38 protein-coding genes (1 of these 38 running past the window's edge) are annotated in these 48,631 nt (G+C 30.9%); 13 read left to right on the top strand and 25 right to left on the bottom strand.

The annotated features are described in order from the left end of the window. Positions 1–122: 122 nt before the first annotated feature. The 4 genes from ABNT14_RS08030 to argS form a co-directional block, all read right to left on the bottom strand. Positions 123–305: a hypothetical protein gene (locus ABNT14_RS08030; protein WP_101902755.1), complete on the bottom strand. Its 183-nt coding sequence runs from the start codon at positions 303–305 to the stop codon at positions 123–125. A 21-nt stretch (positions 306–326) separates the two neighbouring features. Continuing rightward, on the bottom strand, positions 327–6,017 hold the full coding sequence (locus ABNT14_RS08025) for a M43 family zinc metalloprotease (protein ID WP_101902756.1): 5,691 nt from the start codon (positions 6,015–6,017) through the stop codon (positions 327–329). 409 nt (positions 6,018–6,426) lie between these two features. Then, entirely contained in the window at positions 6,427–7,815 is a 1,389-nt protein-coding gene (lpdA, locus tag ABNT14_RS08020; RefSeq protein WP_101902757.1) for a dihydrolipoyl dehydrogenase, read from the bottom strand. A 258-nt stretch (positions 7,816–8,073) separates the two neighbouring features. Continuing rightward, complete coding sequence (argS, locus tag ABNT14_RS08015) at positions 8,074–9,849, bottom strand: arginine--tRNA ligase (RefSeq protein WP_101902758.1); 1,776 nt, start codon at positions 9,847–9,849, stop codon at positions 8,074–8,076. Between the two features lie 90 nt (positions 9,850–9,939). On the opposite strand from argS, the gene ABNT14_RS08010 reads away from it, so the two are divergent. Both ABNT14_RS08010 and ABNT14_RS08005 read left to right on the top strand, forming a co-directional pair. Then, positions 9,940–10,467: a YkgJ family cysteine cluster protein gene (locus tag ABNT14_RS08010; RefSeq protein WP_101902759.1), complete on the top strand. Its 528-nt coding sequence runs from the start codon at positions 9,940–9,942 to the stop codon at positions 10,465–10,467. A gap of 178 nt (positions 10,468–10,645) precedes the next feature. Then, positions 10,646–11,485, top strand: a complete 840-nt coding sequence (locus ABNT14_RS08005) for a thioredoxin family protein (protein WP_101902760.1) — start codon at positions 10,646–10,648, stop codon at positions 11,483–11,485. A 23-nt stretch (positions 11,486–11,508) separates the two neighbouring features. On the opposite strand, the gene ABNT14_RS08000 is transcribed toward ABNT14_RS08005, so the two are convergent. After that, on the bottom strand, positions 11,509–12,084 hold the full coding sequence (locus ABNT14_RS08000) for an adenylosuccinate lyase (protein WP_101902761.1): 576 nt from the start codon (positions 12,082–12,084) through the stop codon (positions 11,509–11,511). A gap of 118 nt (positions 12,085–12,202) precedes the next feature. Here ABNT14_RS08000 and ABNT14_RS07995 point away from each other — a divergent pair, with 118 nt between their 5' ends. The 3 genes from ABNT14_RS07995 (at position 12,203) to ABNT14_RS07985 (ending at position 15,088) form a co-directional block, all read left to right on the top strand. Next, positions 12,203–12,841: a toxin-antitoxin system YwqK family antitoxin gene (locus tag ABNT14_RS07995; RefSeq protein ID WP_159459536.1), complete on the top strand. Its 639-nt coding sequence runs from the start codon at positions 12,203–12,205 to the stop codon at positions 12,839–12,841. A gap of 101 nt (positions 12,842–12,942) precedes the next feature. Beyond that, positions 12,943–14,130, top strand: coding sequence for a tRNA 2-thiouridine(34) synthase MnmA (gene mnmA / locus ABNT14_RS07990; protein ID WP_101902763.1), 1,188 nt, complete (start codon positions 12,943–12,945; stop codon positions 14,128–14,130). 16 nt (positions 14,131–14,146) lie between these two features. After that, positions 14,147–15,088: an NAD(P)H-dependent flavin oxidoreductase gene (locus ABNT14_RS07985; protein ID WP_101902764.1), complete on the top strand. Its 942-nt coding sequence runs from the start codon at positions 14,147–14,149 to the stop codon at positions 15,086–15,088. 225 nt (positions 15,089–15,313) lie between these two features. On the opposite strand, the gene ribB is transcribed toward ABNT14_RS07985, so the two are convergent. From ribB to tpx, 6 genes are read right to left on the bottom strand one after another with little or no spacing between them, the layout of a single operon-like run. Next, positions 15,314–16,459: a 3,4-dihydroxy-2-butanone-4-phosphate synthase gene (gene ribB, locus ABNT14_RS07980; RefSeq protein ID WP_101902765.1), complete on the bottom strand. Its 1,146-nt coding sequence runs from the start codon at positions 16,457–16,459 to the stop codon at positions 15,314–15,316. Between the two features lie 2 nt (positions 16,460–16,461). Further along, positions 16,462–17,973 carry an LptF/LptG family permease gene (locus ABNT14_RS07975; protein WP_241428334.1) on the bottom strand — a complete coding sequence of 504 codons (1,512 nt, stop codon included), beginning with the start codon at positions 17,971–17,973 and terminating at the stop codon, positions 16,462–16,464. A 23-nt stretch (positions 17,974–17,996) separates the two neighbouring features. Beyond that, positions 17,997–18,701, bottom strand: coding sequence for a LolA family protein (locus ABNT14_RS07970; protein WP_234984992.1), 705 nt, complete (start codon positions 18,699–18,701; stop codon positions 17,997–17,999). After that, positions 18,688–21,561: a DNA translocase FtsK gene (locus ABNT14_RS07965; protein WP_101902766.1), complete on the bottom strand. Its 2,874-nt coding sequence runs from the start codon at positions 21,559–21,561 to the stop codon at positions 18,688–18,690. Before ABNT14_RS07965 ends, ABNT14_RS07970 begins: the two co-directional genes overlap by 14 nt. Before the next feature lie 27 nt (positions 21,562–21,588). After that, positions 21,589–21,969, bottom strand: a complete 381-nt coding sequence (locus ABNT14_RS07960) for a diacylglycerol kinase family protein (RefSeq protein ID WP_101902767.1) — start codon at positions 21,967–21,969, stop codon at positions 21,589–21,591. A gap of 5 nt (positions 21,970–21,974) precedes the next feature. After that, complete coding sequence (gene tpx / locus ABNT14_RS07955) at positions 21,975–22,472, bottom strand: thiol peroxidase (protein ID WP_101902768.1); 498 nt, start codon at positions 22,470–22,472, stop codon at positions 21,975–21,977. 112 nt (positions 22,473–22,584) lie between these two features. On the opposite strand from tpx, the gene ABNT14_RS07950 reads away from it, so the two are divergent. Both ABNT14_RS07950 and ABNT14_RS07945 read left to right on the top strand, forming a co-directional pair. Then, positions 22,585–23,979 (top strand): MATE family efflux transporter, encoded by a 1,395-nt coding sequence (locus ABNT14_RS07950; RefSeq protein ID WP_180947629.1) that lies wholly within the window; start codon positions 22,585–22,587, stop codon positions 23,977–23,979. A gap of 21 nt (positions 23,980–24,000) precedes the next feature. Next, positions 24,001–24,225: a hypothetical protein gene (locus ABNT14_RS07945; RefSeq protein ID WP_101902769.1), complete on the top strand. Its 225-nt coding sequence runs from the start codon at positions 24,001–24,003 to the stop codon at positions 24,223–24,225. An 80-nt stretch (positions 24,226–24,305) separates the two neighbouring features. On the opposite strand, the gene ABNT14_RS07940 is transcribed toward ABNT14_RS07945, so the two are convergent. Genes ABNT14_RS07940 through ABNT14_RS07925 form a run of 4 tightly spaced genes read right to left on the bottom strand, consistent with a single transcriptional unit; the run spans position 24,306 to position 30,700 of the window. Beyond that, positions 24,306–26,513: an endonuclease MutS2 gene (locus ABNT14_RS07940; RefSeq protein ID WP_101902770.1), complete on the bottom strand. Its 2,208-nt coding sequence runs from the start codon at positions 26,511–26,513 to the stop codon at positions 24,306–24,308. A gap of 15 nt (positions 26,514–26,528) precedes the next feature. Further along, positions 26,529–27,680, bottom strand: coding sequence for an alpha-hydroxy acid oxidase (locus ABNT14_RS07935; RefSeq protein WP_101902771.1), 1,152 nt, complete (start codon positions 27,678–27,680; stop codon positions 26,529–26,531). 24 nt (positions 27,681–27,704) lie between these two features. Continuing rightward, complete coding sequence (locus ABNT14_RS07930; protein WP_101902772.1) at positions 27,705–29,444, bottom strand: L-lactate permease; 1,740 nt, start codon at positions 29,442–29,444, stop codon at positions 27,705–27,707. A 26-nt stretch (positions 29,445–29,470) separates the two neighbouring features. Continuing rightward, complete coding sequence (locus tag ABNT14_RS07925; protein WP_101902773.1) at positions 29,471–30,700, bottom strand: hypothetical protein; 1,230 nt, start codon at positions 30,698–30,700, stop codon at positions 29,471–29,473. Between the two features lie 51 nt (positions 30,701–30,751). Between ABNT14_RS07925 and ung the strand changes: the two genes are divergently transcribed. Then, complete coding sequence (gene ung / locus ABNT14_RS07920; protein WP_101902798.1) at positions 30,752–31,417, top strand: uracil-DNA glycosylase; 666 nt, start codon at positions 30,752–30,754, stop codon at positions 31,415–31,417. On the opposite strand, the gene ABNT14_RS07915 is transcribed toward ung, so the two are convergent. The 6 genes from ABNT14_RS07915 to ABNT14_RS07890 form a co-directional block, all read right to left on the bottom strand. Continuing rightward, positions 31,407–32,423 carry a glycosyltransferase family protein gene (locus ABNT14_RS07915; RefSeq protein ID WP_101902774.1) on the bottom strand — a complete coding sequence of 339 codons (1,017 nt, stop codon included), beginning with the start codon at positions 32,421–32,423 and terminating at the stop codon, positions 31,407–31,409. The genes ung and ABNT14_RS07915 overlap by 11 nt on opposite strands. Positions 32,424–32,429: 6 nt before the next feature. Next, the gene (locus ABNT14_RS07910) at positions 32,430–33,299 is read right to left on the bottom strand and encodes a UDP-2,3-diacylglucosamine diphosphatase (RefSeq protein WP_101902775.1); all 870 of its coding nucleotides are present in this window, start codon (positions 33,297–33,299) and stop codon (positions 32,430–32,432) included. 206 nt (positions 33,300–33,505) lie between these two features. After that, positions 33,506–36,859, bottom strand: coding sequence for a preprotein translocase subunit SecA (gene secA / locus ABNT14_RS07905; protein WP_101902776.1), 3,354 nt, complete (start codon positions 36,857–36,859; stop codon positions 33,506–33,508). A gap of 128 nt (positions 36,860–36,987) precedes the next feature. Then, positions 36,988–37,209 carry a DUF2795 domain-containing protein gene (locus ABNT14_RS07900; protein ID WP_058885346.1) on the bottom strand — a complete coding sequence of 74 codons (222 nt, stop codon included), beginning with the start codon at positions 37,207–37,209 and terminating at the stop codon, positions 36,988–36,990. 66 nt (positions 37,210–37,275) lie between these two features. Continuing rightward, on the bottom strand, positions 37,276–37,848 hold the full coding sequence (locus ABNT14_RS07895; RefSeq protein WP_101902777.1) for a cob(I)yrinic acid a,c-diamide adenosyltransferase: 573 nt from the start codon (positions 37,846–37,848) through the stop codon (positions 37,276–37,278). A gap of 15 nt (positions 37,849–37,863) precedes the next feature. Further along, on the bottom strand, positions 37,864–38,271 hold the full coding sequence (locus tag ABNT14_RS07890; protein WP_058885344.1) for an acyl-CoA thioesterase: 408 nt from the start codon (positions 38,269–38,271) through the stop codon (positions 37,864–37,866). A 181-nt stretch (positions 38,272–38,452) separates the two neighbouring features. Between ABNT14_RS07890 and dnaA the strand changes: the two genes are divergently transcribed. Both dnaA and ABNT14_RS07880 read left to right on the top strand, forming a co-directional pair. Next, entirely contained in the window at positions 38,453–39,877 is a 1,425-nt protein-coding gene (dnaA, locus tag ABNT14_RS07885) for a chromosomal replication initiator protein DnaA (protein WP_101902778.1), read from the top strand. 55 nt (positions 39,878–39,932) lie between these two features. Further along, on the top strand, positions 39,933–40,637 hold the full coding sequence (locus ABNT14_RS07880; RefSeq protein ID WP_058885342.1) for an SAM-dependent methyltransferase: 705 nt from the start codon (positions 39,933–39,935) through the stop codon (positions 40,635–40,637). Positions 40,638–40,715: 78 nt separating this feature from the next. On the opposite strand, the gene ABNT14_RS07875 is transcribed toward ABNT14_RS07880, so the two are convergent. From ABNT14_RS07875 to ABNT14_RS07865, 3 genes are all read right to left on the bottom strand, one after another. Then, positions 40,716–41,201, bottom strand: coding sequence for a peptidoglycan-binding protein LysM (locus ABNT14_RS07875; RefSeq protein WP_317042225.1), 486 nt, complete (start codon positions 41,199–41,201; stop codon positions 40,716–40,718). Between the two features lie 295 nt (positions 41,202–41,496). After that, positions 41,497–45,855, bottom strand: a complete 4,359-nt coding sequence (locus tag ABNT14_RS07870; protein ID WP_101902780.1) for a collagenase — start codon at positions 45,853–45,855, stop codon at positions 41,497–41,499. Between the two features lie 307 nt (positions 45,856–46,162). Beyond that, a complete protein-coding gene (locus tag ABNT14_RS07865) occupies positions 46,163–46,378 on the bottom strand; it encodes a helix-turn-helix transcriptional regulator (protein ID WP_101902781.1) in 216 nt (71 codons plus the stop codon). A 211-nt stretch (positions 46,379–46,589) separates the two neighbouring features. On the opposite strand from ABNT14_RS07865, the gene ABNT14_RS07860 reads away from it, so the two are divergent. The 3 genes from ABNT14_RS07860 to ABNT14_RS07850 all read left to right on the top strand — a co-directional run bounded on the left by ABNT14_RS07860 (position 46,590) and on the right by ABNT14_RS07850 (position 48,214). After that, a complete protein-coding gene (locus ABNT14_RS07860; RefSeq protein ID WP_101902782.1) occupies positions 46,590–46,883 on the top strand; it encodes a hypothetical protein in 294 nt (97 codons plus the stop codon). Between the two features lie 60 nt (positions 46,884–46,943). Next, on the top strand, positions 46,944–47,678 hold the full coding sequence (locus tag ABNT14_RS07855; RefSeq protein WP_101902783.1) for a GLPGLI family protein: 735 nt from the start codon (positions 46,944–46,946) through the stop codon (positions 47,676–47,678). A gap of 263 nt (positions 47,679–47,941) precedes the next feature. Next, the gene (locus tag ABNT14_RS07850) at positions 47,942–48,214 is read left to right on the top strand and encodes a TonB-dependent receptor (RefSeq protein WP_214984029.1); all 273 of its coding nucleotides are present in this window, start codon (positions 47,942–47,944) and stop codon (positions 48,212–48,214) included. 4 nt (positions 48,215–48,218) lie between these two features. On the opposite strand, the gene mltG is transcribed toward ABNT14_RS07850, so the two are convergent. Then, a protein-coding gene (gene mltG / locus ABNT14_RS07845; RefSeq protein WP_101902784.1) for an endolytic transglycosylase MltG crosses the window boundary here: on the bottom strand, positions 48,219–48,631 show its end. It continues 616 nt past the right edge of the window; 413 of the gene's 1,029 nt are visible here — the last part of the coding sequence; its start codon lies beyond the right edge, outside the window; it ends in the stop codon at positions 48,219–48,221.

The following is a 48,631-nucleotide window of genomic DNA, read 5'->3' as shown; positions in this document are numbered from 1 at the left end:
GTTACATAATTTTAGGTATGCTCGCAAGGTTTACACTAAAAAATCTTGATAATATTTATTACAAATAAAAAAATCTCTAAGAATATTTCTTAGAGATTTTTAATTTAAAGTGTTTTAATTAATTAAAATCCACCACTACCTGGAGATTCAGGAGTTATAGGGCTTTGTGCTTGAGCTTTTTGAGGGCTTAAAATCATATAAGTTCCAAGCGCTGTTAAAGCAGCGTATTTTCCATGTTTTCCAATTTTTTGTAAAGCCTCTTTACGGGTAATATTCGTATTTTTTGATATATCTTGTTTTTTCATGGTGTTTTGTTTTTTAAATTTTTAGTTTAAAATAATTTTTTTGTTTACTTTCTTTAAATCACTTGTTAGATTAACAATATAAACGCCCGCAGATACTTTAGGTAAGTTTATTATAGTTGTTCCATTTGATTTAAAGGTTTTGCTTAAAAGTTGTTTTCCTATTGCTGAATATATAACAATCGTATTTTTTTCTGATTGTAATCCTTTAATAGTTAACTGGTTTGTAGCTGATTGAGAAATTGAAATATCGCTTAATATTTGCGCTTCATTACTTACTTTTTTTGAAGTTGTATGTATAAAGAACTGCCCTGAATTAGTCGTTTTCTTTAATGTTACACTATAATCTTCTTTTGATAAGTTAATGAATTTATTATTTTCTTTATCTTCTAAAAATACACTAGTATTTGCTGGTAAATTAAAAGATTCGGCAGAAAAAATAATGGTTTGGTTTGTATTAGCTTTAATTCCAACAGGAACAATTGTTGTAGCTAAATCAGCAATTGGTAACGATTGAACAGCGTAATCAGTGGTATTTTGTTTGTTTACTAATTTTGTAAACACACTAAAATTACTTTTTGATCCTTTAAAGACACTTCCATCAAAACCATTATCAAAACCAGTGGTTGCACCATTTAAATAATAGATTTTTGCTGTTTTAGCAGTTCCTTTACTTGAAGTTGCTGTAATGTTTATTTGTGTTTTTGTATTTGCTTGTCTTTGGAATGTTCCGGCAGTATGTGATTGATTATTTTTATCAAAAGTTACATTAGTATTTGCATTGGCACTTACAAAAAAACCTTGTGCTGGTGCAATTTGAAAGTTATTATCAATACCTGCTAATTTTAAATCATAACTATTTGTTGCCTGATTCCATAACCAAACTGTAGCTTCTTTTACAACAGTATTTAAAGGATTTGCATTGAAAAATTCTTCTAAATTAATATAAGAAGTATAAGGATTTCCAACTAAATTATAATTGTTAGTTCCTGTTGTTACAGGGCTTTTTACAGTTTGGTAATTAACATCACCTGTAAATTTAAAATTGGCTGAAGCCTTTAATTTAACGGAATATCCTTTTCCTGAAACAATATTCCCTGTAGCAGCTGTTGTTTGATAATCCCAAGCTGTTCCATCATTTTTATAAGGAGCCAAACCAATATTTTTAGATGTTCCTGAAGCAAAATTATTATTCAAAATAATGTTTGCTAAAGTTTCATTACTTAAAGGTGAACTTACTAAATACCAGTTATCAGTTTCTAAGTTTCTATTATAAGTAACGTTTGCATTTAATTTACTATTGGTTATTAATGTAGCACCAGATTCAATTGTAATTTTATTTACAGTAACTTCTTGTGTTAATGTAGGGAAATTACTTGCATTTGGAGGGATAATAACATCATCAACACTTGTAGGAATGATATTTCCTACCCAGTTATTTGTGTTGCTCCAATCAGTACTTGTTGTTCCTGACCATGTAATTTTTGTAGGTAAGGTAGTTGCACCTGCTAAAATTGCTCCTTTTGGTTTGGTATAAAAAGCATACTCTGTAATAGAATATTGACTACCATCTGCTAGAACAGTAACTTTAAACCAACCATATACGGTAGCGCCTTGGTATAATGATTCAAAACCAACATATCCTGTTTTTCCTGCCCATTCAGTATAAGAAGGGGTATATATATTAGGTTTAGATATTCCAAGACTAAAATTATCATTTTCTGAAATTAATTGATTTTCATTGATAAGTGTAATATTATCAGTACTACCATTTAGGATTATTTTTTTACCGTTATTTTCAATTTTTAAATCATCTCCAGATTTCCAAGCACCAAATGATTGATTACTATTATCAGCATCTAAATCATAAAGATTAAAAGGCCCCCAAGGAGTACTAGCATTTAAAGTTCCTGTAATAATTTGATAAGGATCAGAAAATTTAAATTTAAGAGTATTTACTTTATTATTGATTTCAGTATAACCATTACTAAAAGCAGTACTATTGAAAGTAATATCATAATTGGCAGTAGCGTCGTTTCCATGATTACTTAAAGTTCCTGTAATTGTTAAACGTACTTCTTTTTCATTTAAATAGATAATTTCAACATTGTAATCATTAGGAATTGTAGATGTATAGTCTGCTCCATTTACAAATGTTTTATCTGTAAATTTAGCCACACCTCCAATACGAATTGTTGAAGTGAAATTAATAATTCCTGTGTTTTCTTCATTTTCAGCAACAGTTTTAGAACTAAATTCTAAATCAGAATTGTTTCCTCTAAATACTAATTGTCCTGCTTCAATATCTCCGTTTGGTTGTGTAGAAAAAGCGTATTCATACACGGTAAATGTTTTTCCATCGGCAGAAATATTAGCTTTTATCCATCCGTGAACGGTTTCGCCATTATGAACTGCTTCAAAACCAATATAACCAGTTTTACCATCCCAATCAGTATAAGTTTCATGTCTCATATCTAATTGACCAGGATATGCCTCAGGAGCTGTAAAATTACTTGCAGTAGAAATTAATGTATTTTGTGGTAAAAATGTAATATTTCTTGTTCCATTATTGGTAACTAATCTCTTTCCGTAGGTTTCAAATTTTAAATATTCTTTTTGAGTATCTTTATCAGTATGTGCCCAAATACCATAAAAATGAGGACCATCTATTTTTGTTAAATTAAAGTTAAACCAATTATTCGCTTTGTTTGCTGATAAATCAGCATTATCTACAAAAATAATTTCGTAAGGATCTCTGTATTTAAGAGTAATGTTGTTTTCTTTGTTTTGAACTTTGTCAAACCCAGAAGTAAAAGCACTACTGTTAAAAGCAATATTATAGTTATTACTATCACTTTTAGCGTGACTAATAGTAGTTCCTATAATTGTTACTTGAGCTTCTTTTGCACTTATATAATTGATTTCTACATTAAATTCACTTGGGAAATTAGTCGTAAAGTCAGTTCCTTTTACAAACGTTTTATTGGTTAAATTAGCAACTCCATCAATAGTAATAGTAGTTGAAAAATTAAAAGAACCTTCATTATCGGTTGTTTCTCTAGCTTCATTAGAAGTAAGAATTAATTCAGAAGCATCTAAATCAAATAATTTTTGTCCAGCTTTAATATCTCCTTTAGGTTCAGTAGAAAAAGCATATTCATAAACAGTTAAAGTTTCCCCATCGGTAGAAACACTAGCTTTCATCCATCCGTGAATAATTTCACCGTTATGTTCAGCTTCAAATCCAAGATATCCAGTTTTACCATCCCAATCGGTATAAGTATCATAACTCATATCTAATTGACCAGGATATGCGGCAGGAGCAGTAAAGTTATCTGTTTTAGAAATTACTGTATTTTTAGGTAAAAATGAAATATCTCTTGTTCCTGTATTGGTAACTAATCTTTTTCCGTAGGTTTCTAATTTTAATTTACCTGCTTCAAAAAGCCAAGTACCATACTCATGATTACCATTTATTTTGGTTAAATTTAAGTTATCCCAACCACTTCCTGTGGTAGCTGTAATATCAGCAATGTCATCATAAATAATTTCATAAGGATCTCTAAATACAACATTAAAAATATTTGTTTTATTTACAATGCTGTTAAATCCATTTGTAAATGCACTACTATTTAAACTAATATTGTAATTAGAATTATCAGCTATAGCATGGTTTGTAGTTGTTCCTGTAACGGTTACTTCAAGTTCATCTTTACTGATGTAATTGAAGGCAACTGTAAAATCACTTGGAAAATTAGTTGTAAAATCAGTTCCTTTTACAAATGTTTTATTCGAAAATTCTGCAGTTCCAGAAAGTGTAATTTTAGTTGAATAATTAAATGCTCCTGTATTATCCGTTGCTTCTTTAATTTCTTTAGATACAAAAAGTAATTCAGATGCCGAGGTGTCAAATAAAGTTTGTCCTGCTAAAATATCACCACTAGGCTGGGTAGAAAAAGCGTATTCGTAAACGGTTAAGGTTTCACCATCAGCAGAAACACTAGCTTTCATCCATCCGTGGATAGTTTCACCATTATGATCTGCTTCAAATCCGATATATCCAGTTTTTCCATCCCAATCAGTATAAGTATCATAACTCATATCTAATTGACCAGGATAAGCTTCAGGAGCGGTAAAATTACTTACTGTAGAAATTAATGTATTTTTGGTTAAAAGTGTAATATCTCTTGTTCCTGTATTGGTAACTAACCTTTTTCCGTAAGTTTCTAATTTTAACTGTCCTGTTTTATATGCCCAAGTACCATAGGCATTAGAACCATTTATTTTGGTTAAATTTAAATTATCCCAAATAGCACCTGTAGTTGCAGAAATATCTGTAATATCATGATAAATAATTTCATAAGGACTATAAAATTTAAAGTCTAAACCGATAGAAGTACAACTTAAGGTTTGCCCTGGGCTAAACGCACTAGTGTCAAAAGATAAGTTTACTGTTTCATTATTGGTTTCTAGGTGGTTTGTTGCAATACCTGATATTGTTAGAGTCGCTGTTGTTGTAGAGGTAATTGCTACTGTAGAAGATAACCCTTGAGGTAAAGCAATACTATATTGATTACCTTGAGTTAAGTTACCACTTGAAGTATTAAAGGTGGTGTTGTCAAGAGTTACAGTTATTTCTTGGTTGAAGCTACCATCGTTTGTAACTAACTCTTTAACTGTATTATTGTTTAAAGCAATAGTACCACCAGTATTATTGACACCAGTATCAATTAAGTTTTGATCTTGCCATAATGTTTTACGAGCAGGATGTTGTAAAGCAGCTAACATACGGTCTGTTTGTCCTTTGGTAAACATTCTGTAACAACCATCAGCAGCACCATTATATCCCATGTAGTTTTCATAATTGATAAATTCTCCATTACAGTTTTTAGTAGGAGAACAATTAGCACCAACAACATCTTTATCTTCGGCAGGGGTGTCATCTACTTCATCATTAGTAGCAGTACAACCTCCTTGAAATGTATGTATAAGGTTAAAGAAGTGACCAAATTCATGAGTAAATACAGAAGCAAATTCTTTTCCTGTATTTCCGTGTAAATAAGCACCATTATATACAACTCTTGCAGTATTTGCATCCGACATTGAGCTGTTAGGATACCAAGCAACACCAGATTGACCACTATCACCATCAGCATATAATTCTGCCTGAATATACACATTCATATATTTATAATTATCCCAAGCATCGGCAGCAATTTGATTATCATATCCACCACCATTACCGTAACCATTTTTTTCATCGTAAAAAACAACACCACTAGTACAGTTTCCGTTTGGGTCTAATTTTGCTAATTTGAATTCGATATCTAAGCTACTTTTTATAGGGTCAAATAACGGGTCAACACCTGCAAAATCATCATTTAAACCTTGGAAATCAAGATTAAGTTTTTCTAAAGCTGTTTGAATTTTATCAACAGTAATGGTTTTTCCATTTTGATTTTCTCCATACACATGAAAAACTACAGGAATAGTGTAGGTTCTAGCACGTTGAGATTTTTTATTTCTCGCTAATTGTTTGGTGGTTTTGTTAAATTCAAGGTATTCCTTTCTTGCTTTAGGATGCTTTTTGAATATTAATTCATTTTGACTACTTGCTTTACAAGCATGTTTATTGTGTTCCGATTTTTGTGCAAAAATTTTGGACTGTAAAGAAGTAACCAAAATTAGCAACAACAGTGTAATTTTATTTCTCATTTTGATGTTTTAGAACTACTTTGAGGTAGTTTAAAGTTAATTAAATGTTAATTTGCGGGTAATATAGTGTTTATTGTTTGATTAGTACTGTTTTAGCTTTATTATTGATAATATTGTATATGTTTATGAGTATTTACACCTTTTATTGAGAATATTTAGGTGTGTTTTGCTTTTGAATATAGAATCTATAATTAAAAATTTTAAACAGATTTATTTTTTTATTTTAGTGGATTATGATAATAACATGCATTTATTGTTTGATATGATTTTTTTTAGACTATTTTAATTTTAAATATTTACTAAATAGGTATATATGTTATATAATACATAAAAAAAAACCTCGCCAAATTTGACGAGGTTTTATAAAATATCAAGATAATTTAATTAATATTATTAAGACTTGGTTTTTCTATAAATGAATTACTTCATCATAAGCATCAGCAACAGCTTCCATAACCGCTTCACTCATTGTTGGGTGAGGGTGAATTGTTTTTAAAACTTCATGACCAGTAGTTTCTAGTTTTCTACCTAAAACTGCTTCGGCAATCATATCGGTAACACCTGCACCAATCATATGACATCCTAACCATTCACCGTATTTTGCATCAAAAATTACTTTTACAAAACCATCTGTAGTTCCGGCAGCCGTAGCTTTTCCAGAGGCAGAGAATGGAAATTTACCAACTTTTAAATCGTAACCAGCTTCTTTTGCTTGTTTTTCTGTCATTCCAACAGAAGCAATTTCAGGAGTAGCATACGTACAACCAGGAATATTTCCATAGTCGATAGCTTCGGTATGTAAACCTGCTAATTTTTCAACTAAAGTAATTCCTTCAGCAGAAGCAACGTGTGCTAAAGCTGGTCCAGGAGTTACATCACCAATAGCAAAATAACCAGGGATATTTGTTTGATAAAAATCATTTACTAAAATTTTATCTCTATCGGTAATAATTCCAACATCTTCTAAACCGATGTTTTCGATATTTGTTTTAATTCCAACAGCCGATAATAAAATATCTGCTTCTAAAACAACTTCACCTTTTTTCGTTTTAACGGTCGCTTTTACGCCATCGCCAGAAGTATCAACAGTTTCAACAGATGAACTTGTCATCACTTTAATACCCGATTTTTTGAAAGAACGCTCCATTTGTTTTGAAACATCAATATCTTCAACAGGTACAATATTTGGCATAAATTCAACAACAGTAACATCTGTTCCCATTGAATTGTAAAAGTGCGCAAATTCAACACCAATAGCACCCGAACCTACAACAATCATAGATTTTGGCTGACTAGGTAAGCTCATCGCCTGACGATAACCAATTACTTTTTTACCATCTTGCGGTAAATTTGGTAAAACTCTAGAACGTGCTCCAGTTGCGATAATAATATTATCAGCAGAATATTCAGTTACAGAACCATCTTTATCTGTAACATCAACTTTTTTACCCGTTTTAATTTTACCAAAACCGTCAATAATGTCAATTTTATTCTTTTTCATTAAAAACTGAACACCTTTGCTCATTCCTTCAGCAACACCACGACTACGTTTAATAACAGCATCAAAGTCTTTGTCAATGGCTTCAGCTTTTAAACCATATTGGTCAACATGTTTTAAATAATCATAAACCTGAGCAGATTTTAACAATGCTTTTGTAGGAATACATCCCCAGTTTAAGCAAATTCCACCTAAATTTTCCTTTTCAATTACTGCCGTTTTAAATCCTAATTGCGATGCTCTAATAGCAGTTACATAACCTCCAGGACCACTTCCGATTATTAATACGTCGTATTTCATGTTGTTAATTTTTTACTTATTGTTTCTTTATATTATATGTTTTTGTCACTTCGAGTGATTTTATTTTCAAAATCGTATCGAGAAGTTGGGCGTTCGGGCGGGCTTTCACTACTCGCTTTTTTTAAATATGAAAAATATTTAAAAAAGAGCTCAAACACGCCGTTCAATCCCTAACGCGAATTTTCGTTTTTTCAACCCTATTTATTTTTTGAATTTTAGTTCTTTTATCAAAAAAAATAGGGCAGAAGCAACATTTTTTTACATTCTTTCAGGAACTTCAATTCCTAATAAAGCAAATGCCGATTTAATAGTATCAGCAACTTTTTTAGATAACTGAACTCTGAATACTTTCTTGTCTTCGTTTTCTTCTCCTAAAATATGTACATTCTGATAAAAAGAATTGAATTCTTTTACCAATTCGTACGTATAGTTAGCAATTACGGCAGGCGAATAATTATTAGCAGCTTGCTGAATTACTTCAGGATATAATTCTAATTGTTTAATTAATTCTTTTTCTTTTGCGTGTAATTCAATTGAAACAGCGTTTGAATAATCAAAATCAGCTTTTCTTAAAATAGATTGAATTCTAGCATACGTATATTGAATAAAAGGTCCTGTATTTCCTTGAAAATCTACAGAGGCTTTCGGGTCGAATAAAATACGTTTTTTCGGGTCAACTTTTAAGATGAAATATTTTAAAGCTCCTAAACCGATAACTTTATATAATTCTTCTTTTTCTTGGTCAGAATACCCTTCTAATTTTCCTAGTTCTTGAGAAATAGTACGAGCAGTATCGGTCATTTCGTCCATTAAATCATCGGCATCAACAACAGTTCCTTCACGAGATTTCATTTTTCCAGAAGGTAAATCTACCATTCCGTAACTTAAATGATGTAATTGTTCAGCCCAAGAATATCCTAATTTCTTTAAAATTAAGAATAAAACTTTAAAGTGATAATCTTGTTCGTTACCAACGGTGTAAACCATTCCGCCAACATCGGGCATATCTTTAGCACGTTGAATAGCTGTTCCAATATCTTGCGTCATATAAACGGAAGTTCCATCAGAACGTAAAACCAGTTTTTCATCTAAACCATCTTCAGATAAATCACACCAAACAGAACCGTCTTCTTTTTTAAAGAAAACACCACTTTCTAAACCTTGTTCAACAACATCTTTTCCTAATAAATACGTATTACTTTCGTAATATAATGTATCAAAATCGACACCTATATTTTTATAAGTAACATCAAACCCTTTGTAAACCCAGCTATTCATTTCTTTCCAAAGTGCTACAACTTTTTCATCTCCAGCTTCCCATTTACGAAGCATTTCTTGAGCTTCAATAAATAAAGGTGCTTGTTTTTTAGCATCATCTTCAGAAATACCTGTAGCAATTAAAGTTGCTATTTCTTTTTTGTATTCTTGGTCGAATTTTACGTAGTAGTTTCCTACTAATTTATCACCTTTTAAACCTGTGTTTTCAGGAGTTTCTCCGTTTCCGAATTTTTCCCAAGCTAACATCGATTTACAAATATGTATTCCTCTATCGTTAATAATTTGAGTTTTATATACTTTTTTACCAGATGCTTTTAAAATTTCAGCAACTGAATATCCTAATAAAACATTACGAACGTGTCCTAAGTGTAAAGGTTTATTTGTGTTTGGCGATGAATATTCAACCATACGAGAAGAATCATCCGCTGAAGGATAAATAAATCCGTAAGAAGTATTTGTGGCTATCTGATTAAAAAAATTAGTGTAAAAACTGTTATCTACAACTAAATTTAAAAAGCCTTTAACTACGTTATAGTTTGTAATTTCATTAATATTATCAACAAGGTATTTCCCTAAATCCTCGCCAATTTGAACAGGATTTCCTTTTTTGTATCTTAAAAGAGGAAAAACCACCACAGTGATATCTCCTTCAAAATCTTTACGGGTTGCTTGAAATTCGACACTTGGAATTTCTACATTATACAAGGTTGAAAATCCTTCTTTTACTTTTGCTTCAATTAAGGTTTGTATGCTCATTAGTTATTGAAAATTGAACAACAAAATTACATAATTTATTTGGATAATATTTAAACTCATTCTAACTGTTTATATGACTATTTTTGTAGCATGGATAGAGATTTAGAGAACTTAGAAAAGTTAGCAAACGAAGTAGAGAAAGAAAATAAAAAATATTTTGCAACCATAAAAAAACGAGTACCTAAAAACTTTGATGTTGTAGCACAAGATTTACACGACAAAGAGTTTGCAAAAACCGATTGTTTAGACTGCGGAAATTGTTGTAAAACAACCAGTCCTATTTTTACAGATAAAGATACTGAGCGTATTTCGAAGTATTTAAAGATGAAAGTACGTGATTTTGAAGCGCAATATTTAGAGCGTGATCAAGATGATTTTATGGTATTAAAAACAGCGCCATGTTCATTTTTAGATGAGCGTGATAATTCGTGTTATATTTATGATGTTCGTCCAAAGGCTTGTTCAGAATACCCGCATACAAACCGTAAGAAATTTATTCAAATTTCAGATTTAACCATTGCAAACACTGCTATTTGCCCAGCAACGTATAGAATTGTTGAAGAGTTAAAAAAACGTTTGCCAGTGCGTTCTAACGAAAAAATTAAAAGATTGGGGTAGTATTTTAATGTAATATTCTTTAAAAAATTCCGCTTTACTATTTTTAATAGTAAAGCGGAATTTCTTTTTTTACACTAATTTTTTAGGATTTTTAAAACAGTATTTTAGGAATTGATGCCTATTTTTAAATGATATTAATGTATTTTTGAGTTTAAAAATAGCTTAAATAAAAGACTTTATGAAAAAAATTATTTTAACATTTGTATTATTAATTTCAATATCACAACATGCCAAGGCAACAACTTGGATGACTTCTTTTGAAGATGCTAAAAAATTATCAATAGCAACAAATAAGTTAATATTGATTGATTTTTGGGCTACTTGGTGTTATCCTTGTCAAAAAATGGAAGCTGATACTTGGCGCACTCCAGAGATTGAGAGTTTATTAAGTGCTTACATTCCTTTAAAAATAGATATTGATGTTTTTAGAAAAATTTCAAATAAATATTCGGCAAATAGAATTCCTTATGTTTTAATTGTTGATGCTTATGGTGAGGTTTTTTTCAATGAAACAGGCTATAAAACCAAAGAACAGATGTTAAAAGTTCTAAAAAAATACGCTATTAATACTAAGGTATTTCAAAATGATTTTGCATCTTTTTATAAAAAACAAACTCCAGAAATTGCCCTATCTTTAGGTGAAAAGTATTTAGATGCTTCTATTTATTTAAAGGGAAAAATTAAATATGATTTTTTAAAATTAGGAGGGGTTTATTTTAAAAAAATAAAGAAATTGACTTCTAAAAAAGAATATAAACAAAAATATTCGCAAAAAGTTAATTTATTAGCAGGCGCATACAAGTTACTAATTAAAGGTAAAAATGAAAAAGCATTAAAATACTTAGATAAAAACTTTAAAGAAGTTGAAATTTTACCTGAAAATAAAGTATTGTTTGATTTTATAGGTTTTACAGCTTATAATAAGTTAAAAGATAAAGAAAATGCCAAAATTTGGTATGAAAAATTAAAGACCGATAAAGGTTATAAAACTTATCTTTCTAAATCAAGAAAAATATAGTGAAAAAACGAGGCTTTATAGCCTCATTTTTTTTGTTCCATCAATTTTAAAATATGCTTTGCTCGCGCTTTACAGGCTTTGCTTTTGTGAATTATTTTTGTCGTAATTAAGTGTTTTAATTCGAAATGTACCCAGTTTTTTTCTAATCCGAAGAAAAATAAAAAAGTCATACTATAAGCATATACTGCTATTTTTTGATCGGTAAGCAACCAATCAAAACCTGTTTCAATAATGCTATCAATATGTTTTGCTGTGACTGTATTTTTCGTTTTATTTTGAGCTGTTGAGGTATATTCTATAGCTAAATTTTCACATATTTTAGCACAGGGTCTAATAGCGCTATCAAAATGTAAGCTTGAAATTTTAGCTACAAAAAAATTGATATACGGTAAAATATAATCAATGCTGTGCTGTGTACAAATCCACTCTAAAACCCAAGAGGCTTTAATAGATTGCCTATTATTTACATCAAAAGTTAAATACACAAGTTGTTTTATTAATTTTGGATGTGCCAATACACTATTAGCAGCCTTATTTCTGTTTATTTTAGTAGGAGTTTTCATATCATCTAGAACAGAAATTAAAAAATCAAGATTCATATTGGTACGGTTTGTGTATTTTTGAATTCAAAAAATTATTTAATCAATAAAAAAAGAAGTATCAATGTTAAATATAAAAAGGATATTTTCAATAACAGTTTTATTCTCCATTTTTTTTATGACTTCTATAGAAGCTCAGGAATTAAATAAAATAGACGCGAACGGAAACAGAATTGGCGCTTGGAAAAAACTATATTCCAACGGGAAGGTAAGGTATACAGGGCAATTTGAAAATGGCAAAGAAGTAGGTGTTTTTAAGTTTTATTCAATTACATCGTCAGGATCACCAATAAGTACAAAAACCTATGTAAACGGTACGGCTACTGTAAAATTTTACACCGAATTTGGCAAGTTAAAAAGCCAAGGTAAAATGATTGGTAAAAAGCGTGTTGGAAAATGGGTGTATTATTTTTCAAATGGAAAACCTGTTTCTCAAGAAAATTATAAAGACGGAAGACTAGACGGAATTTTTAAGAATTATTATCCGAATGGAAATTTGACACAAGAATTACACTATTTAAAAGGAAAGAAAAACGGTGTGTCTAAAACCTTTACCGATTCGGCTATTTTAATTGAAGAAACTCTTTATGTAAACGGAAAATTAGAAGGAAAAGCTACTTATTACGATTTAAAAGGTGGTATTAAAGAAGAAGGAATGTATAAAAATGGCAAAAGAGTAGGGAAGTGGGAATTTTATATGGATGGCGAAAAAGTAAATAAGAAAAAGAAAATGAAAGTGTCTGATTTTAAAAAATAATAGCCCATAATTAGGTATCAATTTAATTGATGTTGCTATTAAAAATATCCATTATAAAAACAGAAACTTATTCGTAAATTTGTAGCTTACAAAAGTAAAAAATGAAAAGAGTAGTAGTAGGACTTTCGGGAGGTGTAGATAGTAGTGTAACCGCTTATTTGTTAAAAGAACAAGGATATGAAGTTATCGGCTTGTTTATGAAAAATTGGCATGATGATTCGGTTACAATTTCAGACGATTGCCCGTGGTTAGAAGACAGTAATGACGCAATGTTAGTTGCCGAAAAATTAGGAATTCCTTTTCAAACTGTCGATTTAAGCGACCAATACAAAGAACGTATTGTTGATTATATGTTTAATGAATACGAAAAAGGACGCACGCCAAACCCTGATATATTATGTAACAGAGAAATTAAATTTGATGTTTTTATGGACATCGCTTTAAGTTTAGGAGCCGATTACGTAGCAACAGGGCATTATTGCCGAAAAGCAGAAGAAGTAATTGACGGTGAAGCGGTATATAAATTATTAGCAGGAAAAGATGCCAATAAAGACCAATCGTATTTTTTATGTCAATTATCTCAAAAACAATTAGCAAAAGCGATGTTTCCAATTGGCGAATTAACAAAGCCAGAGGTAAGAGAAATTGCTAAAAAAGCCGATTTAATTACTGCCGATAAAAAAGATTCTCAAGGATTGTGTTTTATTGGTAAAGTTCGTTTACCTGATTTTTTACAGCAAAAATTACAGCCAAAAGAGGGAATTATTGTTCAAGTACCAATAAGTTTTGAGCAGTATAACCGTACTGTTCCAAAGTTTGAAAATAAAGAAGCTGAATTAGCATATTTCGCAACAAAATTTTCTTACAAAAAAGAAAGCGGAAAAACTGTAGGAAAGCATCAAGGTGCGCATTATTTCACTAAAGGACAACGTAAAGGTTTAAATGTTGGTGGAACTAAAGAAGCTTTATATGTTATTGAAACCGATGTAAATGAAAACATAATTTATACAGGTGAAGGTAAAAATCATCAAGGTTTATATAGAAATGTATTGTTTGTTTCTAATGAAGAATTACATTCGGTTCGTGAAGATTTAGCTTTAAAATCTGGGGAAACTATGGAAGTAGAAGCAAGAATACGTTATCGTCAGAAATTAGAAAAAGCAACTTTACATAAAGTTGATAGCGGTTTATATGTTGAGTTTGAAAATCCGCAATCGGCAATTCAAGAAGGGCAGTTTGTTGCTTGGTATATTAACGAAGAATTATTAGGTTCGGGAGTAATTTCTTAAAACTTAAAAAATAATTTTGAAAAATAAAATAACAGAACTTTTTAATATAAAATATCCGATTATTCAAGGCGGAATGGTTTGGGTTTCTGGTTGGAAATTAGCATCCGCAGTTTCTAATGCAGGCGGTTTGGGGTTAATCGGCGCAGGTTCTATGTATCCTGATGTTTTGCGTGAGCATATTCAAAAATGTAAAAAAGCAACCGATAAACCTTTCGGTGTAAATGTGCCAATGTTGTATCCTGATGTTGAAAAAATAATGGATATTATCATCGAAGAAGGTGTTAAAATTGTTTTTACATCCGCAGGAAATCCAAAAATTTGGACAACCTTTTTAAAAGAAAAAGGAATTACAGTAGTACACGTAGTAAGCTCTGTAAAGTTTGCCTTAAAATCAGAATTAGCAGGAGTAGACGCTATTGTTTGTGAAGGTTTTGAAGCAGGCGGACATAACGGACGAGAAGAAACTACAACGCTTACTTTAATTCCGATGGTTAAAGAAAAAGTTAATATTCCTGTAATTTCGGCAGGTGGAATAAGTTCAGGAAAATCGATGTTAGCAACCATGATTTTAGGAGCTGATGGAGTTCAAATAGGAAGTCGTTTTGCGGCAACTTTAGAATCGTCAGCGCATGCAAATTTTAAGCAAACTATACTTGATGTTAAAGATGGCGACACACATTTAACACTAAAAGAATTAGCGCCTGTTCGTTTGGTTAAAAATAAGTTTTATAATGATGTACAAGAGTTGTATCAGCAAAACCCAACTATTGAACAAATAAAAGAATTATTAGGAAGAGCAAGAGCAAAAAAAGGAATTTTTGAAGGCGATTTAAACGAAGGAGAACTTGAAATTGGTCAAGTAGCAGGATTAATTCATCAAATTAAATCAGCGAAAGAAGTTTTAGAAGAAATTGTTACAGAATTTAATCAGGTTAAAGAAAATTTAAAGTTTTTGTAATTTTTTTTTGAAGCAATTTCCCGCTTTCCGCACTCGCTTTTTTTTGAAGAAAAATCAAAAAAAGAGCTCAAACAAAGCTTCAATCGGGGCTAGGGATTTGAGTTTTATTTTAACTTTTTTGTAAATTATTTTAATTAAGTTCAAAAATAAAAAATATCAGTAAACAAAAAAGGAAGCTATTTAAAGCTTCCTTTTTTTGTGTAAAATAATATTAAAAATATGTAATTAATAATTTACATAATCTACAATTTCTAAACCGTAACCAATCATACCAACACGTTTGGTTTGTTGGCTGTTAGAAACTAAACGTAATTTACTAATATGTAAGTCGTGTAATATTTGTGCTCCAATACCAAAATCCTTGTTATCCATGCTAACCTTTGGGGCTTTCATTTCTCCATTAGCTTGGTTTTCTTTTAAACCACGTAAACGGTTTAATAAATTTAATGCCTGGTTTTGTTGATTGATAAAAAGAATAGCTCCTTTACCTTCATCATTCATTACTTTAAACATTTTATCTAGTTTTTTATCAGCATTACTAGTTAATGTTCCAAGAATATCATTATTAATTAATGTCGAATTTATTCTTGTTAAAACAGGGTCTTTTTTAGTCCAAGTACCTTTTGTTAAGGCAATATGAAGTTGATTATTGGTTGTTTGTTGATAAGCCCTTAAGCGAAATTCACCAAAACGGGTTTGAATATTAAAATCTTCTTTCTTTTCAATTAAAGAATCGTGCTCCATTCGGTAGGCAACTAAATCTTCAATAGAAACAATTTTTAAATCAAACTTTTTAGCTACTTTTAAGAGTTGAGGTAAACGTGCCATTGTACCATCGTCATTCATTATTTCAACAATAACTCCTGCGGGTTGTAAGCCTGCTAAACGCGCAAAATCAATAGCTGCTTCGGTATGTCCAGTTCTTCTTAATACACCACCATTTTTTGCTCTTAAAGGAAAAATATGCCCAGGACGTGCAAGGTCGGCAGGTTTTGTATCAGCATCAATTAAAGCTTTTATAGTAATAGCTCTATCGGAAGCAGAAATACCAGTGGTAACTCCTTTACCTCGTAAATCTACCGAAACAGTAAAGCCTGTTTCCATAGGGTCGGTATTGTTGTTAACCATCATGTTTAACTCTAATTCTTTGCAACGGTCTTCGGTAAGTGGCGTACAAATTAAGCCTCTTCCATGAGTTGCCATAAAATTAATCATTTCAGGAGTTACTTTATCGGCAGCAGCTAAAAAATCACCTTCATTTTCACGGTCTTCATCATCTACTACAATGATAACTTTTCCGTCTTTGATGTCGTTTATAGCTTCTTCAATAGTATTTAATTGAACTTTAGTAGCGGAGGTTTGTGTTGTCATTTTTATGTGGTTTTCTCTTCTTTCGAGAATAGTTTTTTAAATAAGTTACTAAGTGGTGAAATAAAACTTTTAAAATCAAATAAGCCTTTATCTTTAGTGGCTCTAATTGTTAATATTATAGCCAAAGGTAGCATTAAAAAGAGACTTAACCAAGAACCTGTTATAGCTGTGATTGAACTTTCTTCAGCTAAATTTTTTCCAAAGGTATTCGTAAAAAAATAAAGGACGTATATGGCAATGGCTAAAATCATGGGTAAGCCCATTCCTCCTTTTCGAATAATAGAGCCTAGCGGAGCACCGATAAAAAATAACAACAAACAAGAAAGTGAAAAGGCAACTCTATTGTAAAATTCAATATCATACAAGTTTAAGTATTTTCTTTTTCTCTTTAAGGTTTCTTTGTTTGAATTATTGTTGTTTATACTGCGATCAATTTTAGAACTAGCAGTATTTAATATGTTTTCTTTTTCAATAAGATTAAAGTTGTCTAAGGTATTTTTTGATAGTTTTTTATTAACTAATGAATCAGGGTAGGTATGTAAATCTTCTACTTTAATTCCTGAAAATAAATTTTTAGCCCTACTATTAATAAAAGCATCATAATTGTTTTTAAGAGTAGGAATAGTGTCTTTTAGTTGCGACAGGCTAAGCATGTTGTATTGCGTTTTATAGCGCTCTTCCTCTAGGTTATCACCACTTAAAGATGAGATATCAATGTTAATGGTATATTGGTCAAAATTAGCATATGAAGCAGGCATTTTTTGGCGCTCTTTAAGCGGCGAACCATTTCTTATATGATGTTCAAAATAATAGCCATTTTCTAAAATTAAGGTCATATACCTACTTCCTTCTTCCGAAATTATTGTTCCTTTTTTAGCTGTTATAATTTTGTTGTTTCCTTTTTTAGCAGATAAATCATAGATCATTACTTCTTCTAGAAGATTCTCTTTTTCTCCGTATTTTTTTTTGAATTTAATTTGGAAATTTGGTAATTCAGTATTAAAACTACCAGCAACTAATGCAATAGCAGGTTGTTTTTTTTTAATGTTAACGCGCATATTTAATTGCTTTAACATGGCATACGGATATACATTATTTAAAAAAATAAAGTTTAAACTGCTTAAAAACAAGGTTAAAAATACTAAAGGACGTACCATTCGAGGTAAAGAAATACCTGCAGATTTTGCAGCAGCAAATTCGTAATTTTCGGATAAACTACCAAGAGTCATTATAGAAGAAAGTAATACTCCAATAGGTAATGCCTGTGGGGTAACAAGTAGTGTTGTATACCAAAGAAATTTTAAAATAATCCCAATACTAATTCCTTTACCTGCAAAGCTATCAAAAGCAAGCCATAAAACTTGCATTACCAATACAAAAAGTATGATTAAAAATGTAGCGAAGAAAGGCTTTAAGAAGCTTTTTAAAATGTATTTGTCTAATGTTTTCACAAAAGCAAAGATAGTAGTTAGGTATATAAAACAATAAGTTTTGTTAATGATTTTTAAAGGCATTAACAAAACTTTATTTTATAGGATTAGTCTATGAAGTATCCTTGCTTTAAGTATTTATCTTTATTAAAAATAAATAAATTTTTTGAAATTGGCTGGTCACTTTTAAATTTGGTAATTGTAAAGGTTGTTTCAGCTCCGTTTGAACCTATTTGAACTAACTTGTAAATATGTTTTGTTTTGGCATCAATTCCTAATTGAACCTTTACTATATCAGAATTACTATCAATAGGTGTTAAATTTACGTATTGCACTTTACGTCCGTTATTATTTTTTAATTTACCCATTGAAAAAGTATAACCTTCTTTGTAAAAAGTTAATAATTTAGAAGGATAAATAAAACCATCTTCTTCATCTAAGTCATTATTAGAAATAGTTATTTCTTTTTCATCTTGATTAATAACAACAAGTTTTTTATTATCAAAAATAAAGGTATTCCCTAAATAATTTAAGTTGTATTTTTCACCAGAAAGTGTAATTTCTCCTCGTATAGGAGGGTCATTCGTAATACCAGCTTCTTTATTTATTAAAGAGGAATTAAAACCGATAACCATATTATGGTAAGCCCCCATTTTTGTAGAAACATCGTTTAATAAGGTTTTTGCTTGGTTAGCAGTATTTTGACCTATGGTATGTAAACTAATACATAATCCGATAGATAATAATAATATTTTTCTCATGTTTTGTTTTTTCTTCTGTTTTCCAGAATCGTTACACTTATTTTTTTTCATTTTCTAATAATTGTTCAAGTGCTATAAAATCAGGAACTAAAACCATTCTTGCCTTACTTCCTTCAAAAGGACCTACAATACCAGCTGCTTCTAATTGATCAATAATTCTACCAGCTCTATTGTATCCTAATTTTAATTTACGTTGCAATAACGATGCTGAACCTTGTTGTGCAGTAATAATTACTTCGGCAGCGTTTTTAAACAATTTATCTCTGTCAGCAATATCAACATCAACATTTGTGCCACTTTCTTCACCAACGTATTCTGGTAATAAATAAGCACTCGGATATGCACGTTGTGAGCCTATAAAATCGGTTATTTTTTCAACCTCTGGTGTATCAACAAAAGCACATTGAACACGAATCAATTCATTTCCTCCTGAATAAAGCATGTCTCCACGACCAATTAATTGGTCAGCTCCTGGGGCATCTAAAATTGTTCTTGAATCAATTTTTGAAGTTACTCTAAAAGCAATTCGAGCTGGGAAATTTGCTTTAATAATACCTGTAATAACATTTACAGATGGTCGTTGGGTTGCTACAATTAAATGAATACCGATGGCACGAGCTAATTGTGCTAAACGTGCAATTGGTGTTTCCACTTCTTTACCTGCTGTCATAATTAAATCGGCAAATTCATCAATTACCAATACGATATATGGTAAAAATTTATGCCCATTTTCAGGGTTTAGTTTTCGAGCTTTAAACTTTGCATTATATTCTTTAATATTACGAACCATAGCATTTTTAAGTAAGTCGTAACGGGCATCCATTTCCATACAAAGTGAATTTAGAGTATGTACAACTTTGGTGGTATCGGTAATAATAGCTTCTTCGGAATCAGGTAGCTTGGCTAAATAATGACGCTCAATTTTATTAAATAGGGTTAGTTCTACTTTCTTCGGGTCAACCAAAACAAACTTTACTTCTGCAGGGTGTTTTTTGTATAAAAGGGATGTTAAAACAGCATTTAACCCAACCGATTTTCCTTGTCCAGTTGCCCCTGCCATTAATAAGTGAGGCATTTTAGCTAAATCAACAACTAAAGTTTCGTTTGAAATCGTTTTTCCTATGGCAATAGGAAGTTCCATTTCGCTATCTTGAAACTTCTGAGAAGCAATAGTAGAATACATTGAAACAATGGTCGATTTTTGATTTGGAACTTCAATACCAATAGTCCCTTTTCCAGGAATTGGTGCAATGATACGAATACCTAAAGCAGAGAGTGACAAAGCGATATCATCTTCTAAATTTTTAATTTTTGAAATTCTAACTCCTGCATTTGGTACAATTTCGTATAAGGTAATCGTAGGTCCAACGGTTGCTTTAATGTCAGAAATACCAATTTTATAGTTTTGAAGTGTGGTTACAATTCTGTTTTTATTTGCTTCAAGTTCATCGGCATCGATAGAGATAACCTCATTGTATTGTTTAAGTAAATCGAGAGTAGGGAATTTGAAATGTCCTAAATCTAATGTAGGATCAAATTCGCCAAAATCTTTTAATAAAGCGTCTGATAAATTTTCAGTAACACTTTTTTCTTCAGAAGGTTTTTCAACCGAAACTTCAATTTCTTCATCTATAGGTTCTTTAATTTTTTCTTCGGAAGTTTTTTCAAGTATAAATTCTTTAATTACGGGTTTTTCAATAACTGGTTCTATTGTAACTGTTTTTTCTTTTATTGGAGCTTCTTCGATTAAAGGTTCTTTAATGATAGGAGCTATTTTAGGTTCAATAATAGGTTTTTTTGTAGTAATATTTTCCTGTATTGGCGATTCTTCTATTAAAAATTCTTTAGCAATAGGTTTTGTTTTTTCAGGTTCTTTTATGAACTCTGTTTCCTTGTCAACAATAGGAGTTTCATCTATTAAAGGTTTATTTGTAAGTGTTTTATTTATAGATGACCTATCTATTAAATGTTCGTTTATTAAAGCTTCATTTATAGCTGCTCTATCGGCTAATTGTTCGTTTAAAAGACTTTCATTAACTGGAAGAGTATCTAAAGAAATATGGTCTTCTTCTTGATATAGAGTTTCGTTAGAGTATGTTATATTATGTTGAGTATTTTCAATAGGTTGTTCAAAAATAGGATTAGAAGTTTCTTGTAGGTTTTCAACTATGTGATTTTTATATTTTGTACTGATTTTTTTATCAGAAGAATCAGTGTTTTTCTGTGTATTTAAAATACGTTCTTTTTCGGCATTTATTTCCGCTTCCTTAAGTTGTTGTTCTTTTATTTTTTCTTCTTTAAGTTGATTTTCTTTGGCTATTTTTATTCTTTCATTAATTTTTTCAGGAGTAATTTTAAACCTGATAATTAGATATGCTACTAAGAAAAAAATCAATAAAATAACAACTCCTGCTTTGCCTAAAAAAGTTTGAAAATAAGCATTTAATTCAAAACCGATAACTCCAGGTAAAACAGCATTTTGAGCAGAAGAAAACCCTAAGGTAACTGCAATCCATATCATAGATAATAACCCCCAATTCCAAGAAGTTATTATTTTTTTTAAATTTGTTTGTAATAAAATTCTAGCTCCCGTTAAAAAAAGGGTTATAGGTATTACAAAACTTCCTAATCCAAAGCCTTTATAAACAAAGAAATTACTTAGTTTTGCACCAATTTTACCTAGTAAGTTTTGAGTAACAATAGTTCTGTTTGAAAATTCAGATAACGTACTTTGATCTTCTTGCCATGAAAAGAAAAAGGAGATAAAAGCAACGGTTAAGAATATTGAAAAAAGGACTAAAAATGCACCTAAAATAGTTAGATTATGTTTTATTAAAAAAAAAGAAGCGAGTTTTATAAATGAATTTTTTCTAGGTTGTTTCTTCAAGTTTGGTATTTTTCTTTTTGCCATGTATTAATGTTAGAAATAAATTGAACGCTACAATATAGCTATTATTTTAGGAATGTAAATTATACCAGCAACAATGAGTGCTGTTATTGCTGCAAAAGCAGGTGAACCTGCAGCAATATCTTTTATAAAACCTATTTTTTCGTGATAATCAGGATGTATAAAATCAGCTATTTTTTCAACAGCAGTATTTAATGCTTCTGCAACTAAAACAATACCGATAACCAAACATTGAATTAACCATTGGGTTATCGATATGTTAAAATAAAATCCTAAACTAGTTGCTATAAATCCTAAAAATAGTTGTGTTTTAATACTGTCTTCCGTGGTACTTAATAGATAAATCCCTTTAAAAGCAAAAGTTAAACTACGCAACCTTCCTTTTATAAAACCATCATTAGAATTTTTCATGAATTTTATAAACTACTTAAAGCAGCTTGATAATTTGGTTCATCAGCAATTTCATTTACTTGCTCTGTGTAAGTAACCGTTCCATTTTCATCAATAATAACAATAGCGCGAGAATGTAAGCCTGCTAAAGGACCATTCTCTATTTCTAAACCGTAATCTTTACCAAAACTTCCTGTTGAAAAGTCAGATAACATAAGTACGTTTTCAATGCCTTCAGCACCGCAAAAACGACCTTGAGCAAAAGGTAAATCTCTAGAAATACATAAAACTTTGGTGTTTTCTAAATCAGCTAATTTTTTATTGAATTCTCTTACAGAAGTAGCACAAGTTCCTGTATCGACACTAGGAAAGATGTTTAAAATTAATCTGCTACCTGAAAAATCTACTAATTTCTTAATAGATAAATCGTTTGCCACCAAAGCAAAATCACTTGCTTTAGTACCAGTTTTTGGTAAATTTCCTGTGGTATTTATTGGGTTTCCTTGTAATGTTATTGAAGCCATTTTATATATGTTTTTTAGAAAACCAAAGATAATTAAATTAATTAAAAAATGAAGAAGATAAAGACCTAGCGTATTAAAAAAGTTATCTTCGCACCTTGAAATAATATAAGATTTGAATTTACAACAATATACATCAGAATTTAAATATAATTGGCAACTTGCAGCTCCTGTAATGCTCGGAATGTTAGGTCATACTTTTGTGAGTTTTATTGATAATATAATGGTAGGGCAATTAGGAACGGCTGAATTAGCGGCAGTTTCTTTAGGAAACAGTTTTATGTTTATTGCTATGTCATTAGGAATTGGTTTTTCAACAGCAATTACTCCATTAATTGCTTCGGCAGATTCTTCTAATAATTTTAAAGAAGCAAAATCGACCTTTAAACACGGTTTATTTTTATGTACTGTAATCGGGCTTTTAATGTTTTTATTGGTGTTTTTTTCAAAACCATTAATGTATTTAATGAAACAACCAGTTGAGGTTGTAAAATTAGCCATTCCGTATTTAGATTTGGTTGCTTTTTCATTAATTCCGATGATTGTTTTTCAGGCGTTTAAGCAATTTAGCGATGGTTTATCGATGACTCGTTATCCGATGTATGCTACCATTTTAGGGAATATTTTAAATGTAATTTTAAATTATTTATTAATTTTTGGGAAATTTGGTTTTCCAGAAATGGGAATTGTAGGTGCAGCTTACGGAACGTTATTATCTAGGTTTGTAATGGTTTTTCACCTTTGGTGGATGCTAACTCAAAAAGAACGTTCTAAGAAATTTGTAACAAACATTAAATTTTTCGTGTTAGATAAATTAATGCTTCGAAAAATAATTAACTTAGGTACGCCAAGTGCTATGCAAATGTTTTTTGAAGTAGGTATTTTTACCGCTGCCATTTGGTTGAGTGGTTTATTAGGGCGAAATGCACAGGCAGCAAATCAGATTGCTTTAAATTTATCATCGATGACTTTTATGGTTGCTATGGGATTAAGTGTTGCTTCGATGATTCGGGTAGGAAATCAAAAGGGCTTGCAAAAATTTGTAGATTTACGAAGAATTGCCTTTTCAATTTTTTTATTAGGGATTATTTTAGCCATTATTTTTGCAACATTATTTTACTTATTTCATAAGTCATTACCAAATCTATATATAGATTTAAGCGACGCCGAAAACTATGCCGACAATATGGAAGTAATGAAAACCGCTGCAAATTTACTAATAGCTGCTGCAATTTTTCAAATATCAGACAGTATTCAAGTAGTTGTTTTAGGTGCTTTGCGAGGGTTACAAGACGTTAAAATACCTACAATAATAACCTTTATATCGTATTGGATTATTGGTTTTCCGATTAGTTATTTTTTAGGAACAAAAGAAACCTACGGAAGTTTTGGAATTTGGTTAGGATTATTAGCAGGTTTAACCACGGCATCTATTTTACTATTTATTCGGTTTAATAGATTAACATTAAAATTAATTAAAGAAAATCCCGAAATTATTGGGGATAAATAAAATATTAATACTACATTTTTTATGGAATTACCTAAGTTTTTATTAGCAGATAATAGCAATCACCCAGAAGATATTTTCGTATTACATACGGAATATCCACGTTTTTTAATCAATTTAAAAGATGATGAAGTAGAGTGGTTTGAAGATTTAACAGGAGAAAAAGAAGAAGATATTACCACTGAACTTGCCGATTTAATGGATAAAGCAGGAGAGTTTTATGACAAAGAAATGGAAGGGCTAGAATAAATTTACTATTTTATAAAATCAATAAAAAATGCGTAAAATAATTATTTTACGCATTTTTTTGTGGCTAAAAAGCATTAAAATTATTTTTTAGCGCGTTCAACCAATTCTAATTGCTCCAATTTTGCTTTGGTAGTAAATATTCCGTAGTTGATAAAAACGGTTTTCTTTTCAATTTTATCAATAGTACCTACTGAGTTTCCATCAATTAAACGTACACGGTCATTTATTTTGTAAACATAAGCAGCTTTTTCAATAGCTATTTTTTTAGCTTCTTCTTTCTTTTCTTCTCTTATTTTAACTACTTTTTGAAGCACTTCTTTTTCAACTCTTTTTATAGCTTCTTTTTGTTTTTGATTTGTAATTTTATCTTGTCTTCTTTCTATTTTAGATAATTTTTTTAGCGGTGCTTTTTTGATGCGTTTTGTTTTTTCTAAAGCAACCCATTTAAAAAAATCGGCAGATAATTCTTTTTTATTATTTGTTTGAAAATATTTATTTAGTAGCTCGTTAGTTTTTCTACCTAAGGTAAGCATTCGTTGATTATTGTCATATAATTCTTGAAAACCAGCAAGTTTATTTTGTATTTTTTCTTCTTTTTCTTGGAGGTTTTCAATATGTTCTTGTCCTTTTGATTTTTGCTTAACTAAACTTTCAGATGTTTTTTGCAGTCTATTTCTTTCCTTTTGAAGATTAGAAATTGTTTTATCTAGTCTAATTTTTTCAGTTTCAACTCTTTTTTTAGCTCGGTTAATTAAACTATATGGAATTCCATTTTTTTGAGCTACTTCAAAAGTAAACGAACTACCTGCTTGCCCGATAAATAATTTATACAAAGGTTCTAAAGTTCGTTCGTCAAACTGCATATTTGCATTGGTAACATTATCTAATTCGTTGGCTAAAACCTTTAAATTAGCATAATGTGTTGTAATAATTCCGAAGGCTTTACGTTCGTAAAATTCTTCTAAAAAAATCTCAGCTAAAGCACCTCCTAATTCAGGGTCAGAACCTGTTCCAAATTCATCAATTAAAAATAAGGTGTTATCGTTACATTTTCTTAAAAATGAACGCATATTTTTAAGACGATAACTATAGGTACTTAATTGATTTTCTATAGATTGATTATCGCCAATATCAGTTAAAATAGTATTAAATAATGTTGTTTCACTACGCTCATGAACAGGAATTAACAAACCACTTTGAAGCATTAATTGTAATAAACCAATGGTTTTTAAAGTGATACTTTTTCCACCAGCATTTGGTCCTGAAATAACAATAATTTGTTGTTTTTCGTCTAGTCGGATGGTTTGTGCAAAGGTTTCTTTATTTTGTTCATTATTTTTTTTCCATAAAACAGGATGAAAAGCATCTTTGAAAAAGACTTTTTTATCCTTGGTTATTTTAGGTAATAATCCATTGATGCTTTTGGCATATTTAGCTTTTGCACCTACCGAATCTAAATGCGTTAAAAACACCAAATACTCTTCTAATAAAGATGTATAAGGATGAATTTTACTAGCTAAAGCTCTTAATATTTTAACAACTTCTTGTTTTTCTTCGTAAATTAGGTTTTGCAATTCACGGCTGTATGCTAAGGTTGCTTGAGGCGCAATATATACAATTGCTCCAGTTTTTGAAGACCCTAACAAACTCCCTTTTACCTTACGGCGATGCATAGCAATAACGGCTAAAACACGCTGATTATCAATAACAGTTTCTTTAATATCATCTAAATAACCGCTCGAAATATTTCTGGTTAAAGCATGTGAAAAGCTTTCTGATATTTTTCCACGAATGTTATTTATTTCTTTTCTGATTTGTTTTAAAACAGGTGATGCGTTATCGGAAACAGTACCGTGAGCAGTAATTATTTCTTTAATGCTGTCTGAAATAAAAGTGGTAAATTGTATTTTATCACTTAAAGAAAATAGCGTAGGGTAGTAGGTTTGAAATTTTTTCAAGAACTTTTTTTGTTCATTGACTGTTTCGGTAACCGTAGCAACTCTTAAAAAGGCTTCGGTTTCTAAAAAACTATTCTCAATAGCCAAACGACTTGTTTCTTGAGTTATATCTTCAAAAAAATGATTAGGAAGCCTGTTTTCATTTTCAAAAGAAGCGAGGTATTCGTTTACTAAATTTAATTCGAAAAATAACTTTCTTTTATTGGAAATAGGCTGTATATCAAGCGTTTTTTCTTTCCCTAAATTGGTAATACAATGCGCTGCAACTTGTTCTAAAACAGTTGTGAATTCTAAATCTTGAAGCGTTTTATCTGAAATATTGTGAATCAAAAAAGTAGTGTTTTTTTATTTTTTTATTAAAAAATTAGGTAAATCTTCCACTTCTTCACAACAAATTTGTTCCATTACTTGTTGAAATTCTCTTTTAAGAATAGCAGCTACTTGATCGCCCCCTTTTTTTCCTAAAGCTCCTGTTCCGTACATAAAAGGACGCCCAAGAAATGTGAAATCAGCTCCTGAAGCCATAACTCTAGCAACGTCTGGACCGGTACGCATACCTCCATCCATCATTATTTGTATTTGTCCTTTGAATTTTTTAACAATAGGATGTAGTGTTTTTATACTAGAAGGTCCGGCGTCTAATTGTCTTCCTCCGTGGTTTGAAACGATAATACCATCAATACCTAAATCAACTGCTTTTTGAGCATCTTGACAACTAGCAATTCCTTTGATGATTATTTTTCCATCCCATCTGTCTTGAATTCTTTTAATTTTTTCTATATTCAATCTTCCTGAAAAAGTAGCATCCATAAAAGAACCTAACTGCTGTAAATCCATACCTTTAGGCATGTATTTTTCCATGGTATCAAAAGAAGGAATCCCATTAATTAATGTTTCAAAAGCCCATTGAGGTTTTCTCATTACTTCTATAATATTTCTTAACATCATTTTAGGAGGCATTCCTAATCCGTTATAAATATCTTTAGGACGGTACCCAAAAGTAGGCACATCTGCAAGTAAAACTAACACATTACAACCATTATCTTTGGCTCTTTTTAAAATATCATCAGTAATAGTATTATCCGCAGGATGGTATAGTTGATACCAGAAATTACCATTGGTTATTTTAGCGGCTTTTTCGATACTTAAAGTGGTTACCGTACTTAGCATAAAAGGAATGTTGTGATCTACCGATGTTTTTGCTAAAATTTCAGCGGTTTTAGGCCACATTAACGACTGTAACCCAACAGGGCAAATACCGATAGGCGCATCATATTCGTGTCCAAATAACACTTTTTTAGTACTTGAACCTACGTGTTTATTTAAATATTGAGGCAATAATTCGATGTCTCTAATTTCTTTGGTATTTTTATAGACGTTTAAATCATCATTACAACCTTCGGTTAAGTATTCATAAGAAAACTTAGGCATTCTTTTTTGAGCCTTAACTCGAAGATGTTCTATTGACGGATAATTGGTATTTATATTAAAAGACATTGTTTTGTTTGTTTTTTTTAAATATTATTTTACAGTAGGTAGCACAACTAAAGGATCTGTAATTCCTAAAAGGTATATCATGATAACACCTATAGCTCCTGCAAAAATTACGTAATATAATGTAGGGATTATTGTTTTTCTTAAAATATCACCTTCTTTACCTAAAAGCCCAACAGTTGCCGAAGCAGCTACAATATTGTGTATTGCAATCATGTTTCCTGCGGCAGCACCTACAGCTTGTAAGGCTACTAAAATAGCACCTGAAACCCCTAACGACATGGCTGTTGAAAATTGAAATTGAGAAAGCATCATGTTACTTACCGTATTACTCCCTGCAATAAAAGCACCCATCGCTCCAATAGTAGGGGCAAATATAGGATATACTTTTCCTACATTATCGGCAACAAATTCTGCCATGGCAATTGGCATACTAGCAATATTTAAATCGTTAACTCCTGAGTTAATTAAAATTCGAACCATCGGAACTGTAAATACTAAAACAAACCCTGCGCTAATTAAAGTTTTGGTCGATTCTCCAATAGCACTCGATAATTGTTTTGGTTTCATACCGTGTATAAAATAGGTTAAAATAACCACCAAAACCATAATTCCTCCAGGTAAATATAAAGGAGAGAAACTTCCATTAATACCTTCTTGATTTAAAATATTTTTAAAATTGATGTTGATATATTTTAAAACACTACCAATTCCTAATTCAGGGATTCTACTTAAAACTAAAAGTATAGCAACTAATAAATAAGGAATCCATGCTTTTGTTAAAGACATTTTAGATGCTTTAATATCTTGGGTTAAAGTATCTACTTTATTTTGTAAGTTTCCTAACCATTCGGCAGGCCATAAAGAACTTTCAGGAAAATCCCACGGTTTTTTTGGTGTTAAAAAATTGTTTTTAGCTGCAAAAACTACAATTGGTAAACCAACTAAAGCACCAATAATAGATGGGAATTCAGCTCCTAAATAAACACCTGTTAAAGCGTAAGGAATGGTAAATGCCAATCCTGATAAAATAGCGAAAGGTAAAATTTCAAGCCCTTCTTTCCACGATTTGTTTTTTCCAAAAAAGCGGGTCATCATAACACACATAAATAACGGAATAAATGTTCCTACAATGGCATGTGTAATGGCTACTTCTGAAATAATAGTTTGTAAAAAAATATCCCAAGAACTTCCGTTTTCGGCTAATTGCTGTCCTATTGTTTGATGATCTAAACCACCTTTAACACCAATTAAAACAGGTGTTCCTACTGCTCCAAAAGAAACAGGCGTACTTTGAATCATCATTCCAATAGTTATGGCCGCCATTGCAGGAAACCCTAAACCTACTAAAAGCGGTGCGCATATTGCCGCAGGAGTTCCAAAACCTGAAGCACCTTCTATAAAACAGCCAAATAACCAAGCAATGATAATTACTTGAATTCGTCTGTCGGGGCTTACGTTAATAAAACCTTCTCGAATAGCTTTTATGGCGCCTGAGTTTTTAAGAGTGTTTAAAAGTAAAATAGCACCGAAAACAATCCAAAGGATAGAGGCGGTGTAAATTAAACCCTGTAAGGTTGATGCAAAAATTCTTTCTACAGGAACTTGCCATGCAAATAAAGCGATTAATGCCACTAAAAGATAAATAATAGGCATGGTTTTTTTTGCAGACCAACGCAGACCAACTAATAAAATAGCAGAGACTAAAATTGGTGAAAAGGCTAATAATGCTTGTATAAAAATGCTGTCTTTGATAAAATCACCCATATATTAATGTTGTTTTATGTTTTTAATTAAAATAAAATTTGCGCCTGAAGTGTTACTAAATTAGTAGTTGTATTGGCAAAGTTATTATCTTTTTGATACTCGATAGAAAGCTTCGAATTATGCCCGCTTAAAAAAACATTTGCACCTATTTTCGTCGAATTATATTCGGTATTTTGCAAAGCATCGGCAGTTCTGTACGAATGTGCTACAAATGGCTGTACCCTAAATTTATTGTTTTTACTAGGGATTAAATAACCAACATGCCCATAAACCATGTTTCCAGAAGCATAAGGACCAAAATTATAGTTGCTACCGTAATCGTTATTTTGATATTGCGCATAAGCAGATATCGCGCCATTATAAAGTGGTGCGTCATAGTAAGCATCTACTGAAAAAATGTTAACATCATGCCCAATATTGCTATTCGCCGCATTTTTAGAAACAACTCCATTAGGGTGTGCAAAAAATCCTGCACCGATATTAAATACTTTTTTTGTCCCAAGATAAGTTCCTGTCATGTATGGAAGCAACGATTTTTCTTGGTCAAGAAAATTATAGTCAAAATACCCCGAAAAAGTTTTACCGGCATCTCTTGAACCTAATACTTTATTGCCTTGATATCTGATGGAATTTGCGACTAATTCGGCTTTATCTAAGGTAGAAATATTGGCTTCGTTAACACTAAAACGATAGTTAACCCTGTCAAAAGAACCTTTAATAAAAACACCTAATTGCCTAGCAAACTGATCGGAAAGACCAACGGTAGCCCATGATGAACGGTTGTTCGATAAGGTAACCATATTGGTTGACGATTGATTGTTTAGCCTTGAAATTCCGTTGTAATAATGAAGCCCACCACCTAAGTATAAATGTTCTCCAAATAGTTTGTACTGAAGGTAGGCATCATGAAGAAATAATTGAGATGATTCGCCTTTTCCAACAGGGCTTAATCTCTTATTGTTAAGTGAGTTAAGCCCTAGGTGAAACAGTACTAGAAAATCTTTGTTAATTTGTGAAAACGCAATTAATCGAGCCCTTCGTAATTGAAAAGAGGTTTTAGAAACATCACTAGGTACGTCATTATTGTATTTGGCTTGAACTTGTAAGAAGCTGATAAATCGTAAATATTTATCGCCTTTTTGGTCAAATTTAATTTTAAATCCTCCTTTATAATCTGGAGATATTTGCCCGAAACTAATTCCTATTGAAAGTAGTAGTAAGGCTATTGTAGCCTTGTTTTTTTTTATTTTTAACATATTTGTAAAAATAACATTTTTTTATAATATTTGAAAGAAATTCAAGAGATTATGAATGATACAATACTACCCATTGATTGGAAAAATGTTTTAAAGCTAGAATTCGAAAAAACATATTTTAAAGGTTTATCTAATTTTATTGATAAAGAATTTAATGAAAATACTTGTTATCCTAAAAAAGAAAATATTTTCTCAGCATTTAATTATTGTTCTTTTGATGATTTAAAAGTGGTTATTATTGGTCAAGACCCATATCATGGAGTTGGTCAGGCAAACGGTTTATCTTTTTCTGTAAACGATGGTATAAAGCATCCGCCATCATTAGTAAATATTTTTAAAGAAATTGAAACAGATTTACAAGTTTCATATCCTATTTCTGGCGATTTATCTCGTTGGGCAAAACAAGGAGTTTTATTATTAAATGCAACTTTAACAGTTAGAGAAGGCGAGGCAGGAAGTCATCAAAAACAAGGCTGGGAACAATTTACTGATGCCGTTATTCAAAAAATATCCGAAGAAAAAACAGGCGTAGTATTTTTACTTTGGGGTAAATTTGCCGAAAAAAAAGGAAGTGTTATCGATACTCAAAAACATACCATTTTTAAAGCACCGCATCCATCACCATTAGGTGCTTGGCGAGGTTGGTTTGGTAGTAAGCACTTTTCAAAAACCAATGAATTTTTGAAAAGTGAAAACTTAAAACCGATTAAATGGTAGCTGTTACAGGTAAAATAGTTTGATTATAATAAGGTGAAATAATAGTATCTAAAATATCTTCAGTTACATCAGGATAATTAACTTTAATATTTTGTTTAGTATCAACCCAAGTAATAATTTTAGAAAGTTGTTTTTTATTGAAAGTTTTCAAAACAGGTATCCCCATTTTTTTTAAAGAAAGTGCATTACATTGTTGTTCATATTGGTTTTTCATAGGGATTACCAATAGCTTTTTTTGAAGAAATAAAGTTTCGGCAGGGGTTTCAAACCCAGCACCACACATAACTCCTTTACAAGAACTGATGCTTTTAATAAAACTATCACCATTTATTGGTTTGATAATAATATTTTTTTTAATAATATTTTTTTTGGTGTGTTTAGAGAAAACTTCCCATTTAATATTTTCAATTTTAGAAAGTACTTTTATTATTTTTTTATCACCATAAGCAGGTAAGTAAACAGTGTAATGTCCTTTATTGGTAATAGGTGTATTTCTTATTTTTTTACGAATTATTGGTGTAAAAATATCAGAAGAATATGCTTTAAAGTGAAAACCAAATTTTGTTTTTATAGGAGCATAGTATTTCAAAATTAAACGTTCAAAACGTAATGTTCCAAATTTTGGTGAGCTTTTATCTGAAACAGCACTTTGATGACTTAATGATATAATATTGCTTTTTTTTATTTTTGATGCCCAAGCAGTAATCGGTTCAAAATCATTAATAATTAAATCATATTCATCTAAAGGAACATTTTTAATTTCTTTAAATAAATTTTTAATTTTAGCTTTTTTTATGGTTTCCCAAATATCAATTCCTCCTTTTTTTCCAAAGATAAAACTCAGCCCATAATATTTGTATTTTACTTCAAAAGGGAGTGCTAATTCACTTTGATATCCACTAATTAATATATCAACATCAGCTCTTTGTTTTAGGTAAGGTATAATTTCAATAGCTCTACTTGCGTGTCCGTTTCCTGTGCCTTGAAAAGCATATAATATTTTCATAAGAGTTTAGTTTTTTATATTAAATTCGTGTAAAAGGTCTTCAAAAAGTTTACTATTACTACTTTCTGCTGTTATAAATTCTTCATTATTTTCAATAACTTCATTGTTAATTTTTTGAGCTATTTCATCTTTTTCATATTCGTATAACGACCATTTTTTATTTGTGTATTCTAAGGCTGTTAGGTTTTCAACCCAATCACCAGAGTTTAAGTAGGTAGTTTCTCCGCTTTCATTTCTAATTATTTTCATTTCAGGTTGATGTATATGACCGCATACTACATAATCATATCCATTAGAAATAGCAATATCAGAAGCGGTAGTTTCAAAATTATTGATAAATTTCACAGCCCCTTTAACACTGTTTTTTATCTTTTTAGAAAAAGATAATTTTCCGTAACCTAGTTTTTGACTAAACCAGTTTACAGCAATATTTATCAGAATTAAAGTATCATAACCAATACTACCAAGTTTTGCTAACCATTTAGAGTGTTGCATGGTTACATCAAAAACATCACCATGAAAAAACCAACCTTTTTTACCATCAATATTTAATATTACTTTATTTACAATTTCAAAATTACCAAGACTAAAACCTTTGAATTTACGAAGCATTTCATCGTGATTACCAGTTATGTAATATACTTTAGTATTTGAGGTAATGTAAGACATTAGTTGCTTTATTATTTTCATATGAGATTTAGGAAAATAACTTTTCTTAAACTGCCAAATATCAATAATATCGCCATTTAAAATTAAAATTTTTGGTTCTACAGATTTTAAATAACTATGAAGTTCTTTAGCTTTACATCCATAAGTACCTAAGTGAACATCAGAAATAACAACAATATCTAATTTTCGTTTCTTGTTTTTTATCATTTTAAAAAGTATCCTAATGTATTTATACAAACATACTTTTCAAATGTGTTTTAATCTTAAGCAAATTGTGAAGTATTCGCAGTCAAATCTTTAAACAAAGGTAAACGCTGTGTATTATTAATGTAAATATTTAGAATGTAAAAAAGACGTAAAAACATGGTTTTAGCCAAGTATTTACGTCTTTTAAAGTGTGTATTAAAGGTTATTTATTTTTGATAAACCACCCATTTCCCTGATTCTAATAAAGGGATTGCTTGTTTGTATTTTAATTCTTTTTCTTCGCCAGACATCACATTTTTGATGGTAACTTTTTCGTTACGCCCAACCTTTGGCTCTTCACGAACAATTGTTTCAACAACTTGTTGTTCTTGAGTTTGCTGATTACGAGCATTACTCATGGCTTGTTGCGAAGAGTTTTGAACCTCGTCTTTATGGGTGTCAAATTGCTGAATTTCTTGTTGTTCAGGAGCTTCCGATACCTGATCGGCGTCTTGGCTTGGCAAATGTCCTTTAAATAAGAAAGATAAGACTTCTTTATTAATGACATCAACAGTAGCTTGAAATAATTCAAAAGCTTCAAATTTGTACACTAATAAAGGATCTTTCTGTTCGTAGGTTGCATTTTGAACGGTTTGTTTTAATTCGTCCATTTTACGTAAATGATCTTTCCAGTTTTCATCAATAATAGATAACGTGATGTTCTTTTCAAAGTCGTTTACTAATGATTTTCCTTCCGATTCATAAGCTTGTTTTAAATTGGTAACTACCTGTACTGTTTTAGCGCCGTCGGTAAAAGGAACTACAATACGTTCATAGCGATCTCCTTCGGTTTCAAAAACATTTTTAATAACAGGAAAAGCAGTATGTGCATGTCTTTCGGTATCATTTTTATAATGAGCAGAAACAATAACGTATAATTTATCTGTTAATTCTTCTTCTGTGAATTTTTTAAATTCATCTTCAGTAAAAGGTGAAGTCATTGCAGAGAAACGAATTAATTCAAACTCAAAGTTTTTATAATTATTACTCGCTTTATTTTGCTTTACAATTGAATTACAAGTATCATAAATCATATTTGCAATGTCAATTTGTAAACGCTGACCATCTAAGGCATGACGACGACGTTTGTAAATAAACTCACGTTGTGCGTTCATAATATCATCATACTCTAATAAACGCTTACGAATACCAAAATTGTTTTCTTCAACTTTCTTTTGCGCTCTTTCAATAGATTTTGAAATCATAGAATGTTGAATTACTTCCCCATCTTTTAATCCCATTCTGTCCATCATTTTGGCAATTCTGTCAGAACCAAATAAACGCATTAAATTGTCATCTAAAGCAACATAAAATTGTGACGAACCAACATCTCCCTGACGACCCGCACGCCCACGTAACTGACGGTCAACACGACGAGAATCATGACGTTCTGTACCAACAATAGCTAAACCACCATTATCTTTTACTTCTTTCGATAATTTAATATCGGTACCACGACCTGCCATATTTGTAGCAATGGTTACAATCCCAGGTTTTCCAGCTTCAGCAACAACATCAGCTTCACGTTTGTGTAATTTTGCATTTAATATATTATGCGGAATTTTACGCATTTGTAACATTCTACCTAATAATTCTGATATTTCTACGGATGTTGTTCCAATAAGTACTGGACGACCTGCGTTCGATAGTTTTACAACATCTTCAATAACAGCATTGTATTTTTCACGAGTAGTTTTGTAAACTAAATCGTCTTTATCATCTCTTTGGATAGGTCTGTTGGTAGGGATTTCAACAACATCTAATTTATAAATTTCCCAAAATTCACCCGATTCTGTAATCGCCGTACCTGTCATTCCAGATAATTTGCGATACATTCTAAAGTAATTTTGTAAAGTAACCGTTGCAAAAGTTTGCGTAGCATCTTCAATGTTTACGTTTTCTTTTGCTTCTAATGCTTGGTGTAATCCATCTGAGTAACGACGCCCGTCCATAATACGACCTGTTTGCTCATCAACAATCATTACTTTGTTGTCCATAACCACATATTCCACATCTTTTTCAAAAACAGTATATGCTTTTAAAAGTTGATTCATAGTATGAATACGCTCACTTTTTACGCTAAAATCACGGTATAATTCTTCTTTTTTGTTTGCTTTATCTTCAGGGCTATCTTGACTATTGTCTATTTGACCAACAATAACACTAATATCTGGTAAAACGAAAAAGGTATTATTTTGTGTTTTTTCTGATAAAAGATTAATTCCTTTATCAGTTAAATCAATTTGATTATTTTTTTCTTCAACAGTAAACCATAATTCGTTATCTACCTCAGGCATTAACTTATTATTGTCTTGCATATAAAAGTTTTCTGTTTTTTGAAGAATTTGTTTAACTCCTTCAGTAGATAAAAACTTAATTAATGCTTTGTTTTTAGGAAGACCTCTGTAAACTCTAAATAATAAGAAACCACCTTCTTTTTCATCACCAGCTTTTAATAATTTTTTAGCTTCTGCTAAAACTCCTACTAAATATTTGTTTTGTAGAGAAACTAAATCAGCAACTAAAGGTTTTAATTCGTTAAATTCATGACGGTCTCCTTGTGCTACAGGACCTGAAATAATTAAAGGTGTACGAGCATCATCAATTAAAACAGAATCTACTTCATCAATAATAGCATAATTTGGCGCTCTTTGAACTAAATCATCTTTTGATGAAGCCATGTTATCACGTAAATAATCGAAACCAAATTCATTATTTGTTCCGTAGGTAATATCGGCGTTATAAGCATTTCTACGTTCTTCTGAATTTGGCTGATGAAAATCAACACAGTCAGTAGATAATCCGTGGAATTCAAAAATTGGAGCCATCCAAGCTCTATCACGTTTTGCTAAATAGTCGTTTACAGTTACTACGTGTACTCCGTTACCAGTTAAGGCGTTTAAGTAAACAGGTAGAGTAGATACTAAGGTTTTCCCTTCACCAGTCATCATTTCGGCAATTTTACCTTGATGTAAAACAGAACCACCAATTAATTGTACGTCATAATGTACCATGTCCCAGGCAACTTCTTTACCAGCGGCATCCCATGAACTAGCCCAGTTTGCTTTGTCATTATCTAAAGTAACATGTGCTCTTGTAGCAGATAATTCTCTATCGAAAGCAGATGCGGTAACTTCAATAGCATCATTTTCGGTAAAACGTTTTGCCGTTTCTTTAACTAAAGCAAAAGCTTCCGGCATAATTTCTAGTAAAACAGCTTCCGATTTTTCGTATGCTTGGTCTTTTAGCTTGTCAATTTGAGAATATATTTCTTCTTGACGGTCAATATCAGCAGTTAAAGCTTCTTTTTCTAGAGTAGCGATTGTATCTGTAAAAGATTTTGTTGCTTCTTTAATTTTTGATTTAAATTCGATAGTCTTTGTTCGCAACCCATCGTTGGATAAACTATTGAATGATTTTTCAAAGTATTGTACTTTCTGAACAATTGGTTGTAAAAGTTTTAAGTCTTTTTGTTGTTTATCACCAACAAAAATTTTAAGAATCGAATTTAAAACGCTCATTTTTAAAATATTATTAGGTAGCTTTTTAACGTTTGGTTAATAGAGCTAGTTATATGTTTATATTTAAAGTAGGTATTAGTATGTAAAAAAAAAACCTCTTAATAGAGGCTTTTTTTGGGTCGGTATTCTTAGTATTCCTCTTCGTTCCAAAGATAATCTTCTTCGGTCGGATAGTCAGGCCAAATTTCAATTATTGAGTCGTAAGAATCACCTTCGTCTTCAATATCTTGTAAGTTTTCAACCACTTCTAAAGGCGCTCCGGTACGAATAGCATAATCAATTAATTCGTCTTTCGTTGCAGGCCAAGGTGCATCTGCTAAATAAGAAGCTAGTTCAAGTGTCCAATACATTTTTTATCTGTTTAAGTAAGATTATCACAAACATAAATTTTTATTTGTAATAAGCCAAGTGTTTTTTTATAGTTTTTCAGGAGTCCATTTAACCTCCGTGATGTTTAAATTTTGGTTCAATTTTCGTGCCACTACAAATAAATAGTCAGAAAGTCGGTTTAAATAACGTAAAATATTGCTATCAACTGTTTCCTGAGCGTTTAAAGCTACCACAAAACGTTCCGCTCTACGACAAACACAGCGAGCTATATGACAAAATGACACAGTTTCGTGCCCGCCAGGCAATATGAAATGAGTCATTTGTGGTAAATGAGTATTCATGGTATCAATTTCATCTTCTAAAAAAGCAATAGAAGTATCTGTTATTTTATAAATATTTAAGCGCTCTTTACCATTTTTTAAGGTTTCTTTTTCAGGGGGTGTGGCAAGCATTGCGCCTAGGGTAAATAAATCGCCTTGAATTTTAAGCAAGCTTTTTTTGATGGTTTTATCGGTTGTCTTATCGCCAATTAAGCCGATATAAGAATTTAATTCGTCAACCGTTCCGTAGCTTTCAATACGCAAATGGTGTTTAGGTACACGTGTTCCTCCAAATAAAGCTGTGCTGCCTTTGTCGCCAGTTTTAGTGTATATTTTCATAAATAGTAGTGGTTTTTATGTGGTTTGTAAACTTAATGCTTCTAAAATATAGTCAGGGCAGCGCATTGGTTTTTTTGTTTTCATATTGATAAAAGCCAAAACAGTACTTCCTGTGCAAATTAATTGCTTGTTTTGATTGGTAATTTCATATTCAAATTCAATTTTAACAGCGGGTGTTTTTTTAATACTTGTTGTAATAATTAATTCGTCGTCATACAGTGCCGATTTTTTAAAATTACACAATAATGAAATAACAGGTAACATAACGCCATTCTCTTCCATAAATTTATAAGTAACTCCTGAAGAGCGTAATAGTTCGGTACGACCTATTTCAAAATACTGTGCATAATTACCATAATATACAACGCCCATCTGATCTGTTTCGGCATAACGAACACGAACTGTGGTTTTATTTTTTTTCAAAGTGTGTTTTGTTTTAAATTTACACGAACGTTACGTATAAAATAATTAAGAAGCAATAGGTACTGAATTTTTTTATCCTAAATTTTATTCACATTTTTGCACTCTCGTACCAAGGCGAAATCCTCTTAGCCCTTACAAAAGAATAAAAATTAACAACTAAAATTGTTTTTAACCCAAATAAATGACTAAAACTGCTGATTCAGTTTGGAAGGAATGCTTATCTTTTATAAAAGATAACATTAAACACCAAGCATATAAAACTTGGTTTGAGCCAATTAAACCTGTTAAATTAGCTGAAGAAGCTCTTACAGTTCAAGTGCCTAGTAAATTTTTTTACGAATGGCTAGAAGAGCATTATATTAAGTTATTAAGAGTTGCTTTGGTTAAAGAATTAGGGGCCGATGCTAGGTTAATTTATGATGTACGTTTAGAAAACACCTATAGTAGTAACAGTCCTCAAATAGTTAAAATACCGAGTTCAAATCGGAAAGCGGTAAAATCGCCGAAAACTACTGTACCGACAGAGTCTAAAAGAGAGTTGAAAAATCCTTTTGTGATTCCTGGTTTACAAAAAGTTAAAATAGAGTCGCAATTAAACCCAAACTATAATTTTATTAATTATATAGAAGGTGATGCTAACAGATTAGCTCGTTCGGCGGGTATGGCAGTAGCAAATAAACCTGGAGGAACGTCGTTTAACCCCTTATTGGTTTACGGTCCTGTTGGGTTAGGAAAAACACATTTAGTACAAGCAATTGGGGTTGAGGTAAAAGATAAATATCCTGATAAAACCGTTTTATATATTTCTTCGGAAAAATTTACCCAGCAATTTATTGATTCGGTAAAGTCGAACACTAGAAATGACTTTATTCATTTTTATGAAATGGTCGATGTATTAATTATTGATGATATTCAGTTTCTATCTGGTAAAACAGGTACACAAGAAGTATTTTTTCATATTTTTAATCATTTGCATCAAAATGGAAAACAGGTAATTTTAACTTCGGATAAAGCCCCTGTAGATATGCAAGATATTGAATTGCGTTTATTGTCTCGTTTTAAATGGGGATTATCAGCCGAATTACAAGCACCTTCTTTTGAAACTCGTGTTTCAATACTTCATAATAAATTGTATCAAGATGGTGTTGAAATGCCTGAAGATGTAATTGAATATATCGCCAAAAATGTAAAGGCGAATGTTCGTGAATTAGAAGGGGTTATTATTTCTATGATTGCCCAAGCATCATTTAATAAAAGAGATTTTACTGTTAGCTTAGCAAGGGAAATTGTCGATAAATTTGTAAAAACAACCCAGCGAGAAATTTCAATTGATTATATTCAAAGAGTTGTAGCTAAATATTTTGATATGGATGTAGCTATGTTACAGTCTAAAACACGTAAAAGACACATTGTTCAGGCGCGTCAATTAGCCATGTTTTTTGCAAAGCGTTTAACAAAGTTATCATTAGCGAGTATTGGAAGTCAAATAGGTAAAAGAGACCATGCTACGGTATTACACGCCTGTAAAACTGTTGATAATTTAACAGAAACAGATAAGAAATTTAAAAAATACGTAGAGGAATTAACCGCTAAATTAACTTTTTAATAAAGCGATTCAGGTTAAAATATTTCTTCAAAATAGGCAATTTAAAAAAGACAAAATGAAAGGTAAATTATATTTAATACCAACAACATTAGGAGATACAGAGCCTTTAGAGGTAATGCCGATTTCTGTTAAAAAAGTAATAGAGCATCTTGATTTTTTTATTGTAGAAAATGAAAAATCAGCAAGAGGGTTTATTAAAAAGATTACGCCTAATAAATCGCAACCTTCTTTAGAGTTATTATTGTTAGACAAATATTCGAATGATATTGAAACACAAAATTATTTAGATGTTTGTGAAAAAGGTATTTCTATTGGATTATTATCAGATGCGGGTGTTCCTGCGGTTGCCGATCCGGGTGCAATGATTGTAAAATTAGCACACGAAAAAGGCATTCAGGTAGTACCTTTAGTTGGTCCTTCATCTATTTTAATGGCAATGATGGGTTCAGGAATGAATGGTCAGAGCTTTGCTTTTAATGGGTATTTACCTATTGATAAATCAGATAGAAAACGTGCAATTAAAGATTTAGAAAAGCTTTCTAGTGTTAAAAATCAATCACAAATTTTTATAGAAACGCCGTATCGAAATGAAAAAATGTTAGATGATTTAAGAAATGTTTTATCGGCAGATACACGTGTTTGTGTTGCCTGCGATATTACACTTCCTTCAGAGTATATAAAAACCTTTACCGTTAAAGAATGGAAGCATATAAAAACAGATTTGCATAAACGCCCAACTATTTTTATTATTCATAAATAGTAAGGTATAAATTATATATAAAAAAGACAGCTATTAAAGCTGTCTTTTTTAGTTGATATAGATTTTTGTAAGATGATGTTAAACACTAGCCTTTTTATTGGCGTTAATAGTTGATACATCATAGCCTGCAAATTTTTTGATATAAGATTTAATAGAGGTTCCAAAGGCATCTTTAAATTGAAAATGACCATTTGATCGTAAATATTTTTTAACGTTACCAGCCCCACCTAAATGCGCTGCTGCTAAAATACCAGATTCGGTAATTTTAGTACCGTTTATGGTTTTTCCAACACTTCGTTTAATATCTTTTCTTAAAATCCATTTATTTACTTTACAGTAAGCGACAAATGCTTTTTCTTGTAATTCAGGTGTTTTAAGAAAATTCGTAGTATTGTAAATTTGAAATCTTTTTAAGGTTGATTTTCCAAATTGGTATTTACCTAAGTAGCCCAATTTATTTACAACTCTGTATTTTCCTTGCGATTCTTTAAAAGCTACTGCTTCTTTAAAACCAACAAAGTTTCTTAATAAAAAAGGAACGTTAATTTCTTTAATAGAAGGCACGATTCTTTTTGGTATGTTTGTTGTTTTTTCGTTTTCAAATTTCGGGCTTGTAAAACTAGCTAGTAGTGCAAATCCTATAAATGTAAATCCTAAATACTTGATAATTAGTTATCTTTCTATTTTGCGGTTGCAAATGTACATTAATTTCACGAAACTAAAACTAAATTTTTTGTTATATTATTTATCGTGTTTTTTATATGGAAACAGCAAATGAGTGTTTTATAAAATAAAAACAGGCTGCTAAAAGCAACCTGTTTTGTATTTGTAATAAAAAATAATGTTTGTATTAAGTTTATTATAAAACTATTTTTTTATTGATAGTTCCTAATTCTGAAATTATTTTTACTAAATAAACCCCTGCAGCTGCTTTTGGTAAAGTAACAGTTGCTGTATTTTTTGAAATAATATCTGTTGAAAATATTTGTTTTCCTTGTATCGAATAGATAATTACACTCGCTTTTTTAGCTTGTAAACCATTAACTGTTAGTGTTGTTTTAGATGATTTGTAAACAGTTAACTCGCTAAAATTAGCAGGTGTTTGAATACTAGCATCTAATTCTTTAGAGCTTGTATGAAGGTAAAACTGCCCAACTTGGCTCGCATCAGTTGTTAAGGTTACGGTATAATTTTCTTTACCTAAATTGGTAAATGTATTGTTTTGTTTATCTTCTAAATAAATACTTATATTTTCAGGTAAATTCATTGATTCTGCTGAAAAAACCATCTTTTTTCCTGCCTTAGCCTTTAATCCGATAGGGACGATAGTGTTTTCTAAATCGTTTATAGGTAACGATTGAACCGCATAATTTTTACCGTTAGTATTACTTACTAATTGTGAGTAAAGGGCGTAATTAGTAGTTGTTCCTCCAAAAACAGAACCGTCATAACCATTATCAAAACCTTTGGTAACACCATTAAGGTAGTATAATTTAGTAGATTTTACCGTATTATTTTGATTTTCACGAACACTTAAATTGATTTGAGTTTTTGCCTGTCGTTGAAAAGTTGCTGATTGATGACTTTGATTTTCTTTGCTAAAAGTTACTTGAGTATTGGCATTAGCACTTACAAAAAATCCTTGTCCTGGTGCTATTTGATAATTTGCATCAGCAGCACCTAATTTTAAATCATAGCTATTGGTGTTTTGATTCCAAAGCCAAATAGTAGCTTCTGATAAAACAGTTCCTGTAGCGTTGTCTTTAAAGAAATCACCAAGTTTTACATACGAAGTATAAGGGTTTCCGATTAAATTAAAACTATTTGCACCTTTTGTGATACTATAATTAACGGCTGTTGAATTGATACTTCCTGTAAAAACTAAATTAGCAGCATTTTTTAACTTAACAGAATATCCCTGTCCAGAAGTAATATTTCCTTTGCTTGTGTTTGATAAATAATTCCAAGCTGTTCCGTTATTTTTATAAGGAGCAAGCCCAATATTAGTTCCTGTTCCTGAAGCAAAAGTATTATTCTGATTTAATCTTTCAATAGTTTCATATTTTAAAGGCGATGCAACTAAATACCAATTGTCTGTAGGTAAATTTCTCGTATAAGTAACCGTTCCTGTTAATGCGGCATTGGCAATTAAAGTTGCTCCTGAAGCAATTGTAAGCGTTTTTACTTCGGTCGCTGTTGAAATTACAGGGTAGTTTGTTAATCCTGCAGGAATAATTACATCGTCATAATTTGTTGGAACAGTATTTGTATCCCAATTTTTAGCTTCTGCAAAATCGGTATTTGTACTTCCTGTCCAAGTAATTGTAGTTGCTTCAACACCTACAATTACTGAATAATCTTCAACTTCACCAAAATAAGTATCATTTCCACAAGCGAAAACTTCTTTATCATACCCGTAACGTACTCGCATTCTTGTAGCCCCTAAACTCGCATTTGAAGGTACTGTTACACTTCCTATTTTAAAGGCACCTCTATGTGCAAAAATTTCTTCTTTTTCATCATCAAAATCACCATCTTGATTCCAGTCAATCCAAGCTTTTATACTATTTTTTTCCCAAGTAGAAATTTCTGTTTTAATGGCAATAGAATATGTTTTGTTTAAATTTACTTCTGCGGCATATGATGTATAATCAGAATACCTTTCATCATTATAAATAAGATCTTCATGGTCTAAATTACTGAATTTAACCCTTTGTATTCCAGTTCCTTTTGAATCAAAACTTGTACTGCAATAAGTAGTGCTACTTTTAGCATGAACTTTTATAAAATTATTTTTGGTTCTTATATTGTTACCACTTTTTGCACTTTTAACAGTTAAGGTTACCGCATGAGTTCCTGGAGTATCATAAACTACCGTAGGGTTTTTTTCAGTACTTGTACTAGGTGTTCCTCCAGGAAAAGACCAGGTATATGAATTGATATATCCTGTAGATTCATTGGTAAATTGAATAGTTCCGCCAACAATTGTTGATGGTAAATTGCTTGAAAAATCAGCAATAGGAGCATCGCTTACAGTGGCATCTCTTAAAGAACCTGTAATAACAAAGGTTGCATTAGAACCTGATACCTCTTTGTAATATCCGCCGATATAATCAAAATTATTAACTGTTGGGCTTGATTTTAATTGGGTCATTAAATCGTTTAATTCTGTTTCAAACTGCCCAGAATTTAAACTTCCTGTTACTTTAAATCGTCTAATCGAAGTAGAGGCGTCTAAGGTTACAGTAACATCTTTTGCCGTAATTGCTTCAAATTCGGTTTCAATATCAGCAATATTTCCTACGACAAAAAAGTCATCAACTTCCCAGGGGGTACGAACTTCCCACCAATTATTTTCATCAATAACTACGTTATTTAAGTAAGCTAAAAAATTTCTTTCTAATTGCCAGCTTGATTCTAATCGATTAATTTCAGTATCAAAAGCAGTAATATCATCGGCTCTAACAAGGTTGATAAGTTTTCTAGCAGTATTGATATCATTTTTAAACCAATATGACCATAACATATTTCCATATCTATAAAATTTAAAACCACCAGCATAACTAGCGTTTAAAACTTCCTTTACAGTCATATACTCACTAGCACCTTCGTTTTTTACATTAGAACCTTGGCTTTCTCTAATTCTAACACCGTCATTATCGGTACTACCTGCAAAATGTTCAGCCATCCCTTCTTCAAACCAAATTAAACGTCCATCTTTATAAAATTCAGTTGAACCCCAAAAACCGTTTGCAATATAGCGCCCTTGTAAATAATGTACATATTCATGTCTGAATAGTTCCTCTAAGCTAAAAGTACTTTCTGCAAAAGTTCTTTGGTAGGTGTAAAAAGTAGCACCTCTTTCAATGTACATTCCACCGTTATTGGTCGCTAAGCCGTTTAAAATTGTTTGCCAGTCATGATAATCTTTCATCGTACCGTACACCACCATATTTAAGTTTAAATTAGGGTCACCAGTAACAGGTTCATCTGTGGCTAAGGCTCTAAAAAACTGTGTTTGTACTTGTTTCGAAGCGTAGTATAATTCTTGAACTGTTTTATAGTCTAACGGAGTTCTTACTTTTAAGCGTCCATCGTCAAAGGTAAAGGTATTAGGAAAAAGCATTGCTTCAACTTCGGCTGTTATGTCGTCCATATTTACACATAAGTTGTATTTCGCACAATTTCCTGATTCATTGATAGATTTTATTGATTTGTACCAGTTAGGCGTTAATCGCTCATAACTTTGTGCAATTTCAGCAATAAAAGGCTCTGTTTGATCTTTTAAAACATCTGAACTATCAGCAGTTCTGGTCATTTCTCCAATGGCGTTATTTACCATTAAAGCTAAATCGTCATTTTCAGTTCTTAATTCTTTATCCGTAGCTAAATTTGACAATAATTGTAAAAATTCAGGATCATTATTAAGCGATGCTTCATAAGCAACATCTACAGGTTGCATCCCTCTAAACATTAAAAAGAATATTCTGTTGTATGCAGTAATATATTTTGTTAGCATTTGTTGGTCGTTAACAACAGCTCGCCAGTTGTCTTTTTCAGTTAAATTACGGATGGCTGTTTTGATAACATCTAACACAAAATCTTTATCTCTTAAACCATCGTAATCACACATTATTAAAAATTCATCTAAAACACCTAAACCGTATTCTGTGGTATCCCATAAACGAGCGTTTGTAGAAAGGTATTTAACGGCAAGTTTATAGGCACTTTTAGCCTCTGTATTTAGTGTTACTTCTGTTTGAAAAAATTCATGATAACTTGCACAGTGTAAGTAGGTAACTAAACCAAACATCCCACTTGATTCTGTACCATCATAAGAGGCTGACATATTATATACAGCATCGGCAACTGCTTTTATATTGGTACTAGAAAATAAAGATCCACCGTATTGACCGTAGTCAAAAAGGGGTCTTAAATTGGTATCGTAATCGGTGGTTTCTTTTAGTTTAGCAACTAAGTTTGCGCCGCTATAAGATGCCCAACCAACAAATGTATCAGGAGAATTTGCTCTAGCCATTTTATTTGAGCTAGTATGTTTGCTATGATCTTTATGATTATATCCTTTAGTACATGCGACTGTTTCTTTTACTTTTGATGTAGGAAGTGCAGGTGCTGCCTGTTGGCTAAACCCGTAAGAATAGCACAATACTAGTAGGGCTAAAAATTTTTTTTGAAGATTTTTTTTAGAAGAAATCATAAATTGAAAGGTATTTTAAAGAGTATTGATAAAAGGTATTTTATTTTGATGTAAATTTAGTTTTAATATAATATTAACATTAGTACAATATTAGCTATATGTAATATTAAATTGTTTTTTTGCTATAAAAACGCAATAAAAACAGCTTATTTTGATTGATTGTTAATAAAATAGCGTTTAGTTTTAGGATTTTAATATTTTTTTAAAATAAAACACCCTGAAATGACTTAAAGCATTTCAGGGTGTTTTGGGTATATGTAATTTTTATTTAATGTTTTGCTAACGTATAATTTGCGTTTGCAATTTTTTAGAAAAAAGATGAAGGTTCAATATCTAGTACTTTACAAATATTTAAAAAGCGATATAAATCTAACTTAGCTTTTCCTGTTTCTAGCTTGTAATACGCATTTTGACTCAGCCCAATTTTTTCTCCAAAGTCCCATTGAGATAAGCCTGTTTTTAAGCGTTCTTTTTTTAATTTATTTAAAATTAAACTCATTTTAGTTTCTATTGAGCTTTTCATGTTTTTTTTATTTTAATTCAAAGTAAAGGTATTATTATTAGAATAGCTTTTCCGATTAAGGGTTAACCCTTAATCGGAAAAGGAGTTAGATTATTCAGTTATAATGATTCTAATTAAATAGCTTTGTGGCACATTGCAATGTAGTCAGCAATCTTATGGTTGAATATAAATAATTCATAAGTTAAGTAAATATTTTATTAAATTTTAAATTATGAAAAAAGTATTGTTAACAGCACTATTTTTAGGTGCTTTTGTATCAGCGAATGCTGTAGGTTTAGAAAAAATAGATGATAAAAACATTAAATTATCTAAAACATTAAATTTTATTGAAAAAGAGACTAAAACTACTTTATTTGTTAGTTATAATGACATTAGTGGAGACTGTAGTATTCTTATTAAGAATAATAAAACAGGGCAAACGGTATTTAAAAAGGTGCTAAAGACAGAAACGGCGAAAGATTGTCGAAAACTACTGTCTGATTTATTAAATAAATTAGATAAATAATAATTAACGCTAGAGATTTTACATGTTAAAAAGATGTAAAATCTCTTTTATAATAAAAAAATGAAATTTATATTACTATTATTTATACCTCTACTGGGGTTTTCACAACAAAATAAGATAACTATCGAGTATGATTTTTACGATAATTATAGGTATCAAGAAACAATAGGAGTATTAAACTGTGATAATGAAACAGCTATATTTAAAACTTTTTTAGACAGATTAAATACCGGTGGGAAATCAGCATCAAATTCATCAGGTGAAATTACTATTGGTGGCGATAGAATTGATATTTATAGAGTAACCAATAAAAAAAACAATACACTTATTAGCTATGATATTAGAAAAGATGATATCTATGAAATAACTGAAGAGGTTCCAAAAATGGATTGGAAAATAGCACATACAGAAACAAAAAAAATTGCAAATTATAATTGTAGTAAAGCTACAGTTAGTTTTAGGGGAAGAAATTATACTGCTTGGTACACGATACAATTACCTTTTTCTTTTGGTCCATGGAAATTTAATGGATTGCCAGGTTTAATCTTAGAAATATCTGATATAACAAATACTTTTAAATGGAGGGCAAGTAAAATTAAATACCCTACAAATACAATTTTAAAAGTACCCTATGAAAAAGGGTATTATTCTTTCGGTAAAGTTAAACAAGGAGATTATTTATTAATATTTTCTTCGTTGGCTTATAAAAAATTAATAGTTGATGTACTTGTTGATAAAACACAAGAAAGGATAGCTAAAAATGTTATTCTTCAAGACAATAAAATAACATTATAGGAATTACAGCAAATGCCGACTATTATTTTACGTTTATTAACTCAATTTTAAAACTAAAAACAGGCTATGTTAAAAGTGACTATAAAAACACTATTAACAATGCTCGTTTAAGAGAGATAATAACAAAAAATTATAATTACGGTTTCGAGTTGCGCTCGAGTTTTAGAGGTTTGTTTAATTATCACTTAGGAACAACATGGAAAAATATTCAGATAAAAACTATAAAGAATAATTCGTTTCTAGATACTATAAGCTTTGTCGATATGTTCTTTATATTTAACGATATATTTAATTCTAAAATAAAATTATCGAATTATTCCTTTGGAAACTTAAAAGTAAACAACAACTATACTTTTCTAGATTTTCAAAGCACTTATACCGTGCTTAAAGATAAATTAACACTAAATTTAGTAGCGAAAAATTTATTGAATAAGAAACAATTTATAAATTCGAATATAAGCGATATCGGAAGCTCAACAACAGCTTATAATTTATTACCAAGAACTATATTAATAGGCTTGGAATATCGATTTTAAAAAACTACCTATTTATTCCTCGTTTACTAATCCAACGTTGATATTTAAACGCATTTCTGTTGTGTTGCGCTAATGAATTTGCAAAATCATGAAAACCAATTTTTGTAACACTCGCACACATATAATAGTAATTATGTTTTTTGTAATTTAAAACCGCATCAATCGCCGAAACATCAGGCATCGCAATTAAAGTAGGCGGTAAGCCCGTATTTTTATACGTATTATAAGCCGATTCAATTTCTAAATCTTTAGTTAAAACACGTTTTACGACAAAATCGTCTCCTTTTAGCTGTTTGATGCAATAAATTATCGTAGGATCGGCTTGTAATGGCCAACCATCTCTTAACCTGTTTAAATACAACCCAGCCACAATTGGGCGTTCACTTTTTTGCGCAGTTTCTTTTTGAACTATTGATG

This window comes from Tenacibaculum dicentrarchi (assembly GCF_964036635.1).
Lineage (GTDB): Bacteria > Bacteroidota > Bacteroidia > Flavobacteriales > Flavobacteriaceae > Polaribacter > Polaribacter dicentrarchi.
This window is presented reverse-complemented; position numbering and strand designations above follow the sequence as displayed.

Coding starts and splice junctions, on each gene's coding strand:
- ABNT14_RS08030 (WP_101902755.1), bottom strand. CDS start 305: ATGAAAAAACAAGATATATCAAAAAATACGAATATTACCCGTAAAGAG.
- ABNT14_RS08025 (WP_101902756.1), bottom strand. CDS start 6,017: ATGAGAAATAAAATTACACTGTTGTTGCTAATTTTGGTTACTTCTTTA.
- lpdA (WP_101902757.1), bottom strand. CDS start 7,815: ATGAAATACGACGTATTAATAATCGGAAGTGGTCCTGGAGGTTATGTA.
- argS (WP_101902758.1), bottom strand. CDS start 9,849: ATGAGCATACAAACCTTAATTGAAGCAAAAGTAAAAGAAGGATTTTCA.
- ABNT14_RS08010 (WP_101902759.1), top strand. CDS start 9,940: ATGGATAGAGATTTAGAGAACTTAGAAAAGTTAGCAAACGAAGTAGAG.
- ABNT14_RS08005 (WP_101902760.1), top strand. CDS start 10,646: ATGAAAAAAATTATTTTAACATTTGTATTATTAATTTCAATATCACAA.
- ABNT14_RS08000 (WP_101902761.1), bottom strand. CDS start 12,084: ATGAATCTTGATTTTTTAATTTCTGTTCTAGATGATATGAAAACTCCT.
- ABNT14_RS07995 (WP_159459536.1), top strand. CDS start 12,203: ATGACTTCTATAGAAGCTCAGGAATTAAATAAAATAGACGCGAACGGA.
- mnmA (WP_101902763.1), top strand. CDS start 12,943: ATGAAAAGAGTAGTAGTAGGACTTTCGGGAGGTGTAGATAGTAGTGTA.
- ribB (WP_101902765.1), bottom strand. CDS start 16,459: ATGACAACACAAACCTCCGCTACTAAAGTTCAATTAAATACTATTGAA.
- ABNT14_RS07975 (WP_241428334.1), bottom strand. CDS start 17,973: ATGCCTTTAAAAATCATTAACAAAACTTATTGTTTTATATACCTAACT.
- ABNT14_RS07970 (WP_234984992.1), bottom strand. CDS start 18,701: ATGAAAAAAAATAAGTGTAACGATTCTGGAAAACAGAAGAAAAAACAA.
- ABNT14_RS07965 (WP_101902766.1), bottom strand. CDS start 21,561: ATGGCAAAAAGAAAAATACCAAACTTGAAGAAACAACCTAGAAAAAAT.
- ABNT14_RS07960 (WP_101902767.1), bottom strand. CDS start 21,969: ATGAAAAATTCTAATGATGGTTTTATAAAAGGAAGGTTGCGTAGTTTA.
- tpx (WP_101902768.1), bottom strand. CDS start 22,472: ATGGCTTCAATAACATTACAAGGAAACCCAATAAATACCACAGGAAAT.
- ABNT14_RS07945 (WP_101902769.1), top strand. CDS start 24,001: ATGGAATTACCTAAGTTTTTATTAGCAGATAATAGCAATCACCCAGAA.
- ABNT14_RS07935 (WP_101902771.1), bottom strand. CDS start 27,680: ATGTCTTTTAATATAAATACCAATTATCCGTCAATAGAACATCTTCGA.
- ABNT14_RS07930 (WP_101902772.1), bottom strand. CDS start 29,444: ATGGGTGATTTTATCAAAGACAGCATTTTTATACAAGCATTATTAGCC.
- ABNT14_RS07925 (WP_101902773.1), bottom strand. CDS start 30,700: ATGTTAAAAATAAAAAAAAACAAGGCTACAATAGCCTTACTACTACTT.
- ung (WP_101902798.1), top strand. CDS start 30,752: ATGAATGATACAATACTACCCATTGATTGGAAAAATGTTTTAAAGCTA.
- ABNT14_RS07915 (WP_101902774.1), bottom strand. CDS start 32,423: ATGAAAATATTATATGCTTTTCAAGGCACAGGAAACGGACACGCAAGT.
- ABNT14_RS07910 (WP_101902775.1), bottom strand. CDS start 33,299: ATGATAAAAAACAAGAAACGAAAATTAGATATTGTTGTTATTTCTGAT.
- secA (WP_101902776.1), bottom strand. CDS start 36,859: ATGAGCGTTTTAAATTCGATTCTTAAAATTTTTGTTGGTGATAAACAA.
- ABNT14_RS07900 (WP_058885346.1), bottom strand. CDS start 37,209: ATGTATTGGACACTTGAACTAGCTTCTTATTTAGCAGATGCACCTTGG.
- ABNT14_RS07895 (WP_101902777.1), bottom strand. CDS start 37,848: ATGAAAATATACACTAAAACTGGCGACAAAGGCAGCACAGCTTTATTT.
- dnaA (WP_101902778.1), top strand. CDS start 38,453: ATGACTAAAACTGCTGATTCAGTTTGGAAGGAATGCTTATCTTTTATA.
- ABNT14_RS07880 (WP_058885342.1), top strand. CDS start 39,933: ATGAAAGGTAAATTATATTTAATACCAACAACATTAGGAGATACAGAG.
- ABNT14_RS07870 (WP_101902780.1), bottom strand. CDS start 45,855: ATGATTTCTTCTAAAAAAAATCTTCAAAAAAAATTTTTAGCCCTACTA.
- ABNT14_RS07865 (WP_101902781.1), bottom strand. CDS start 46,378: ATGAAAAGCTCAATAGAAACTAAAATGAGTTTAATTTTAAATAAATTA.
- ABNT14_RS07860 (WP_101902782.1), top strand. CDS start 46,590: ATGAAAAAAGTATTGTTAACAGCACTATTTTTAGGTGCTTTTGTATCA.
- ABNT14_RS07855 (WP_101902783.1), top strand. CDS start 46,944: ATGAAATTTATATTACTATTATTTATACCTCTACTGGGGTTTTCACAA.
- ABNT14_RS07850 (WP_214984029.1), top strand. CDS start 47,942: ATGTTCTTTATATTTAACGATATATTTAATTCTAAAATAAAATTATCG.